This window comes from Paracoccus sp. DMF-8 (genome assembly GCF_029309835.1).
In the GTDB taxonomy this organism is placed as follows: Bacteria; Pseudomonadota; Alphaproteobacteria; order Rhodobacterales; family Rhodobacteraceae; genus Paracoccus.
Window position 1 is genome coordinate 450,505 of record NZ_JARJHL010000017.1, and the last position, 48,452, is coordinate 498,956.

General features: G+C 64.2%; 29 protein-coding genes and 6 pseudogenes (1 of these 35 running past the window's edge). 24 read left to right on the forward strand and 11 right to left on the reverse strand.

Annotated features, from left to right (window positions below; genetic code table 11):
- From PE067_RS20305 to PE067_RS20335, 6 genes and pseudogenes are all read left to right on the forward strand, one after another.
- Window positions 1-74 carry the final stretch of a hypothetical protein gene (locus PE067_RS20305; RefSeq protein ID WP_276191560.1) on the forward strand. The gene continues 325 nt to the left of window position 1, outside the view, so the window shows 74 of its 399 coding nt (coding positions 326-399); the start codon falls outside the window, past its left edge; the stop codon is at window positions 72-74.
- Window positions 75-456: 382 nt separating this feature from the next.
- Window positions 457-609 (forward strand): hypothetical protein, encoded by a 153-nt coding sequence (locus PE067_RS20310; protein WP_276191561.1) that lies wholly within the window; start codon window positions 457-459, stop codon window positions 607-609.
- Between the two features lie 2,362 nt (window positions 610-2,971).
- On the forward strand, window positions 2,972-3,250 hold the full coding sequence (locus PE067_RS20315; RefSeq protein ID WP_276191562.1) for a hypothetical protein: 279 nt from the start codon (window positions 2,972-2,974) through the stop codon (window positions 3,248-3,250).
- A 452-nt stretch (window positions 3,251-3,702) separates the two neighbouring features.
- Window positions 3,703-4,383, forward strand: a complete 681-nt coding sequence (locus tag PE067_RS20325; protein WP_276191566.1) for a BRCT domain-containing protein — start codon at window positions 3,703-3,705, stop codon at window positions 4,381-4,383.
- A gap of 397 nt (window positions 4,384-4,780) precedes the next feature.
- Window positions 4,781-6,043 (forward strand): DNA methyltransferase, encoded by a 1,263-nt coding sequence (locus PE067_RS20330; RefSeq protein ID WP_276191567.1) that lies wholly within the window; start codon window positions 4,781-4,783, stop codon window positions 6,041-6,043.
- Window positions 6,040-7,367 (forward strand): annotated as a pseudogene (locus PE067_RS20335) (site-specific DNA-methyltransferase). Before PE067_RS20330 ends, PE067_RS20335 begins: the two are co-directional and overlap by 4 nt.
- Before the next feature lie 66 nt (window positions 7,368-7,433).
- Here the strand turns inward: PE067_RS20335 and PE067_RS20340 are convergent.
- Complete coding sequence (locus PE067_RS20340; protein WP_276191568.1) at window positions 7,434-7,859, reverse strand: hypothetical protein; 426 nt, start codon at window positions 7,857-7,859, stop codon at window positions 7,434-7,436.
- Window positions 7,860-7,910: 51 nt separating this feature from the next.
- Here PE067_RS20340 and PE067_RS20345 point away from each other — a divergent pair, with 51 nt between their 5' ends.
- The 8 genes and pseudogenes from PE067_RS20345 to PE067_RS20380 all read left to right on the forward strand — a co-directional run bounded on the left by PE067_RS20345 (window position 7,911) and on the right by PE067_RS20380 (window position 16,613).
- Window positions 7,911-8,327, forward strand: coding sequence for a transposase (locus PE067_RS20345; RefSeq protein ID WP_119752218.1), 417 nt, complete (start codon window positions 7,911-7,913; stop codon window positions 8,325-8,327).
- A gap of 21 nt (window positions 8,328-8,348) precedes the next feature.
- Complete coding sequence (gene tnpB, locus PE067_RS20350; RefSeq protein WP_276191569.1) at window positions 8,349-8,681, forward strand: IS66 family insertion sequence element accessory protein TnpB; 333 nt, start codon at window positions 8,349-8,351, stop codon at window positions 8,679-8,681.
- 68 nt (window positions 8,682-8,749) lie between these two features.
- Window positions 8,750-10,313: pseudogene (locus PE067_RS20355) on the forward strand (IS66 family transposase).
- 367 nt (window positions 10,314-10,680) lie between these two features.
- Window positions 10,681-11,436 (forward strand): annotated as a pseudogene (locus tag PE067_RS20360) (IS5 family transposase).
- 51 nt (window positions 11,437-11,487) lie between these two features.
- A complete protein-coding gene (locus PE067_RS20365; RefSeq protein ID WP_276191570.1) occupies window positions 11,488-12,240 on the forward strand; it encodes a DNA methyltransferase in 753 nt (250 codons plus the stop codon).
- On the forward strand, window positions 12,218-13,666 hold the full coding sequence (locus PE067_RS20370) for a hypothetical protein (RefSeq protein WP_276191571.1): 1,449 nt from the start codon (window positions 12,218-12,220) through the stop codon (window positions 13,664-13,666). Before PE067_RS20365 ends, PE067_RS20370 begins: the two co-directional genes overlap by 23 nt.
- Complete coding sequence (locus PE067_RS20375; RefSeq protein WP_276191572.1) at window positions 13,666-14,523, forward strand: HNH endonuclease; 858 nt, start codon at window positions 13,666-13,668, stop codon at window positions 14,521-14,523. The genes PE067_RS20370 and PE067_RS20375 overlap by 1 nt, the downstream gene beginning before the upstream one ends.
- Window positions 14,523-16,613, forward strand: a complete 2,091-nt coding sequence (locus tag PE067_RS20380) for a 3'-5' exonuclease (RefSeq protein WP_276191573.1) — start codon at window positions 14,523-14,525, stop codon at window positions 16,611-16,613. The genes PE067_RS20375 and PE067_RS20380 overlap by 1 nt, the downstream gene beginning before the upstream one ends.
- A gap of 363 nt (window positions 16,614-16,976) precedes the next feature.
- Here PE067_RS20380 and PE067_RS20385 read toward each other — a convergent pair.
- The 6 genes and pseudogenes from PE067_RS20385 to PE067_RS20410 all read right to left on the reverse strand — a co-directional run bounded on the left by PE067_RS20385 (window position 16,977) and on the right by PE067_RS20410 (window position 27,129).
- A pseudogene (locus tag PE067_RS20385) lies at window positions 16,977-22,087 on the reverse strand (RecQ family ATP-dependent DNA helicase).
- Between the two features lie 399 nt (window positions 22,088-22,486).
- The gene (gene arcC, locus PE067_RS20390) at window positions 22,487-23,398 is read right to left on the reverse strand and encodes a carbamate kinase (RefSeq protein WP_276191574.1); all 912 of its coding nucleotides are present in this window, start codon (window positions 23,396-23,398) and stop codon (window positions 22,487-22,489) included.
- 1 nt (window position 23,399) lies between these two features.
- Window positions 23,400-24,401 (reverse strand): ornithine carbamoyltransferase, encoded by a 1,002-nt coding sequence (gene argF, locus PE067_RS20395; protein WP_276191576.1) that lies wholly within the window; start codon window positions 24,399-24,401, stop codon window positions 23,400-23,402.
- A gap of 11 nt (window positions 24,402-24,412) precedes the next feature.
- Window positions 24,413-25,642, reverse strand: coding sequence for an arginine deiminase (locus PE067_RS20400; protein ID WP_276191577.1), 1,230 nt, complete (start codon window positions 25,640-25,642; stop codon window positions 24,413-24,415).
- A gap of 15 nt (window positions 25,643-25,657) precedes the next feature.
- Entirely contained in the window at window positions 25,658-26,653 is a 996-nt protein-coding gene (locus PE067_RS20405) for a YfcC family protein (protein WP_276191578.1), read from the reverse strand.
- A 32-nt stretch (window positions 26,654-26,685) separates the two neighbouring features.
- The gene (locus tag PE067_RS20410) at window positions 26,686-27,129 is read right to left on the reverse strand and encodes a hypothetical protein (RefSeq protein ID WP_276191579.1); all 444 of its coding nucleotides are present in this window, start codon (window positions 27,127-27,129) and stop codon (window positions 26,686-26,688) included.
- A 383-nt stretch (window positions 27,130-27,512) separates the two neighbouring features.
- Here PE067_RS20410 and PE067_RS20415 point away from each other — a divergent pair, with 383 nt between their 5' ends.
- The 4 genes from PE067_RS20415 to PE067_RS20430 all read left to right on the forward strand — a co-directional run bounded on the left by PE067_RS20415 (window position 27,513) and on the right by PE067_RS20430 (window position 35,253).
- Window positions 27,513-30,116 (forward strand): cation-transporting P-type ATPase, encoded by a 2,604-nt coding sequence (locus PE067_RS20415; protein WP_276191580.1) that lies wholly within the window; start codon window positions 27,513-27,515, stop codon window positions 30,114-30,116.
- 205 nt (window positions 30,117-30,321) lie between these two features.
- Window positions 30,322-31,386, forward strand: coding sequence for an HlyD family efflux transporter periplasmic adaptor subunit (locus tag PE067_RS20420; protein WP_276191581.1), 1,065 nt, complete (start codon window positions 30,322-30,324; stop codon window positions 31,384-31,386).
- Window positions 31,383-34,136, forward strand: a complete 2,754-nt coding sequence (gene rbbA / locus PE067_RS20425) for a ribosome-associated ATPase/putative transporter RbbA (RefSeq protein WP_276191582.1) — start codon at window positions 31,383-31,385, stop codon at window positions 34,134-34,136. Before PE067_RS20420 ends, rbbA begins: the two co-directional genes overlap by 4 nt.
- Before the next feature lie 4 nt (window positions 34,137-34,140).
- A complete protein-coding gene (locus PE067_RS20430; RefSeq protein WP_276191583.1) occupies window positions 34,141-35,253 on the forward strand; it encodes an ABC transporter permease in 1,113 nt (370 codons plus the stop codon).
- Between the two features lie 13 nt (window positions 35,254-35,266).
- On the opposite strand, the gene PE067_RS20435 is transcribed toward PE067_RS20430, so the two are convergent.
- Window positions 35,267-36,027 (reverse strand): IS5 family transposase gene (locus PE067_RS20435; RefSeq protein ID WP_156506959.1). Its coding sequence is split into 2 segments (ribosomal slippage): window positions 35,267-35,700 and window positions 35,700-36,027, totalling 762 coding nucleotides; the frame shifts between segments, so codons are not numbered across the junction.
- A gap of 219 nt (window positions 36,028-36,246) precedes the next feature.
- On the opposite strand from PE067_RS20435, the gene PE067_RS20440 reads away from it, so the two are divergent.
- The 4 genes and pseudogenes from PE067_RS20440 to PE067_RS20455 form a co-directional block, all read left to right on the forward strand.
- Window positions 36,247-38,430, forward strand: coding sequence for a TerB family tellurite resistance protein (locus tag PE067_RS20440; protein ID WP_068767960.1), 2,184 nt, complete (start codon window positions 36,247-36,249; stop codon window positions 38,428-38,430).
- A gap of 11 nt (window positions 38,431-38,441) precedes the next feature.
- Window positions 38,442-39,374: a phosphate acetyltransferase gene (locus tag PE067_RS20445; RefSeq protein ID WP_068767959.1), complete on the forward strand. Its 933-nt coding sequence runs from the start codon at window positions 38,442-38,444 to the stop codon at window positions 39,372-39,374.
- A complete protein-coding gene (locus PE067_RS20450; RefSeq protein WP_276191585.1) occupies window positions 39,374-40,555 on the forward strand; it encodes an acetate/propionate family kinase in 1,182 nt (393 codons plus the stop codon). The genes PE067_RS20445 and PE067_RS20450 overlap by 1 nt, the downstream gene beginning before the upstream one ends.
- 208 nt (window positions 40,556-40,763) lie before the next feature.
- Window positions 40,764-40,874: pseudogene (locus PE067_RS20455) on the forward strand (FAD:protein FMN transferase); the annotation flags it as partial.
- Between the two features lie 212 nt (window positions 40,875-41,086).
- Here the strand turns inward: PE067_RS20455 and PE067_RS20460 are convergent.
- On the reverse strand, window positions 41,087-42,991 hold the full coding sequence (locus PE067_RS20460; protein ID WP_068767957.1) for a cation-translocating P-type ATPase: 1,905 nt from the start codon (window positions 42,989-42,991) through the stop codon (window positions 41,087-41,089).
- Window positions 42,992-43,142: 151 nt separating this feature from the next.
- On the opposite strand from PE067_RS20460, the pseudogene PE067_RS20465 reads away from it, so the two are divergent.
- A pseudogene (locus PE067_RS20465) lies at window positions 43,143-43,643 on the forward strand (hypothetical protein); the annotation flags it as partial.
- 162 nt (window positions 43,644-43,805) lie between these two features.
- Complete coding sequence (locus PE067_RS20475) at window positions 43,806-44,057, forward strand: hypothetical protein (RefSeq protein ID WP_276191587.1); 252 nt, start codon at window positions 43,806-43,808, stop codon at window positions 44,055-44,057.
- A 197-nt stretch (window positions 44,058-44,254) separates the two neighbouring features.
- On the opposite strand, the gene PE067_RS20480 is transcribed toward PE067_RS20475, so the two are convergent.
- Together PE067_RS20480 and PE067_RS20485 are read right to left on the reverse strand one after the other, a co-directional pair.
- Complete coding sequence (locus PE067_RS20480) at window positions 44,255-45,484, reverse strand: restriction endonuclease (protein WP_276191588.1); 1,230 nt, start codon at window positions 45,482-45,484, stop codon at window positions 44,255-44,257.
- Window positions 45,485-45,570: 86 nt separating this feature from the next.
- A complete protein-coding gene (locus tag PE067_RS20485; protein ID WP_276191589.1) occupies window positions 45,571-48,063 on the reverse strand; it encodes an AAA family ATPase in 2,493 nt (830 codons plus the stop codon).
- Window positions 48,064-48,452: the final 389 nt, after the last annotated feature.

Sequence of the window (48,452 nt, forward strand, 5' to 3'; positions counted from 1 at the left end):
CTGGCGATAACTGGCAGGTAGAGGTCACACTGGCTTCGACTATTTCGATCCCCGCGCACAGGCGACACTTGTAGCGAGCGGCGGGTCGAAGAACATCTCCATGTGGTCGCTCGACACCGACTATGACGGGCGCAGCCTGATGCCACATCAGGTGTTCTTCCCGATGGCCGGTGCGAAGGACGGCTGGAACCGCCTTGAAAAGACGATCCGCGCCGAACTGGATGAGGACTTGCTGGAGCAGTTCCACGGCACAGTCTCCCTGCCGTTCGAGGCGGGTGACCATCGCCGGGTCGCGGTAAAGATCGTGGATGACTCGGGGCATCGAAAGTCACTCAAGATCATGCGACCTGGAGTGACGACGGTGACAAAGCCGCAGGATGGCAAACCAAAGTCGCTTATCATCAACTACGCCCTTCGTCTGCCCCGCCCAGCACTGGGCGCCGAGAGCCGGACGGCATGCTGGAGATCATGCCCGAGCGCCGCCCCGCGAGCTACGAGGTGTTCGACGCCGCGCAACAACACCAGGCGGGCGGAGAACGCTGGACCTGGTCGAACACGATCCGAGGCCGGGTGGATGCAATGGCGTGCGCGGGCTGGATCCCGGCGTGACCATCGTCACGCGGCGATCTGCTTGAACACTGGCACGACCAGACCGAGGGCGTCGGGCGCTATCCATTCTACTTCTGCCAGCTGGAGGCGATCGAGACGCTGATCTGGTGCAGTCGAAGCGGCGGAAGAATACAAGCAGGGAATACGTCGTGCCCGGGCGATGGCGGGCCGTGGCAACGCCTGTGCAACAAGATGGCGACCGGTGCAGGCAAGACCACGGTGATGGCCATGATCATCACGTGGCAGGTGCTGAACGCCCTGACCTACCCGAAGCGGAACAAGGATTTCAGTCGGGCCGATCTTTATCGTGGCGCCGGGTCTGACGGTGAAGGAGCGGCTGCAGGTGCTGATGCCCAGCGCGGGCAGCTATTACGACGAGTTCAACCTGTGCCCGTCAGAGGCGCTGACGGCCAGAAGCTGAACCAGGCCGAGGTCCGGATCGAGAACTGGCACACGCTGATGCCTGCGGCTCGAAGCCGAAGCGTTCGGTGGTCAAGAAGGGCGCCGAGTCCGACGAGGCATTTACCCGCCGCGTTCTCGGCAAGCTGGCGGCGCACTTTAAAGACATCGTGGTGATCAACGACGAGGCGCACCACGCCTACCGGAAGCCCGCCGAGGCTGAAGATCAGCAAGAAGGCCGGCCGCCGAAGCCGGGATCGACCTGGACGAGGCGACACGCTGGATCGAGGGGCTGGACCGGCTGCACAAGACGCGCCGCATCCAGCGGTGCTTTGACCTCTCGGCCACGCCGTTTGCGCCGACCGGCAAGGCCAGCACCGATACCGCGCTGTTCGACTGGATCGTCTCGGATTTCGGCCTGAACGACGCGATTGAGGCCGGGCTGGTCAAGACGCCGCGCGTCGTGGTGCGGGACGACGCGATGCCCGACAGCGACGACCCTGCGGTCGAAGCTCTATCATCATCTACCGGGACCCAGTCTGTGGCGGAAGACCTGAACCGCGTAAGGCCGAGCCGCACGAGGCGCTGCCGAAGCTGGTGCAGGACGCCTACACAATCGCTTGGCGCCGACTGGCGCGCAACAGCTCAGCGCCAGTGGGCCAGACAGCAAGCACCACTCGCCGCCCGTGATGCTGACGGTCTGCAACCGGACGGAAACCGCGGCGCGCGATCGAGCACTACTTCAATCAGGGCGACGTGCACTGGCAGGAACTGTCCTGGCCCATGCAGACCCTTCGCGTCGACTCGCGGGTGCTGGAGAAGGCCGAGGTCGGCGAGACCGCCACGTGCCGACAAGGGCTATGAGGATCGGCTGGAGCAGGATCGATCGACGCGGCCGCGGATCCCCGAAGACCCGGAAGGATCGCCTCCGAAGGCGCTGAAGAAGGAGGAGCTCCTGCGCGAGATCGTCGACAACGTCGGCAAGCGCGGCGGCGCCGGGCAGAGACGTGCAGACGGTGATCTCGGTCGCCATGCTCTCCGAAGGCTGGGACGCGAAGAACGTCACTCACATCATGGGCCTGCGGGCGTTCACGTCACAGCTGCTGTGCGAACAGGTCATCGGCCGCGGGCTGCGGCGCGTGGTCTACGACACGGACGAGAACGGGCTGTTCCTGCCCGGAATATGTCAACGTTTTCGGCGTGCCGCTGTCGATCTACGAGCCGGGCGAAGTTGGCGAGGCGCCGCCGCCGCCGAAGCCCAGCACGCAGATCGATGTGATCCCGGAGCGGCGCGGAACTCGAGCTGCGTTGGCCGAACGTGCTGCGCATCGAGACGGTGGTGAAGCCGGATTCTGACGGTGGACTGGGCGAATGCCGTCGATGTTGACACTCGACCCGGCCGCGACGGCGATCTCGCGCCGAGACTCGCCCCCGCTCTGGGCGGCGCGGCGGACATGAGCAAGGTCACGGCAACATCGACCTCGTCGTTCGCTGCCCGAGGAATTCCGGCTACAACGGCTGACCTTCGTTGCTGCCCGCAAGGCGTTCGCCGACGCTGAAGGCCAGCTTCAAGGGCAACGAGGAATACCTCGTGCTGCAGCTGATCCGGCTGGTCGAGACCTTCCTCGCGAGTCGGACCAGGTCGACATTCCGTCGCTGTTCCACACAGACCCGATCCGCCGCCGCGTGCTGATCGCACTGAACATCGACAACGATGGTCCAGCACCTGATGCGGTTCGTCACCGAGCCAGAACACCACGGCACTGACCCCGGTGTTCGACGAGGAAAACCCCATCGGCAGCACGGGCCAGATGCGCGCGTGGTACACGACGAAGCCCAACTTCCCCACCATCAAGTCCCACATCAGCCACGTTGTCGGGGACTCTGCGTGGGAGCAATACGCTGCGCGAACATCTTCGAGGGCGCGGGACGAAGTCGATTGCCTACGCCAAGAACGATCACCTTGAGCTTCCAGATCCACTACCTCTGGCAGGGGTCGCGGCGTCGCTACGTGCCGGATTTCATCGTCCGCCTCCGGAATGGCGTCACGCTCGCATTGGAGATCAAGGGGGTCGATAGCCCGCAGAACAAGGCTAAGCAGGACGCACTGGCCGAGTGGGTGAGTGCCGTCAACGCTGCGGGCGGGTTTGAAACATGGGCGTGGGACGTCGCATTCGAGGCGGCGCATGTGCACGACATCGTTTCACGCCATTCAGCCACAAGACCTCTGGGCGGACCCTAGGGAAACCACGCAGGACCAGGTGAATTGGACTCGCTGTTGCAGGTCGGGAAGACAACGTGAAAACCGTGCGGCGACCTAGAACAGGTTGCCAGTCGAAGTATCTGAGGGAGCAATTCTTAGCATGGCGCTTTTTGACTGGTTGTTCGGCCGCACTCCAAAACCGTCTCAACAGACCCAACCCGAACGCGCCAAAGAAGAGTTTCGACCCACCCCAATCATTCGCGCACATCAAAGATCGACTTTCACTCACGCTCCTCGCGTGCCAGAGGGCAGTTTCCGGTTCGTTGCGCTGGATGTCGAAACCGCGTGCAGTGATGTAGCCAGCATCTGCCAGATCGGGCTAGCCTGCGTGCAGCCAGACAACCAGATCCAGACCTTCTCCATGCTGGTCAATCCCGGCACCAGGTTCGACGTCTTCAACATTCAGCTCCACGGCATTGGCCCGGACCACTGTGGCGGATGCCCCCGATTCCCTGACGCGGCTGGATGCTCTGCTCCCTTTGCTGTCACGCCACCAACTCATCCAGCATAGCAACTTCGACAAGCAGGCGATGAATGCTGCCTGCAGTTTCAGCGGCATCAAGATCCCTGATCTGCGCTGGAACGACAGCGTACAGATTGCAAGACGCGCATGGCCCGAGTTGAAGGGTAACGGCGGACATGGGTTGGCAAACCTCAAGCGCACGCTGAACCTGCAGTTCCACCACCATGACGCAGGCGAAGATGCACGCGCCGCTGCTTTGGTCGTGCTTCATGCCGAGATTCAACTTCGGCTTCCATTTGAGGAACTGATCAAACCGGCGCCCAAGAAGAGCTACTCAGCAGCCATCACCATGGAGGGCGATCCCAAAGGTGCACTGGCCGGTTCCATTGTGGTCTTCACCGGCACACTGGGCATGGCCCGAAGCGAAGCAGCTGAGCTCGCTGCCAGCGCCGGTATGTCGGTTAAGGCGAGCGTAACCAAAGAGACAACGCATTTGGTCGTCGGTGACCAAGATCTGAACGTGCTTGCTGGGCACACAAAGAGCAGCAAGCACCGCAAGGCCGAGGACATGCAAAGAGCGGGGCATCCCATTCGCATTATCGGCGAAAGTGCCTTCAGGGCCCTCGTCGCGAAATCGAAGGCAAGCTGATACCCCCTTCTCTGGTTCCTCCCCGGCCCTGGACGTATGCGGGGGGGCGCAGCGCGGCGGTTCGCTAGCGTGAGGCAGTTTCACCGGGGAAGCCAGGAGGAAGCCACCTTGCGCGCTGATGCCGGAATTCGTGAGTCAGATCAGCGGCTTGCGGAAGCACGATCTGGCCGGGGTGGATTCCCGGCGGGAAGCCAGGGAAGCCACCTCCGGGGAAGCCAGGTGGGCGGAAGCCACCACGGGAAGCCAGTTCATTGGAAGCCGTTGAATCCGCTTCACTTTTCGGGTTGACAGACCTGCCCCCATTGACCTACCCCTTGATCATCGAAGAATTGCGCCCGGAGGAACCCCCTCGCGGGCGCTTTTCATTTCCCCTCCCACACATCCCGAGCCCCGCCCCATGGATCTCGTCTTCGCGCCGAGCCGGGTAGAGTCCTGGCCGATTGCCCGGCTGCGCCCCTATGCCCGCAATGCCAAGATGCATGGCGACGACCAAGTGGCGAAGATCGCCGCGAGCATGGCCAAGTTCGGCTGGACCGTGCCCTGCATGGTGGCCGACGACGGCGAGCTGATCGCGGGCCATGGTCAGGTGCTGGCCGCGACCATGCTCGGCCTGACCGAGGTGCCGGTGATCCGGCTCAGCCATCTCGACGAGGCCGAACGCCGCGCCTACCGGATCGCCGACAACAAGCTCACGGAACTGGGCGAATGGGACGAGGCCCTGCTGCGCGACGAGATCGCGGGGCTTCTGGCCGAGGATTTCGACCTGACCCTGCTCGGTATCAGCGACGATGACCTCGACGCGCTGCTGCGGGATCCCGAGGCGCTGGGCGGCGACGGCCCGGTCGAGGGCGAGGACGATGTTCCCGATCTGCCTGTCACGCCAGTTTCGGTGCCGGGCGACCTCTGGCAGCTGGGCGCGCACCGGCTGATCTGCGGCGACAGCACGGCGGCGGATGTGGTGGGACGGCTGCTCGGGGATGTGCGCCCACTGCTGATGGTCACCGACCCGCCCTATGGCGTGGAGTATGATCCCTCCTGGCGCAACCAAGCAGGCGCGGCCAAGACCAAACGCACCGGCAAGGTGCTGAACGACGACCGCGCCGACTGGCGCGAGGCTTGGGCGCTGTTCCCCGGCGACGTCGCCTATGTCTGGCACGGCGCGCTGCATGCGAGGACCGTGGCGGAAAGCCTCGTGGCCGCGGGCTTCGCCATCCGGTCGCAGATCATCTGGGCAAAGGATCGGCTGGTGCTCAGCCGCGGCGATTACCACTGGCAGCACGAGCCCTGCTGGTATGCGGTGCGCGCCAAGGGCAAGGGCCATTGGGCCGGGGACCGCAAGCAGACGACGCTGTGGCAGATCGCCAACCGGGATCAGGACGCCGACACGGTGCATGGCACGCAGAAGCCGGTCGAGTGCATGCGCCGCCCGATCCTGAACAATTCGAGCCCCTGCCAAGCGGTCTATGAGCCATTCATGGGATCCGGCACCACGCTGATCGCGGCCGAGACCACAGGCCGGGTCTGCTTCGGGGTCGAGTTGAACCCGGCCTATGTCGACGTGGCCATCGAGCGCTGGCAGTCGTTCACAGGGCAGGAGGCTGTGCTGGCGGACACCGGCGGGACCTTTGCCGCCCTCAAGGCCAAGCGGCTCGCGCCATGAACGCGCCCCTCCTGCCCGGCCGGATCGAGCATTGGCCGCTTGCGCGCCTTCGCCCCTATGCCCGCAATGCCAAGACCCACGATGCCGACCAGGTCACGAAGATCGCCGCCAGCATGGCCGAATTCGGATGGACCGTTCCCTGCCTCGTCGCGGCCGACGGCGAATTGATCGCGGGCCATGGCCGCGTCCTGGCCGCGGCACAGCTCGGGCTGGCGGAGGCGCCGGTCATCGTGCTCGGCCACCTGACCGAGGCGCAACGTCGTGCCTATCGCATCGCCGACAACAAGCTGACCGAACTGGGCGGGTGGGACGAGGCACTCCTGCTCGAGGAACTGCGGGGCCTGATGGCCGAGGACTTCGACCTCGGGCTGATCGGGATCCCGGAGAATGAACTGGACGCGCTGCTGCATGACGCCGACGACCGCGCGCCCATCGACGATGACACCGCCGACACCATCCCTGACGCTCCGGCTGACCCGATCACTCACCCCGGCGATATCTGGGCGCTGGGCGACCACCGGCTGATCTGCGGCGATGCGACCGACCCGGCCGTGGTGGCGCGACTGATGAACAGGGCGCAGGCGGCGCTCCTTTCAGCTCCCCGCCCTACGCGCAGCAGCGCGACTATGGCGCAGCGAAGGAGAAGGTCGGTGATTGGGATGCGCTGATGCAGGGCGTGTTCGCCGCAGCACCCGTCGCCGCCGACGCCCAGTTGCTGGTCAACCTCGGCCTCGTCCATCGCGATGGCGAATGGATCCCATATTGGGAGGGCTGGCTCGACTGGATGCGCGCGCAGGGCTGGCGGCGCTTCGGTTGGTACATCTGGGACCAGGGGCCCGGCCTGCCGGGAGACTGGAACAGGCGGCTGGCGCCGTCGCACGAGTTCATCTTCCACTTCAACCGCCAGCCCCGCAAACCGAACAAGACGGTCGAGAGCAAGCACGCGGGCGAAACCCTGGGCGGTGGTGGCCTGCGCGGGGCCGACGGCACGGTCCATCGCAAGACCGGCTACGGCAACGCGATCCAGAGCCACCGCATCCCCGATAGCGTGTTCCGGATCATGCGCCACAAGGGCGGACTTGGCGCAGCCGGATCGCACCCGGCCGTGTTCCCGGTGGCGCTGGTGGAGGCTGTGCTGGAGGCCTTCACCAATCCGGGCGACCTGGTGTTCGAACCCTTCTGCGGCTCGGGCACCCAGCTGATCGCCGCGGAACGCACCGGGCGGCGCTGCTTCGCGGTGGAACTGGACCCGGTCTATTGCGACGTCGCGGTGCGGCGGTGGGAGATGGCGACGGGGCGGAAGGGGAAAATCTTCATAGATTGATTCCTTGCAAAACCAATTGGTTCACGGGACAAGTGGGCGCTCCCGCAGCGAACTGCACAAAACCTGTTAGGCAACTGCGTTTTGGAGGTCACTCAGGTAACCATCGCATCCCATGAAATAGCCAGCGACCCCTTGCATGACGTTGGCCAGTGTCGGGAGGTGCAGGTCGGCATAGGCTACAGGCACAGGGTTGCCCTGTCGGTCCACTGGATAGCGATAGGAATAAGAACCGGGGTCAATCTTCGCGAACTCAAGGATTATCTCGCCAACCACCGGGTCGGCCTCGTCAGGGTCTGGAGTACCGTATCGCTCAAGAATTTCTACGAATTCAGACCACAACTTGGCTAAATCATGCGACTTCCAGTTGGGTTCGACCCCCACAGTAGGCCCGAAAGTAGCAATTTGGTACTTTAGCGATAATTCAAGAAACTGCCGATAGTTGGTAAGCGCGACGCCGATCCCCTCCTGCCATTTTTGAGTTGATGCCTTCATTCTCCACGCACATGTGCGGCGGAGGTTTTGGATTTGGAGAGAGACGGCAAAATGGGCGTCCAATTGGACGGCTCTATAGGCGTCGGGGTCTCGCGGCTTGAGGTGATCGGGGGGCCAAGCGGTCGTCGGCGGCGGACGAAGGCAGAGCGGGCGCGGATCGCGGCGGAGAGCATGATGCCCGGGGTGACGGTCGCAGATACTGCGCGCAAGCACGGCACGACCCGCTGGCAGATTTACGATTGGCGCAAGCAGATACGCAAAGGTAATTTGGTGGTGCCCGAAAGCGTGGCGGCCTTGCCGTTCTTCGCGGAACTGGTGGTTGATGACAGCGCGACTGAGGCTTCGGCGGCCGTCCCCGGGTCTGATCTCGAAATCGTGGTGGGCGACATCGTCATCCGCGCGGGTCCTGGTGTCGACGAGGGCCAACTGACCCGGGCAATCCGCGCGGCACGGGCAGCGGCGTCGTGATGTTCGGCCAGGGGCGGCCCGGTGAAGGTCTTCGTGGCGACCCGGCCTGTCGACTTTCGCAAGGGGATCGACGGTCTGGCACTGGCGGTGCAGGAGATGTTCGGGATGGACCCGTTCTGCGGAGCCGCCTTTGTGTTCCGAGCGAAGCGGGCGGATCGGATCAAGCTCTTGATCTGGGATCAGACCGGGATGGTGCTGGTTCACAAGCGGCTCGAGGGCGGCAAGTTCGTCTGGCCACAGGTGCGCGACGGGGTCATGCGCATGTCCGGAGCGCAGTTTGCAGCGCTGTTTGAGGGCGTGGATTGGCGGCTGGTCCGACCCGAACAGGCGCGGCGCCCGCTGGCGGCGGGGTGACTGGCAGGCTGCGTCGAAACGCCTGTTTTTGCTGGCCTGCAAGGGCATCCTGTGATTCACTTCCCGCCATGGAAACAGCTGATCTTGCGCGCGAAAACGCCCTGCTGAAGGCCCGCCTCGCCGAGGTGGAGGCGACGCTGGCCGAGACGCAAGAGGCCAATCGGCGGCTGCAGGATATCCTGCACGCGGCGCAGCGCGAGAAATTCGGCAAGCGCTCCGAAAAGCTCTCGCCCGACCAGTTCAACCTGCCCCTGGAAGATGCCGAATTTGCTCAAGGTGTGCTCGAGGCAGCACAAGAAAAGGCCGAAGCGGCGATGCAGCGGGCGCGCGGGGAAACACCCGCAAGCCCAAGCGCAACCGCGGGCATCTGCCGTCCCATCTGCCTCGGGTTGAGCGCGTGATCGAGCCTGCCAGCACGCTCTGTCCCTGCGGTTGCGGCGAGATGTCCGGGATCGGGGAAGACGTGTCCGAACGTCTCGACGTGATCCCCGCCCAGTTCCGGGTGCTGGTCACGCGGCGCCCGAAATACGCCTGCCGCCGTTGCTCGCAAGCTGTCGCGCAGGCCCATGCCCCCGAGCATGTCGTGCCCGGCGGGCTGCCCACGGAACTCTTCATCGCCTGGATTATCGTCTCGAAGTTCGGTCACCACCTGCCGTTTTATCGGCAGGCCGAGATCTTCAAGCGGCAAGGGATCGATCTGGACCGCGGCACACTCGGCAACTGGGTCGGGCGCGCCTGTTTCCACCTCATGCCGGTCATCAACCACATGCGCGCCCATCTGCGCAGTGCCGACCGCATCTTCGTGGATGAAACCCGCGCGCCGGTGCTGGAACCGGGCCTGAAACGCACCAAGAGCGGATTCTTCTGGGCCGTCGTATCCGATGATCGCGGCCATGGCGGGGCTGGCCCACCCATCGTGCTCTTCCACTATGCCCTGGCCGGGGTAAGGCGCATCCGCTGAACTTCCTCGCCGGATACCACGGCCGCTTCCTGCAATGCGACGCCTACCAGTCCTACAACGCGATGACCGAGATCGCGCGCGACAATGGCCCGTGGCAACTGGTCTATTGCTGGACCCATGTCCGCCGCCGCTTCGTAAAGCGCTTCGAGAGCGATGGTTCACCCATTGCCGAGGAAATGCTGCGCCAGATCGCGCTGCTTTATCAGATCGAGAAGTCCGTGCGGAGCAAGGAGGCCGCTATGCGCCTTGCTGCCCGGCGTGAGCATTCGGCCCCGATCATCGCGGCGCTGAATCCCTGGCTGGAAGCCCAACTCTCGCGCATCCCGCAGAAATCCCAGCTTGCCGAAGACATCCGCTACTCCCTCGCGCACTGGCCCGGACTGATCCGCTTCCTCGAGCACGGCATGCTGGAACTCGACACCAACCCGGTCGAGAACCAGATCAGGCCGATTGCCCTGACAAGAAAAAATGCACTCTTCGCCGGGAATGAAGTCGGCGCCGAAAACTGGGCTATGCTCGCCTCGCTGGTCGCTACCTGCAAGATGTCCGACGTGAACCCGGTCGACTATCTCGCCGCCACACTGCGCGCCATCCTCGACGGTCACCCACAAAGCGGTATCGAAGACCTCATGCCATGGCGCTTCAACCAGCCGTCAAGCCTCGCAGCATAGGGCCGCAACGTCGCGCTTACGATAGTTGAATATGATCGGAAAGACAAGGACATGCCGCATGGGCGCGTTGTCGGCTGTGGCCGCGACCATCAAATCAGCCGCCGACTTGTATCCGTCTGTCATAAGGACAAGGCGCGTGAACCCATCGTCAGCTATGTTTGCGTTGTCAAAAGGATCCTCAGCCATGATGAACGGTTTGTCACCCTGTGCTGGCCATCTAAACTTGCTGTTCAGAATGTCTTCGAATGATTTTCTTTTTGCCATTCCCGTCAACCCGCCCTTGGTGTTCTTGGAGTAATGCTAGGCTCAGGACCCATTGATTTCCGACTGGCGGCGTGATTCACGGTTCGAAAAGCGAGCGGTGACCATGTCTGATCTTTTTTGGTTGACGGACGCGCAGATGGCGCGTCTTGAGGCCTTTCTTCCCAAGTCCCACGGCAAGCCTCGCGTCGATGATCGACGCGTGTTAAGCGGGATTATCTTCATCAATCGCAATGGCTTACGGTGGCGCGATGCCCCGGCAGCCTATGGCCCGCACAAGACACTATACAACCGTTGGAAGCGGTGGAGCGACAAGGGCATCTTTGCCCAAATGATGGCGGGTCTGGCGGCCGGGCACGGCGAAGAGAGACCGTGATGATCGACGCCACTTACCTGAAGGCCCACCGCACCGCGACCAGCATGGGCGTGAAAGAGGGGCGTGGGCGCCTGATTGGTCGCACCAAGGGCGGCATGAACGCCAAGTTGCACGCCATCTGCGACAGCCGAGGGCGCCCCCTCAACCTGTTCGTCACTGCCGGACAGGTCAGCGATTACATCGGCGCGCGGGCATTGCTGAGGCAGCCTGCCGGATGTCGATTGGCTGCTCGGGGATCGCGGCTATGACGCCGACTGGTTCAGAGAAGCGTTGAAAGACAAAGGGATACGCGCCTGCATCCCAGGCCGGAAGCAGCGGAAGAAAACCGTCAAGTACGACAAGCGCCGGTACAAACGGCGCAACCGGATCGAGATCATGTTCGGCAGGCTCAAGGATTGGAGGCGTGTGGCGACCCGGTACGACCGTTGCCCCAAGGTATTCTTGTCAGCAATCGCACTTGCTGCCCTCGTCATCTACTGGCTTTGAAACTCAATGGGTCCAGACCCTAAGAAAAAAGAGAAGGCTAAAGTTCGAACGTTGCTGGCTGACAAACCTATGGGCGAGTGGGTTTCTGAGACTCGTGGCGGCTCATGGGGGTTGCGTTATTCCGACGTAGACTACCGCGCACTTACATCAGATGAACGCAATGATCCGAAAACTATTCCTTCGGGCAGCGTTTATGCTCTTTCAAAGACCAACTCTGCAGGCCCGTCTCAGTCTGACCAACACTTCAAGTTTCAAGGTAAGACTTACCATCCAGGCCAACCAAATCATTGGAAGACGACCCTGACCGGAATGGAAAGAATCAACAAGGCTGACCGTTTTGAAACGCGGGGCGGACCGCCTTGGATGAGGCGTTACCATGATGACGCGCCATTCAAGCGGATGACAAACGCATGGATGGACACTTCGGGAAAGTCTAATGAACGTTGGTATGTGGTTCAAACGGATACGCCCGTTATCCAACGCTGCATTCTCGCGACAACTGATCCCGGCGATCTGGTGCTTGATCCAACCTGCGGCTCGGGTACCACTGCCTATGCCGCCGAGCAGTGGGGGCGTCGCTGGATCACCATCGACACCTCTCGCGTTGCCGTGGCCCTCGCCCGGTCCCGCCTGATGGGCGCGCGCTATCCCTATTACCTGCTGGCCGACAGTCCCGAGGGACAGCAGAAGAAGGCGAAGATCTACCCGCACCCCGCCCAAATCAACCCCCACCCACGGCAGCATCCGCCAAGGCTTCGTCTATCAACGCGTGCCGCATATCATGCTGAAAGACATCGCCAATAATGCCGAAATCGACGTGATCTGGGACAGGATGCAGCCTGCCGTCGAAGAGGCCCGTGCCGCCCTGAACGCAGCCCTGAAAGGGCATATGGAGCACTTCGCTGTCTCATCCGGCGGCCGCGCGGGCAAATTGATCGACTTCACTGCCACCGGCGAGGTCACGCTGCCATCTGGCGAACCCGCCCCGGCGAACGGCTTCATGGAATGGGAAATCCCGCGCACGCCCGGCACGCTATGGCCCGCCAAACAACAAAGCCTGCACGCAACCGCGACTGCGATGGCCAAGACAAAGCCAGCCTTGGCCGAAAACGCCCTGGCAGAGTTGAACAAGCTGCGTGGCAGCAGCTTTTCCCTGGTCACATTGCCCGCAAATCCGATTACCCCCTGGCCGCCCGAGGCCGAAGTGGCATTGACACAGTTCTGGGAAGCCCGCATTGCCCGCCAGCAAGAGATTGATGCCAGCATCGCTGCCAAGGCAGACTTCGAGTATCTTTACGACAAGCCTTTTCCCGACAATTCCAAAACCCGCGTGGCTGGCCCCTTCACTGTGGAAAGCCTGTCGCCCCACCGCACGCTGGCCGTCGATTGGGACGACGAGCTGATCGACACCTTTGAGGCCGCGGAAGGCAAGCGCAAGGCCGCCGAGGCCCCAGCGGACTTCACCGACTTCGCCCATATGATCTTGGAAAACCTGAAAGCCGCAGGCGTGCAGCAGGCGCATAAGGAGGACCGGATCACCTTTACCAGCCTCAAGGGCTGGCCCGGCAAGTGGGTCGCAGCCGAGGGCACCTTCATGGAAGGCGACACCCAGCGCCGCGCCGGTGTCTTCATCGGCCCCGAATTTGGCACCGTCAGCCGCCCCGACCTGGTGGCGGCAGCGCGCGAGGCAGGCGACGCCGGTTTCGACGTGCTGATAGCCTGCGCTTTCAACTACGACGCCCACAGTTCGGAGTTCGACAAGCTGGGCCGCATCCGCGTTCTGAAGGCCCGGATGAACCCCGACCTGCACATGGGCGGCGATCTGAAATCCACCGGCGCGGGCAACCTGTTTGTGATCTTCGGCGAGCCGGATATCCGGATCACCGATGCGGGCGACGAAATGGTGCAGGTCGAGGTCTTCGGCGTGGACGTGTTCAAGCCCCAAACCGGCGAGGTGCAGAGCGAAGGCACCGACGGCATCGCCTTGTGGATGCTAGACACCGATTACAACGAGGAATCGTTCTTCGTCCGCCACGCCTGTTTCCTCGGTGCCAACGACCCCTACAAGGCGCTGAAAACGACGTTGAAAGCCGAGATCGACGAGGAAGCACGGGAGAGCCTTTATTCCGACACCTCCCGGCCCTTCGCCAAGCCGAAGTCGGGGCGTATCGCGGTGAAGGTGATCAACCACCTCGGCGACGAGGTGATGAAGGTGTTTGCGGTGGAGTGATGAAAATTGGCGCGTTGATCCAGCACTACATCCCGATCATCTTTGAACACTGCGAAAAGCGGGATCATTCAGAGTTTGATCGGCTGTGTGATCGCGCCTATTCGAAGACCACGCTGGACGTCAACTTTCCGTTCTGCAAGCCGGTCGCAGACATCTCGGCAGTGGAAAACCGGCGGTACTGGTCGCAGATTTTTGTTGTGCGCGGCATAACCGTTCGCGTCACCAGCCAATGGTTCGACCCGCCGACCAGCAAGAGCCGATCCAGCCTCGTTCGATACCTGGAGCGCCAGGGCATCGATGTGATCGAGGCTGCGCGCGCCCTGCCTGGGGCTGCAAGCAGTGACACCGTGCCCGTCGACAGAACCGTGCACGCTTCTCGGGGCCGGTTTAAAGGCAATGCCATCGGGAACGCCCAGAACCTGTTGGTGCGCAACATCCTGAGCAACTTTGGTGACGAGAGTTTTGGGCCAGAAGAATGGCAACGGGTGATCGACACCTTTGGCAGGCGCTGTGCCTATTGTGGGCAGGAGGGCGAATTGCTGATGGATCATGTGGTGCCGATCAACAAGCAGTCGCTTGGCGAACATCGCCTCGGCAATCTTGTCCCGAGTTGCAAGCCATGTAACGCGAACAAGGGTGACAAGGATTTCCGCACCTTCCTGTCCAATCATCCAGATCGGATTGCGCAGATCGAAGCGCACATGGAACGCCACAACTATGTTCCGATCAGCGAAAATGAACAAATCCGGCAGATCATCGAGTTGGCGCACAAAGAGGTCGCGCAGGTTGCGGGCCGCTACATCGACATCATCAACACCCTGATGGCTGGACAGCGTCGCGCAGGGGGCGAGGACTGATGGAATTCCGGATCGCCGACACTTTTACCGACAGCCTCGGCCGCCTGACTGCGCAAGAGCAGAAGGCGGCCAAGACAACCGCTTTCGACCTGCAGTTGGATCCGACCTCGAACGGCCTGTCGTTCCACAAGCTGGATCGGGCCAAGGATATGAATTTCTGGTCGGTGCGGGTGAATGCCGACATCCGGATCATCGTCCACCGCACGGCCGCCAGCATCCTGCTGGTCTACGTCGATCACCACGACGACGCCTACAAATGGGCTGAACGGCGCAAGATCGAACGCCACCCGACCACCGGCGCCATGCAGTTGGTCGAGGTGCGCGAGCGGGTCGAAGAGGTGGAAATCTTCAAGCCCAGAGAGGTGGCCGCCACACCGGCGCCCGCCGCCAAACCTGCCGCCCGCCTGTTCGACAACCTGCGCAAGTTTGAACTGATGGCCTTTGGCGTGCCCGAGGAATGGGTGAACGATGTCCGGACTGCCACCGAGGACACGCTGTTCGACATCATCGAGCATCTGCCGCAGGAAGCACAGGAAGCACTGCTCAAGCTGGCCGTGGGCGAGAAACCGCAGCCGCCGGAACCAGCGCCGGTCGAAGCCGATCCCTATGCCCATCCCGACGCTCAGCGCCGCTTCCGTGTGCTGACCAATGCCGAAGAACTGAAGCAGGCACTGGATTACCCTTGGGACAAATGGGCAGTGTTCCTTCATCCCGCCCAAGCCGATCTCGTCGAGCGTTCCTTCTCTGGACCGACCCGAGTGTCTGGATCGGCCGGAACCGGCAAGACCATCGTGGCCCTGCATCGCGCCGTCCATCTGGCTCGCGCCAACCCTGGCTCGACGGTGCTGCTGACCACTTTCTCGAAAGCGCTGGCCAATTCCCTGCGGGTCAAACTGGCCAGCACGGTGGGCGCGGAGCCTTCGATTGCTGCTCGGATCATCGTGAAATCGATCTCAGCGGTGGGCTACGACCTTTATTCCGAGTGGTTCGGCCAACCCCAGATCGCTGCACCTGCTTTGATCCGCTCGCTGATCACCAAGGCTGCTTCGGAGGTCGAAGGCCACCGCTTTTCTGCCCATTTCCTTGTTGGTGAGTGGGAGGACGTCGTCGACGCTTGGCAGTTGCGTTCTTGGGATGAATATCGGGACGTTTCCCGCCTCGGTCGCAAAACAAGGATCGGCGGCAAACAGCGCGAAGCCCTGTGGGCAATTTTCGACCGCGTTCGGGCAGGACTTGTGGAAAGGCGCGTTGTCACTTGGTCTGATGTGTTCGGGCGATTGACGGAAAGCATGACGGGAAAGGCTGATCGCCCCTATGCATTTGCTGTGATCGACGAGGCTCAGGATTTAGGCGTGGCCGAAGCGCGGTTCTTCGCGGCGATGGCCGCAGGTCGGAACGACGGACTTTTCTTCTCGGGCGATCTCGGCCAGCGCATTTTTCAGCAGCCATTTTCGTGGAAGGCGCTTGGCCTTGATGTTCGCGGCCGTTCCCACACGCTGCGCATCAACTATCGGACGTCGCATCAGATCCGGCTTCACGCTGACCGGCTACTGCCAGCGACCGTCTCTGACGTCGACGGGAACGCAGAGGGGCGTCGTGGCACAGTCTCGATGTTTGACGGCCCGCCACCAATGGTCGTTGCTTGTACAGATACCGATCACGAATGCCGCATCGTGGGCAATTGGATCAAGGACCGACTGCAGGAAGGGTGCGCACCCAGTGAGGTGGGCATTTTCGTGCGGTCCGATGCGGAACTGAAGCGTGCGAGGGCCGCAGTGAAGGCTGCTGGTGCGCGCGCTATTGAGTTGAACGACAAAGTCGAGGTCGAGGATGGCGCAGTTGCCATCAGCACGATGCACTTCGCAAAAGGCTTAGAGTTCCGGTCGGTTGTAGTGATGGCCTGTGACGACGATGTCATCCCCCAATCGGATCGGATTGAGTCCGTGGCGGACGATGCTGACCTTGAGGAGGTCTACAATACTGAGCGACACCTGCTATATGTCGCATGCACCCGCGCTCGCGATCATCTTCTTGTAACCGGCATCACGCCGGTCTCCGAATTCGTAGACGACTTTCTGAAAGGAAGCTGAGCAAACCTCTGGGATCACCAATGACCGACAGCGAGATCGGTTGTCTCGGCCGCCTTCGATGCCGCCCCCCCTCGGCATGGTTCCTCCCCAGCCCCAAACGTATGCGGGGGGGCGCAGCGCGGCATTTCGCTAGCGACATGGATTCCCACCGGGGAATCCACCCGGAAGCCACCGGCCCGTCGATCCTGCAAAAAGCGACTCATTATCAAAGGCTTGTGGAATCACGACCTTGGCGTGCTGGATTCTTTCGGGGAAGCCGGGAGATCCACTTCCGGGGAAGCCACCTTGGCCAGAATCCATCCAGCGGAATCCACCCTTTTCGATCCGTGATGGATAGGCCAAGGCCACGCCTGATCACGAACATCAGCTACCCTTCTGATCCACATTGACTGCTTCCGCCCCCGCTGCGAACACCAGTTCCGGCAGGACCACTTCCCACTCGTCACGGCGGAGCAGGTGGTGATAGTCCTCGTCGCCATCCTCGCGCCGCCAGGTCAGTATGGCAGCGACCTCGCCGCGGAGGAAGGTGGTGCCTTCAGGTGGGGCAAAGGCGCGGGCGAGGCGGGCAAGCGTTTGGCCTTGGGCGTTCTCGATCCGCCAGCGGTCGCCGTCGCGGAGAAGATGGACGAGGTCACCAGGGCGCGCGGCGGCGATGGCGGCCAGCGCCGGATCACCTGCCCGACGACGCCCGGCAAAGGACAGGTCCACCAGCTTCGGGTCTGGCGGCACATAGCGCAGGCGGCCCCGCGGCAGGGCTGTGGTGTCGGGGGTGACGCGGCGGGCAAGCACCGCATCGTCAGGGCGAACAAAGGCATGGGGGCCGTCGGTCAGCACGGTCAGGGTCGACCGCGCCCGCGTCATGGCAACATAGAACAGGCGGCGGGGGGCATCGGCATCCTCGCCGCGCGAGGGGCGATCCCAGCCGCCGTTCAGGATCGCAACATGATCGAACTCCAGCCCTTTGGCGCGGTGGGCGGTCATCAGAAGAAGGCCCCGCTGTTCGCCACGAGCATCCCGTGCCCATTCGCCGAACCACTGCACGAGGTCAGGCACCGGGGCAGCCTTCTCGACCAGTTCACGCGCCAAGGTGCCGATACCTTCGCCGATCAGGTCAGTCCAACGCGATTGCGGCTGGGCGTTCAGGACGGCGACCAGATCAGGTATGGTCAGCAGACGCGTCCGATCCAACAGCAGGGCGCGAATGAAGCCTTGCATCTCGCGTAGTCGCCACAGACTCGGCAGAGTTTCATTGGCCATGTCGATGGGAATGCCCAAGGCTTCCGCATAGGCGCGCACGGGCTCCAGCCGGCGCCAGTCGCGGGCAATCACCGCACAGCGCCGCCACGACCATTCGGGGGCCAGCCGTGACAGGCGCAGCAGTTCGTCCAGCGCGGCAATTGCCTGCGCGGCATCGCCCCCCGCCTCCAGAAGAGTGACACGCCCCTGCGCCACCGGGTCCAGCGCCGCCCAGTCGCCCCCCGGCAACGCCTTGGCGCGGGCGCGGTTCATCGTGATGTCGTGGCCCGCCTTCATCCGCCCGGCGGCCGGGGCAATCACGGCATTGGCCGCTGCGATGATATGGGCGGTGGAGCGGTAGTTTTCCGTCAGCCAGACGGGTTTCGCGGCATAATCCGCATCGAAGCGCCGGATGAAGTCGATGCTGGCCCCGGCGAAGGCGTAGATGTTCTGGTCATCGTCACCCACGGCAAAGAGGCTGATGCGCAGGTCATCCTCCAGCGACCGCCCGGCCACTGCGCCGATCAGGGCATATTCCTCGGGGCCGATGTCTTGGTATTCATCGACCAGAAGCCAGCGATAGCCCTGGATGAGCGTTTCGCGCAGCGCCTCGGCCTCCGCCTTGGTCAGACCATCCCCGCGCAGCAGGGCCACGGCCTGCATGACAATGCCGTCAAAGTCGCGCGGACCGTCGTGATCGCCTGCAAAGCTCGCCCCCATCAGCCGCATCGCCAGCGCGTGGCAGGTCGACACCATCACCCCCGCTGCATCATCCCCGATCAGACGGCGCAGACGTTCGCGAATCTCGGCCGCGGCGTGGCGATTGTAGGTCAGAACCAGTATACCGCGCGGGTCTTCGCGCTTCACGCGGATGAGATAGGCGATGCGGTGCACAAGCACGCGCGTCTTGCCCGATCCTGGCCCCGCCAGCACCAGCACGTTGGTCTGTTCGCGGTCATCGCGCACGATCTCGGCCTGGACGGGGTTGTCGAGCGCATCGACAATAGCCCGCCAAGAGGTGCCGGTGGTCTGCCGCCGGATTTCCGTGCCGCGCCCTGGCAGCCAGCGGCGCAGGAAAGCGTCGCGGTCCAGCACGAAGTAATCCTCGGAAAGGCGCTGGGCCTGGTCCATCGCCTCCAGCCCCTTTTCGGCATAGGCGGCCATCACATGGGTCTGGATCGTTGTCTCGCCATAGTGCTCTTCCAGGGGCGCGAAGTGCTGCACGGTGAAGGGGCCACCCTTAGGGTTCAGATGGACCGTGATCGCCGGGCGGAACACCGTCAGGCCCCGGCCCAGATTGGCGACCTGCTGTTCGTGCAGCCACAGAAGCGCGCGGTCCATCAGGCGGGTCATGTCCTTGACCTCGGCCCGCAACAGCGCATCACCGTTCAGCGCATCCAGCATCGCGCCAAGGGTGGTTTCGACCTGAATGTCCTTGCCTCGCGTGCCTTTGGCCACTTTTCCGGTGAGATGGGCCAAGAGCGCCCGCGCGCCCTGCCGCCGCAGATCAGCGGTGCGGGCAACCACAGGCCAAGAGCGTTCCAACCGCACGAAGATCGTGTTCCGACTGACCTTGCGCAGAGTCAGGTTGCCGCGTCCGCCGTCCTGATCGCGGCCATCCCGCGCCATGCCGCGCAGGATCGCTTCCACAAGATCGGGGCGCACCTGCGCGTGACCCTTGTCGCGCAGGGCTTGGCAGGTTTCGGTCAGGTTCAAGGGTTGCGCCTCGACCCCTTCGGCATCCGGCACGGCCTCTTGCATCAGGGCGATCAAGTCGGCTTCCATCCGGGCCGCGTGATCCAGACGGCGGGCCGAGGCATCCTCTACGCCCAGATGTACATAGACCGTGACAGCCGTGTCATTGCTGGCAACGCCCAGCGTCTCGAGATCAGCAAAAGCCCGCTGCAGATCCCGACCCGTCAGCCCGCACGCCCCAGTCAGATCATCGGTGGAAACCCCTGCGTCGATGGGCGCATTCATCACATGGCGCACAAGGTCCAGAAGCTGCTTTCGCCGCCTTCCGGTAATCTGCGCCCGGTCCAGGATCGCCGCCGCCTCATCGACCGACCGGATGCGCAGCGACGACGGGAACACCTGCACCCGGTTTTCCTCGCGGCTGAGCAGCGTCGCCTCCTCGAGCCAGGCGACGGCGGTTTTCACGCGGGTGTCGTCGGTGGTCTTGTCGCGCTCGAACTCCTGATCCTTTTCCTCGCACACGATTTCGCCGGGCGTGGCGATCACCTCGCCGGACTTGTGCTTTTCCATCCGCCGCAGCGCCTTCAGGATTGCACCAATCTCATGCCGCGCCAGCCGCGAGCGGGCGGACAGCGAGAATTGCCGCTCCACATCTTCGAGGCTGAACAGCAGCACGCAATTGGCTGGGCCACGATCCCGCCCCGCGCGGCCTGCCTCTTGCAGGTAGTTCTCCAAGGATCCCGGAATGTCGCCATGCACGACCAGCCGGATATCGGGCTTGTCGATGCCCATGCCAAAGGCGTTGGTCGCGGCGATCACCCGCAACTGGCCGGTGCGAAACGCCTCCTGCACATCGCGCTTGCGGTCGGGCGCCAGGCCAGCGTGGAAGAAGTCCGCCGCCAGCCCCTGCCCTTTCAGGAATTCCGCCACCTTTTCCGTCGCGCCCCGCGTGGCGCAATAGACCACAGCGCCCGAGGCGCCTTCAGGCGGCAGATTCGCCTCAATGGCGGACAGGATGTCGGTCAGCTTGGTGGCCTTCTGCGTGGGCAGCACGGCGAAGGACAGGTTGGTGCGCACCGCCCCGCCATCCAGCAACATCAGATTCACCCCCAGACGGGTCTGGAAATGGTCGCGGATGTCGCGCACCACCTCGGGCTTGGCGGTGGCTGTCAGGCACAAGACCGGCGCAGGGCTGTCGCCCGAGAACTCCTTGATGAAGCGGCTGACATAGCGGTAATCGGGCCGGAAATCGTGGCCCCATTTGCTGATGCAATGCGCCTCGTCCAGCACCCAAAGCCCGACCTCGCGCTGTTGCAGGACCGTGCGGATGGACGGCGAGCGCAACTGTTCTGGCGAGATCAAGAGCATCGCCGCTTCGCCCATCCGCACCTTTTCCAGCGCGTCATGCCGTTCGGGCAATGACAGCATGCCGTTCACCGTCACCGCACTGGAAATCCCTGCCCGCGCCAGCCCCTGCACCTGATCCGCCATCAGCGCCACAAGCGGCGAGATCACCACCGTCAGCGCCCCGGTCTTGTCGAACCGCGACAGCGCCGGGATCTGGTAGCAGACCGATTTGCCCGTGCCGGTCGGCAGGATGCCCAGCACGGATTTGCCAGCCATCGCCTCGGCCACGATGCGTTCCTGCAAGGAGCGGCCCATGTCGTCCACCGGCTGCGGGCGGAAGGACGGAAAGCCGAACCACCGCTCCAGCGCAGCATTCGGGTTGTTCTTCTCGGCGCACCAACCGCAAGCCGGATCGCCGCAATTGGTGTCGCGAAGGTGCCGCACGATCCGCCCTGCCTGCGGAAACTGCAGCCGCACCCAGGGTGGCATGACCGAGTCCCCACCCGCCACCGAAATCCAGGACAGCGCATAGGCCATCGGCCAGCCGTTGCGCGGATCGGAGAGATGGCCAAGGGTCTGGTCCAGCCGGTGATTGCAGGCTCGGCCATCCAACAGTCGGCGGATGGCGGCATGGGCTGCGGCCTCACCAGGCGGCGGGCCCCGCAGAAACTGGAACAGCGCGTCGAACCCGCCCGCTGCCTCGCCCCGCGTTGTCAGATGAGTGATAGGCAAGCACCGCATCGGGCGCCTCCCGCCCCAGCCGGGTGAAGGCCGCGATCTGGTCGGACAGCACCTGCAGCGCCAGCCGCGCATCCTGTTCGGGGTCATTCACATGCCCGACCTGCAGCCGTCCGTCCTGATAGTGCTTGACCAGATGGTGGTAGGGATTGCGAGGAAAGGCCAACGGGTTCAGCCAGAGCGTATCGATCGGCGCAGCCCCTAGCCCCGCCAGCCGCGCCCGGTTCGCCACCAGATGCGGCAGGTCGTGGCGCAGGATGTTGTGACCGACAAGATGAACCGCGCCCTCGCAGAACGCCTCCAGCCGGTCCAGCGCAGGTTCAAGCGCGGCCCCTTTGTGAGCCAGCCCCGCCTCGCCCCGAGACCGCCGCAAAGGCAAAAAGCCGCGCAGACTTCGGATCAACCTCGAGATCGACCGAAACACAACGCGACAGGAACAGGGTGGGGTCGAAGCTCAGCTATCCGAAATCCAAGGGCGAAGATGAAGGCGCAAGCCATTGATAACCCTGTTGCCCAAGGAAGCAATGCCGTAGATCGATCTGCGCCCCGGACCAGCGACTTGAAGGGCCTGCATCGTTGCGTGCTTTCTGTTCGGGCTACTTTCGGTCAGGCTCCGATGCGATCCATTGCATAGAGAGTAGTTTCGGAACGTCTGGAAAACCTGCACGTTCCGGTGTGATCTGGTAAGGTCGGAATGCGACGAGGAGCCCCGCCGGACCCGAAGCGGCAGCGGCAAAATGGAGGCGGAAAATCACTTACCAAACGCCTGCAACCTGTTCAGAGATAAACGGGACCACATCAGTCCGACTCACCGTTGGTCCTTTCTCGTTGCCGCAAAGCCAAACCTTCCTTGAATCTCAATCTCCGTTCCGGACACGGGTGCCCGCGCGCCGTTCCAGGATCTCTACCGCCTGATCGAGCCGCCCGACCCCGGCCAGCCCGCCTTGGTCGGCAAAGTCTGCGGCGGCGGTCATTTTCGGTCCCATCGACCCGGCAGGAAGATCGAGTGCGCGCGCCTCGTCGGGGGTCAGCGAGGCGATCACTGCTTCGGTCGGGGTGCCGAAATCGCGATAGACGGCATCCACGTCGGTCAGCAACAAGAGGGCATCTGCTCCGAGTTGGCATGCCAGAAGAGCACTGGCGGCATCCTTGTCGATCACCGCCTCGATCCCGGTCATGCTGCCATCGCGCTGCCGCAGCACCGGAATGCCGCCTCCGCCGGTGCAGATTACGATCACGTCCCGCTCCAGCAGAAGCTGCAGCACGCGTATGTCGGGGACTTCTTTCGGTACCGGCGAGGGCACGACGCGGCGCCACTTGTCGCCATCGGGCGCAATGGACCAGCCGGCGGCCCTGGCGCGGGCCTCGGCTTCTTCACGTTCGTAGACCGGGCCGATGAACTTGGTGGGCTTGCCGAAAGCCGGGTCAGTCCCGTCCACGATCACCTGGGTCAGCAGCGTGGCCACCGGCCGACTGTGGTCCAGCGCATTTTCCAGCTCCTGCTCGATCATGTAGCCGATCATGCCGCCGGTCTCGGCCCCCAGCACATCCAGCGGATAGGCCTCGTCCGGCTTGTAGGCCGCGCCCTGCAGCGCCAGCAGCCCGACCTGCGGGCCGTTGCCGTGGGTGATGACCAGCCGGTGCCCGGCCTGAACGATGCGCGCCAGCGCGCGCGCGGCCTCGCGCACGTTGGCCCGCTGGTTTTCGGCCGTCAGCGGCTCGCCCCGCCGCAACAGGGCGTTGCCGCCAAGTGCTGACACCACAAGCATTTCAGCCCCCCAGCGTGGCGACCAGAACCGCCTTGATCGTGTGCAGCCGGTTCTCGGCCTGGTCGAAGACGATCGAGGCCGGGCTTTCAAAGACCTCCTCGGTCACTTCCATGCAGTCGAGCCCGAACTCGTCCTTGATCTGCTGGCCGACGGTGGTTTCGGTGTTGTGGAAGGCAGGCAGGCAATGCATGAATCGGGCGCGCGGGTTGCCGGTTTTTTTCATCACCTCGGCGTTGACCTGATAGGGCATCAGCAGCTTGATGCGGTCAGCCCATTTCTCCTTGGCCTCGCCCATCGAGAGCCACACGTCAGTATAGACGAAATCCACCCCTTTCACGCCCTCGTCGACGGAATCGGTCAGCGTGATCCGCGCCCCGGTGTCCTTGGCGACGGCATTTGCATAGTCCTGAATCTCGGCCGTCGGCCACAGCGTCTTTGGCGCGCAAAGCCGCACGTCCATGCCCATCTTGGCGCCGCCGATCAGCAGGCTGTCGCCCATGTTGTTGCGGGCATCGCCAAGGAAGCAATAGGACACCTGACGCAGCGGCTTTTCGGCATGTTCCTGCATGGTCAGGAAATCGGCGAGGATCTGGGTCGGGTGGAACTCGTCCGTCAGCCCGTTGTAGACCGGCACGCCGGACCAGTCGGCCAGCGTCTGCACCACTTCCTGCCCGAAGCCGCGGTATTCGATCGCGTCGTAGATGCGGCCCAGCACGCGGGCGGTGTCCTTGACGGTTTCCTTGTGGCCCATGTGGTTGCCGGACGGCCCCAGATAGGTCACGGTCGCGCCTTGGTCATGCGCCGCCACCTCGAAGCCCACGCGGGTGCGGGTGCTGTCCTTCTCGAAGATCAGCGCGATCTCCTTGCCCTTCAGCTTCGGCACTTCGGTTCCGGCGTATTTCGCCGTCTTCAGATCGGCCGAAAGCTTCAGAAGGAAACCGATCTCTGCCAGGGTGAAATCGCGGAGGGTCAGGAAATGGCGGTTTTTCAGGTTGAACGACATTCGGTGCCTCCTCAGACGGCGTCGCGGATGGTGGGGCAGGACATGCAGTGGCTGCCGCCGCGGCCGCGGCCCAGCTCGGCGCCCGGAATGGCGCGTACATCGATGCCGGCGGCCTTCAGCGCCGCGTTGGTGTCGTCGTTGCGGTCATAGCCGATGACCACGCCCGGACGCAGGCAGAGCACGTTGTTGCCGTCATTCCACTGTTCGCGCTTGCGTTCCTCCTCGGTGTTGCCGCCGGTCGCGACCAGTTCCAGCGACTTGTAGCCCAGGACCTCGGCCACGATCTCGAAGATCGGGCGCGGATCGTGGCGGAACTCTATCGCCGCCCCGCCCTTGCCGGGGCGCAGGTCATAGCAGACCAGTTCCTCGGCCACTTCGCGAAAGGTCGTGACCACGTTGCCGCCGCAGAGGTAAAGATCGTGTCCAGGTGCATCGCGGCGCGCGATTTCGGGATGGCAAAGGCCAGAACCCGCTGGGCGGCGCCCTTTTCGAACAGCGCGATCGCCAGTTGCCCGGATGCCCTGCGGTGAAGACCGCTCGCCCATGCCGACCAGCACCGTACCATTGCCGACCGGCATGATGTCGCCGCCTTCGACGGTCGCCAGCCCGTGACCCACGCCGGGATCGCCGAAGTAGATCTCGGCCTTGCCGGCGAACTTGGGGTGGAACTTGTAGATCGCGGTGTTCAGCAGCGTCTCGGGGCGCCGGGCCGGCCAGTGCATCGGGTTGACCGAGACCCCGCCATAGATCCAGGCCGAGTTGTCGCGGGTGAAAAGCGCGTTGGGCAGCGGCGGCAGGATCAGGCCCTGATGGCCAAGATAGGCCCCGAACAACCCGCTGGGCTTGAACGGCAGATCGCCGGTCGCCAGCCCGCCCAGCAGGTATTCCGCCAGCTTCGCGCCGGGCAGCTCCTCCATCCAAGCCCGCAGTTCGGCCAGCATGCCGACGCCGACCTGATCGCGGTTGATGCGGTGGTCCAGCACATACTTGCGCCCCTCGGCCAGGTCCAGCGTCTCGGCCAGCAGGTCGTTCACGTCCAGCACCTCGACGCCCTCGTCGCGCATGACGGATGCGAAGACGTCATGGTCCTTCTGCGCCTGCTTGACCCAGAACACATCGTCGAACAGCAGTTCCTGGCAATTGTCGGGCGTCAGCCGGCGGTGAGCAAGGCCGGGCCGGCATACGATGACCTGACGCAGCTTGCCGGTTTCAGAGTGAACTCCAAGCGTTTGATCGGACACGGTTTCTACCTTTCCTTACAGAAGTGCGGCGACAGTGAGAGCCGCCGTGATGAAGACCAGCAGGATCAGCATCAGCGGCCAGATGAAGGCCAACCAGCGGATGTAGGACACATGCGCGATGGCAAGGCCGCCGACTACGACCGCGAAGGTCGGGTTGATCAGGTTCACCAGCCCGTTGGCAGACTGGAAGGCCGTGACCACCAGGTCGCGCCCGACACCGGCGAAATCGGCAAGCGGCGCCATGATCGGCATCGACAGCACCGCTAGCCCCGAAGAGGACGGCACGAAGAAACTCATCCCGACCTCGATCCAGAACATCAGGTTGATGAAGGCCAGATCGCCAAGGCCGCCCAGCGACTGTTCCGCACCGTCCAGGATCGTGTCGGCGATCAGCCCGTTGTCCATGATCACCACGATACCGCGGGCAAGACCGACCACCAGAGCGACGCCCAGAAGATCGCGCGCGCCATCGACGAAGCTGCCGGTCAGCTTTTTTTCGCCCAGCCGTCCCACCAAACCGATGACGATGGCCGATCCGAAGAACAGCGCACCCATCTTGTCCATCCACCAGCCCTGGCTGGAGACGCCCCAGATCATCGCCGCAAAGGTCAGCGCAAAGATGATGAGGACGACCTTCTGTGTGCCTGTCAGGGTGGCATCTTCCATATTGCCGAACCCCGCGTGCAGGAACAGCCTGCGATGCGCATCGGCCTGGCCCGCCACGATCGAGCGGGACGGATCGGTCTTGATCCGATGCGCATAGCGCATGACATAGGCCGCACAGATCACCAGCCCGCCCAGCAGGATCACGACGCGAAGGATCATGCCTTCGGTAAAGGGAATGCCCGCCGCATTGGCCGCGATGACAGTGGCAAACGGGTTGATGGTGGAACCCAGCACGCCAATACCCGCACCGATCAGGATCGTGGCCACCCCCGTCACCGCATCATAGCCCGCGGCGATCATCACCGGGATAAGGATCGCGTAAAAGGCCAGCGTCTCCTCGGCCATACCATAGGTCGTGCCGCCAAGCGCAAACAGCGTTACATCAGGATCGGGATCATCCAGATCTCGCGCCCCTTCATCGCGGTCATCGCCGTCTTGATCCCTGTGTCGATCGCGCCGGTCGCATTGACCACGCCAAGAAAGCCGCCAAGGAACAGCACGAAAAGTGCCACATCGATGGCGTTCGCCTCATAGCTGTCGGGGTCATAGAAACCCGCGACGGGTGCCAGCATCACCTCGACAAAGCCCTGCGGATTCGCCTCGACCGTCTTGAAAGTGCCTGCCACGGCCACTTCACGGCCGATTTCCTCGTTCATCACGCGGTCATACTGGCCTGCGGGGATGATCCAGGTCAGCGCGGCGACAAAGATGATCAGCAGGAAAAGGATCGTGTAGGCAGTCGGAAAACGGGATGCGAGACCATGGGCGGGATCGCTTTCCGATGCGCCCGGATCGCCGCTTGGCGCGTTCTGATCTGTCATGGCTGGTCTCCCTACGGTTAACTCCGATGTGCAAATCTCAACCCAAAGCTATCGAGGCTTGACGCCAAATCAAATTGCTCGATGCTGAGGCAGCAGACAATTTGAGATGGTCAAGTCCTCAATGCTGATCGATTGCTCTGCCTGACTGGGCTTTTGCGCTTGAAAGCACGGGCGATTGCACCGGTCCATGATGCAGATCAAGCCGGCGCGACTCCCCGACACTGTTCCCGCCGCAACCCGCGTGCGGTCGCCGGCGCGTGGGGCCAAAACATGAGGAAGCGACAGGAAATGACGAGCGGCTACGAAGGGATGAATGTCGTAGGAGGGCCAAAGACAGGCATCCTCGTCAGCGCGGCCATTGATAGCCAGCAGAAGGCATGCTGATGCGGGTTTCCGACCCACATTCCCGCCCCGCAGCCGATTGCCTTGCCGATCTGGAAGCCCGCCTCGCGGGCCTGACCACGTCCGAGGCGGAAGAACGGCTCGCCGCCCACGGCCCGAACCGCCTGCCCGAAGCAAAGTCGCGGGGGCCACTTTTGCGGTTTCTGGCCCAGTTCAACAACGTGCTGATCCAGGTCCTGCTGGCAGCGGCGGTGGTGACGGCGTTCCTGAACCACTGGATCGATACTGGCGTCATCCTTGCCGTGGTTCTGGCCAACGCCGTGATCGGCTTCGATCCGGAGGGCAAGGCCGAAACCGCCATGGCCGCGATCCGCGGCATGCTGGCACCGCGCGCGGCCGTCCTGCGCGACGGGCAGCGCCAGTCGGTCGACGGGGCCAGCCTTGTTCCCGGCGACATCGTGCTGCTGGAGGCCGGCGACAAGGTTCCCGCCGACCTGCGGCTGATCGAGGCCCGCGGGCTGGCCGCGCAGGAGGCGATACTGACCGGCGAATCCGTCGCGGTGGAAAAGACGCCCGATCCGGTTGCCGCCGCAGCCCCGCTGGGCGACCGCAGATCAATGCTGTGGTCGGGCACGCTGGTGACGCAGGGAACCGCGCGGGGGCTGGTGGCGGCCACGGGCTCCAGCACCGAGATCGGGCGCATCGGCGGCCTGCTGGCAGGGGTCGAGCAACTGACCACGCCGCTGGTCGCGCAGATGGACCACTTCGCGCGCTGGCTGTCGTTCCTGATCCTGCTGGCCTCGGCGCTGCTGCTGGCCCGGGGCCATTTCGTCGGCCACGAGCCGTTCCCGGACCTGTTCATGACCGTGGTCGCCATCGCTGTGTCGGCAATCCCCGAGGGCCTGCCGGCGGTGATGACGATCACGCTGGCCATCGGCGTGCAGGCCATGGCCCGGCGCAATGCCATCGTGCGCCACCTGCCCGCAATCGAGGCGATTGGCTCGGTCTCGGTCATCTGCACCGACAAGACCGGCACCCTGACCCGCAACGAGATGGTGGTGGTGACGGCCGAAACCGCCGAGGGGGTCTTTCAGGTCTCGGGTGAGGGTTACGCGCCCGAGGGTCGGATCGACCCGCCGGGGGACCTGCGCCCCCTCGCCCGTGCGGCGGCGCTTTGCAACGATGCGGCGCTGGTCGAAAAGGGCGGGCAATGGCTCATCGAGGGCGACCCAATGGAGGGGGCGCTGCTGGTTTTCGCCGGCAAGATCATGCAAGACACGCCCCGCGCCCGGCTTGACGCGATCCCCTTCGACAGCCGCCACCGCTTCATGGCGGTGCTGACCGATGGGCCCAAGGGCCGCATCACCCATGTCAAGGGCGCGCCGGAACGGGTGTTGCGCATGTGTGCGGGGCTGGACCTGCAGGCATGGCACGACCGTGCCGAGGCGATGGCCCGGCGCGGCCTGCGTGTGCTGGCGCTGGCTGAACGCGCCGAGACCACCGGCCGGATCGACGCCCCCGCGCTGGAGGGCGGCCTGAGCTTTCTGGGGCTGGTCGGCCTGATCGACCCGCCCCGCCCCGAGGCGATCGCCGCCGTAGCGGAATGCCGGGCCGCCGGGATCCGGGTCAAGATGATCACCGGCGACCACGCCGGCACCGCTGCCGCCATCGCAGCCCAGATCGGGCTGGTGAACCACGCCCGTGTGCTGACCGGCGCCGACCTGGACAAACTGGACGATGCGCAACTGGCGCTGGAGGTCGCGGGCGTCGATGTCTTTGCCCGCACCAGCCCCGAGGACAAGCTTCGCCTTGTCACCGCGTTGCAGGCCAACGGCCTGACCGTCGCCATGACCGGCGACGGCGTCAACGACGCGCCCGCGCTCAAGCGCGCCGATGCGGGCATCGCCATGGGGCTGAAGGGCTCGGAAGCGGCGAAAGAGGCCGCCGACATGGTGCTGGCGGATGACAATTTCGCCTCGATCGCGGCGGCGGTGCGCGAGGGGCGCACGGTCTATGACAACCTCAAGAAGGTCATCAGCTGGACCCTGCCCACCAACGCGGGCGAGGCGCTGGTGGTTATCGTGGCGCTTGTCGCCGGCATGGCGCTGCCGCTGACACCGGTGCAGATCCTGTGGATCAACCTGATTACCAGCATCACCTTGGGCTTTGCCACGGCGTTCGAGCCGACCGAGGCGGTCACCATGTCGCGCCCCCCGCGCCCGCGCGCCACACCGATCCTGTCGGGGGGGCTGGTGTGGCATGTGGTGCTGGTGGCGGCACTGTTCCTGGCGGCGGCCTTCGGGATGTTCACCTACGCGCTGGACCAAGGCTATTCCTTGGCGCTGGCGCAGACAATTGCGATGAACACGCTGGTGGTGCTGGAGATCTTCCACCTGTTCTTCATCCGCAACATCCACGGCACCTCGCTGACATGGGATGCGGTCAAGGGCACGCGCGTGGTCTGGGCTGTCGTCATCATCATCACCGCCGCGCAATTCGCCGTCACCTACTTGCCGCCCTTGCAGGCCGTGCTCGGGACTGAACCCGTACCGCTGGCCGACGGCCTGCTGATCGTCGGAATCGGCGCTGCGTTCTTTGCCCTGATCGAGATCGAGAAGCAGATCAGGCTGGGGTTAACGCGATGATCGGGCCGCAGGCCAAGGACTGCGGAGAGGCCGGACGGATTGTCATTTCCGTGCCGTATCTGGTGCCTACACTTCGCGGCGCCACCGCGTCACCCCGAAAAAGCGATGCCCGGAGGGTGAAGCGTGGGGCTGCGCTTGTATTGACGATTCCCCACGAATAACATCGGCATTCAAGGATGCCGCGGCGCAGCAAGTGAGGGCAGGCGTGAAACAGAAACCGAAATACCTTGTTCCGACCATTCTGGTGGTCGCGGCGGTTGCGGCCTATTTTGCCTGGACCAAGCTGGACACGCCGGCGCTGCCTGAGGGCATCGTGGGCGCGAATGGCCGGATCGAGGCGACCGAGATCGACATCGCCGCGCTGACCGGCGGGCGTATCGCCGACATTGCGGCGGCCGAAGGTCAGGTCGTCAATGCGGGCGATGTGCTTGTGCAGATGGATGTCGTCCAGCTCAACGCCCAGAAACGCCAGGCCGAGGCACAGCTGCGCCGGGCCAGTATCGCTATCGAGACTGCAAAGGCCATGGTCGCCCAGGCCGAGGCACAGGAGCGCGCGGCAGAGGCTGCGGTGGATCAGGCGCAGGCCATGGCCGATGCCGCCGCCCAGAAGCTGGCCCGTTCGGAACAGCTGGTGAAAACGAACGCGGTCTCGCAGCAGGTTCTTGACGACGACCGCGCGAAGGACCGCGAGGCAAAGGCGGGCGTCGCCGCGGCCGAGGCTTCGCATGCGGCAGCTCTCGCCGGGATCACTTCGGCCCGGGCGCAGGTGGTGGACGCCGAGGCCGCGATTGATGCGGCAAAGGCCTCGATCGATTCCATCACGGCCTCGATCGACGATGCGACGCTGGTCGCCCCCCGTAGCGGTCGTATCCAGTATCTTGTCGCACAGGAAGGCGAGGTCGTCGGCTCGGGGGGCCGGATCCTGAGTCTTGTCGATCTGGGCGATGTCTACATGACGGTGTTCCTGCCCACATCGCAGGCGGGGCGGGTTCAGATCGGGTCCGAGGTGCGCCTGACCTTGGATGCAGCCCCCGGTATCGTGATCCCGGCGACGGTTTCCTATGTGGCGGATGTGGCGCAATTCACCCCCAAGACGGTCGAGACGGCGGAAGAGCGTGAGAAGCTGATGTTCAGAGTTCGGGCAAAAGTCGATCCAGAGCTGCTTTCCCGCTATGTCGCCTATGTGAAGACCGGCCTCCCGGGCATGGCCTATCTGAAGACGCTTCCCGATGCCGAATGGCCGGCCTCGCTTGCCAATGTCGTGAAATGACCGGGGCAGACCAGCCGCCGGTCGCATCGGTCAGTGACCTGATCCTGCGTTACGGCAAGGTTACTGCGCTGGACAGGGTGACGCTGGACATCCCCGCCGGCATGATGGTGGGGCTGATCGGTCCCGACGGCGTTGGAAAGTCCAGCCTTCTGTCGCTGCTTGCCGGGGCGCGCGTGATCCAGGACGGCGGCGTGCATGTGCTGGGGGGCGACATGCGCGACGCCGGACACCGGAGCCGGGTCTGCCCGCGCATCGCCTATATGCCGCAGGGGCTGGGCAAGAACCTGTACCCGACGCTTTCGGTCGAGGAGAATCTGGAGTTCTTCGGCAGGCTCTTTGGCCATGACAAGGCCGAAAGAGATCGCCGCATCCTTGACCTGCTGACAGCGACCGGCATGTCGCCGTTCCGCGACCGTCCGGCGGCAAAGCTTTCCGGTGGCATGAAGCAGAAGCTGGGCCTTTGTTGCGCGCTGATCCATGACCCGGACCTGTTGATCCTTGATGAACCGACGACCGGCGTCGATCCCCTGTCGCGCCGCCAGTTCTGGGATCTGATCGACAGCATCCGCGCCACGCGCCCCGACATGAGCGTGATCACGGCCACCGCCTATATGGAGGAGGCCGCGCGTTTCGACTGGCTGGTGGCGATGAACGCCGGCAAGGTGCTGGCGACGGGCACGACGGCAGAGCTTCTGGCGCGCACCGGCGCGGCCGATCTTGACCGCGCCTTCATCGCGCTTTTGCCGGCGGCCGATCGCGGTGACGATCAGGAGGTGGTGATCCCACCGCGCGATGCAACCGATGGCGAGATTGCCATCGAGGCCGAACACCTGACCCAAAGGTTCGGCGATTTCACCGCCGTCAACGACGTCAGCTTTCGCATCGCCAAGGGCGAGATCTTCGGCTTTCTCGGCTCCAACGGCTGCGGCAAGACCACGACGATGAAGATGCTGACCGGCCTTCTGGAGCCGACCGAGGGCATCGCCCGGCTGTTTGGCCACGAGGTCGATGCCCGCGACCTGGCGGTGCGCCGCAGGGTCGGATTCATGAGCCAGGCCTTCTCGCTTTATTCGGAACTGACGGTGCGGCAGAACCTGGAACTGCACGCCCGGCTTTTCGCCCTTGAGGAGGCGAAGATCCCCGCGCGGGTGGCCGAGATGGCGGAGAGGTTCGACCTTGGTGACGTGGCGGACGCGCTGCCCGAAGCGCTGCCCTCGGGGATCCGGCAGCGGCTTTCGCTGGCCGTGGCCCTGATCCACGGACCAGAGATCCTGATCCTTGACGAGCCGACTTCGGGTGTGGACCCGGTCGCGCGCAACGGCTTCTGGCGCATTCTGGCGGACCTGTCGCGCAAGGATGGCGTGACGATCTTCGTCTCGACCCATTTCATGAACGAGGCGGAATGGTGCGACCGCATCTCGCTGATGCATGCCGGAGAGGTGCTGATCAGCGACACGGCCGAGGCGATCAAGGCCTCGAAAGGCTGCGAGACACTGGAAGATGCCTTTGTCGCCTATCTGCAAGAGGCGATCGACAAGACCGCACCGCCACCCGCCCCTGCGCCCGAAGCAGCCAATCAGGCCGCGCCCGCCGCCGCACCTGCCCCACCGCACCCGCAGCGGAGATCCAGCCTGCGCCGCCTTCTCAGCTATTCGCGGCTGGAAAGCCTGCAACTTCAGCGTGACCCGATCCGGCTGGCGATGGCGCTTGTCGGCAGCCTGCTTTTGATGGTGGCGATCGGCCTTGGCATCAACATGGATGTCGAGGATCTTACCTTTGCGGTTCTGGACCGTGACCAGACCACTGCCAGCCGGGACTATGTCGCCGACATTGCCGGATCGCGCTATTTCACCGAACGGCCCGCGCTTCAGGGCTATGACGACATGGACGCAAGGATGCGGGCGGGCGAGATCAGCCTGGCGATCGAGATTCCTGCCGGCTTTGCCGCGGATGTGGCGCGCGGCCGCACGGTCGAGATCGGCGCCTGGTTCGACGGTGCCAACCCGACCCAATCCGGCACGGTGCAGGGCTATATCCAGGGAATGCACGGCGACTGGATCACGCGCAAGATGCGCGAGGCGCTTGGCTCGGCCGCTCTGGCCGGCGATTTCGAGCTTGTCACCCGCTACCGCTACAACCCGGATGTGAAAAGCATCGTCGCCATGGTGCCGGCGGTCCTGCCCATGCTGCTCTTGATGATCCCGGCCATCCTGACCACCTTGTCGGTGGCCCGGGAGAAAGAGCTTGGTTCGATCATCAATTTCTACGTGACCCCGGTGACGCGGCTGGAATTCCTTCTGGGCAAGCAGCTGCCATATATGGCGCTGGCCATGGTGAACTTCGTGCTGATGATGGCGATGGCAGTTTTCGTCTTCAGGGTGCCGTTCACCGGCAGTTTCATCGGCTTTTCCATGTCCGCGCTGGTGTTCGTGACGGCCAGCACCGCGCTTGGCTTTCTGGTGTCGGTATTCATCTCCAGCCAGGTTGCAGCCTTGTTCGCGACGACGCTGCTGACGATGATTCCCGCGGTGTCCTATTCCGGTCTGATCGACCCGGTATCTTCGCTGGAAGGGTTCGGGCGTGCCATCGGCGAGGTCTATCCGGCCACATGGTTCATCACGGCGGCCCGCGGTGCCTTCTCGAAATCGTTCGGCTTTGTTGAACTGATCCAGCCGACGCTGGCGATGGCGGCCTCGGTTCCGATCATCCTGGGGTTGAGCGTGTCCTTCCTGAAGAAGCAGGAGAGGTAGCGCCATGAACCTGAAGAACGTCCGAAACCTCGGGGTGAAGGAGCTGCGCGGGCTGTGGCGCGACTGGATCATGCTGGCGCTGATCGTCTATTCCTTCAGCCTGTCGGTCTGGACTTCGGCCAATTCCAGCCCGGAGACGCTGAGCAATGCCGCGATCTCGATCGTCGACGAGGACCAGTCGCAGCTATCGTCGCGGATCGTCTCGGCCTTCTATCAGCCCTATTTCGTGCCGCCGAACCTGACTACCGCCGCCGAAATCGACACCAGGATGGATGCGGGCCTGGATACTTTCGCGCTGAACATTCCACCGGATTTCCAGCGCGATGTGCTGGCGGGCAAGGCACCGGCGATCCAGCTGAACATTGACGCGACACGGATGAGCCAGGCTTTCACCGGCGGCGGCTATGTCAGTCAGATCGTGTCCAGCGAGGTCTCGGAATTTGTCTCGGGGTATCGGGCGCAAAGCACGCTGCCCGTCGAACTGGCCCTTCGCGCCCGCTATAACCCCTCGCTTGATCCCGGCTGGTTCGGGGCCATCAACAGCGTTATCCAGTCGATCACCATGCTGTCGCTGATCCTGACCGGATCAGCCCTGATCCGGGAAAAGGAACATGGCACGGTCGAACATCTTCTGGTGATGCCGGTCACGGCGACCGAGATCATGCTGTCCAAGATCTGGTCGATGGGGCTGGTGGTTCTGCTTGGCTCGACCTTCTCGCTGACGGTGGTGGTTCAGGGGCTGATGAATGTGCCCGTCGCGGGATCGGTGCCGCTTTTTCTTGCCGGGGCGGTTCTGATGATGTTCGCCATGACCTCGATGGGGATATTCATGGCCACGGTCGCCGGCACAATGCCGCAGTTTGCGCTTCTGATGATGATGGTTCTCATCCCGCTGCAGATCCTGTCCGGCGGCATGACCCCGCGCGAGTCGATGCCGGAGTTCATCCAGACCATCATGCTGGCGGCACCGAATACCCACTTCATCATCCTGTCGCAGTCGATCCTGTTCCGGGGGGCCGGGCTGGAGGTGGTCTGGCCGCAGCTTCTTGCGCTGGCGGTGATCGGGGCGGTGCTGTTCTGGCTGGCACTCCGGCAGTTCCGGGCCTTCCTGCGCTAGGTTCTGTGGACATTTACCTGATCCACAGGACGATGGCGGCGATGGTGACGACGGCGAGGTAGTTTCTGGCGGTTTTCTCGTATCGCGTTGCGACCCTTCGGAATTGCTTGAGCTTGGAAAAGCAGCATTCGATGAGGTGCCTCTGGGCGTAGAGATGCTTGTCGAGGGGATGTTTGCGCGCCCGGGACGGATTGTTCGGGATGACGGCGAGCGCCTTCTTGCGGGCGATGATTTCGCGCAGGCGGTCGCTGTCGTAGGCGGTATCCGCCATGACCACCCCGGCGGGCAGGTCGGCGATCAGTGCCTCGGCCTGGGGGGCGTCTCCCTGCTGCCCGCCGGTCAGGGTGAAGCGCACCGGGCAACCAAGGCCGCGCACCGCCAGGTGCAGCTTGGTGCTCAGCCCGCCGCGGGATCGGCCAAGGGCCTGATCTTCAGCCCCTTTTTTCCACCCGAAGCGTGCTGGTGGGCGCGGATGATGGTGCTATCCACGATCAGGTATTCGAAGTCGGGATCCTCCGACATCGCCGCGAAGATCCGCCACCAGACGCCCTTCCGGCTCCACCGGCTGAAGCGGCGGAACATGCTGTTCCACGACCCGAACACCTCAGGCAGGTCGCGCCATGGCGAACCTGTCCGCACGATCCATAGCACCGCCTCGACGAACATGCGATTGTCTCGCCCGCTGCTGCCGCGCGTCCGCTCGTCCCCGATGATATGTGCGGCAATCCGATCCCATTGCCCGTCCGAAAGCACCAGCCGATCCAAGATCCCCATGGCAAGCCTCCCCGCTATGGAAAACTTGAATCACGCCCAGAAACCTTTGGGAATCCCTAGAGTCCACACAACCTAAGGGGCGCGCCCAGATAACGAAAAGTTGCGCTGGGAGCAGGGGCGCATGGTTTGCCTTTCGCCGCCCGGCGTGCAGATAGACATATCGAACCCATGGGACGGTTGGCGAACCCGCCGGCCTTCCGGCAATCGAAAGGTGGAAACATGGCTCAGCGTGACATGACATTTCCCGCGATGGCGCAGACTGCGGAATACATGACAGATGCCTGGCAGCGTTCGGTGCTTTTCCTTGACGTGATGCGCGAACGTGCCGCCCAGTACGACGCCCATACCAAAGATCCGGCGCCCAATGTCCTGAGCTATGATGCCGAACTGGTCCTCGATGCCCGCAGTTTCGACCCGCCGGTGAACTATCTTCTCTATCGGATCGTCCCCCCTGAAGACGTAACCATCGACCCCCTGAAACGTCCCTTCGTGATCGTCGATCCGCGCGCGGGTCAGGTTTCGGGCATCGGCGGCTTCAAGGCCGACAGCGAGGTGGGCGTCGCGCTGAAGGCGGGCCATCCGGTCTGGTTCATCGGCTTTCTGCCCGAACCGGTTCCCGGCCAGACCATCCTTGATGTCACCAATGCCCAGGCAACCTTTCTGGAAACGGTAGTCGCGCGCCACCCCGAGGCCGAGGGCAAGCCCTGCGTCATCGGCAATTGCCAGGCCGGTTGGGCGGTGATGATCCTTGCCGCCCTGCGGCCCGAGCTTTTCGGCCCGATCATCGTTCCCGGAACGCCTCTGTCCTACTGGGCGGGCGTGCATGGCAAGTATCCGATGCGCTATGCCGGCGGCCTCATGGGCGGAACCTGGCTGACGGCACTGGCGGGCGATCTGGGGGGCGGCATCTTCGATGGCGCCGCGCTGGTCCAGAACTTCGAGGCGCAGGATCCGGCGAACACCTTCTGGACCAAGCAATACAATCTCTGGTCGAAGATCGATACCGAGCCCGAGCGTTACCTTGGGTTCGAGAAGTGGTGGAATGCCCTGGTCACGCTGAATGCCGGGGAAATGCAGTGGATCGTGGACGAGCTTTTCGTCGGCAACCATCTTGCGGCCGGCGATATCCGAACTGCGGATGGCACTGCCATCGACCTGCGCGCGATCAACTCGCCCATCGTCGTCTTCTGCTCGAAGGGCGACAACATCACTCCGCCGCAGCAGGCGTTGGACTGGATCCTTGACCTTTATGACAGCGAGGACGACATCCGCGCCTGGGGGCAAACCATTGTCTACACGGTGCACGACCATATCGGCCATCTGGGCATTTTCGTCTCGGGCCAGGTCGCACGCAAGGAACATGACGAGTTCGCCCACAACATCGACCTGATCGACGTGCTGCCCCCCGGTCTTTACGAGGCGGTGCTGACCCCGAAGGAGGCGGCCGGAGTCAATGCCGATCTGGTCAAGGGCGACTGGGTGATGCGTTGCGAGGCGCGCACGCTGGATGACATCCGCGCGCTTGGCGGCAACGACCTTGAGGACGAGCGCAAGTTCGAGACGGTGGCACGGCTCTCCGAGATCAACCTGGCACTTTACCGCACCTTCGCCCAGCCCTTCGTGCAGGCCTTCACGACGCCATCCTTCGCCGAGGCGACGCGCAGGTTCCACCCGCTGCGACTGTCCTACGAGATGTTCTGCGCCGGCAACCCCTGGATGCGGCAGGTCAAGGGACTGGCAGAAAGTGTGCGCGAAAAACGCGAACCTGCCAGCCCGGACAACCCCTGGCTCAACATGCAGGAGATGACATCAACCGCCATCGTTCAGGGTCTTGACGCGATGCGCGACGCGATCAACTGGACATCCGAGGCCAGTTTCCACGCCATTTATGGCAATAGGGCCTTGCAGGCGGCGCTAGGCGTCGACACATCCTCGACAGAGCGCCCGCGCAAGCCCGCACATACCGGGCTGCATGACGAACTGGTCAGGCGCCGCGACGAGGGGCTGCGCCGAAACATGACGGAGGGTGGTCCTGTCGCGGCAGTGGTGCGGGCGCTGATCTGGGTCGGCATGTCGGGCAGGGTCGTCGACGAACGCCAGTTCGCCGAGATCGCACGATTGCGCCGGACCCATCCCGAAAGCAGCGCTTTGACGCTGGCCGATTTCAAGCAGATGGTGCGTGAACAGCTTCAGATGCTGCTTCTCGACGAAGAGGCGGCGCTTGGGGCCATTCCCGGTCTCATGCCCGAATCCGGCGACCAGCGCCGCATGGCGCTTGACACCATCCGCGAGGTGGTCGAGGCCAGCGGCGCGCTGGACCACAAGGCGCGGCAGCGGCTGAACCGGATCGCCAGCCTTCTTGGCATCGGACCCGCAGCGATCGACAAACGCAAGGCATCCTGAACGGACACCCCATGGACGAGCTTCACGACAAGCACCAGCGCCTGATTGCCGCGGCCCGCGACGGCTCGCCCGCCTTGACCGTCGTCGCACATCCTTGCGACGAGACCTCGCTGCGCGGCGCGATGGAGGCGGCGGCGGCACATCTGATCGAGCCGGTTCTGGTGGGGCCGGAAGCCCGCATCCGCGCCATCGCCGCCGAACACGGCATCGACCTTGCCGGGCGGCAGATCGTCGATGCGCCGCACAGCCACGCCGCCGCCGCGCAGGCGGTGGCCCTGATCCGCGCCGGCAAGGGCGAGCTTTTGATGAAAGGCAGCCTGCACACCGATGAGCTGATGAAGGAAGTCACCGACGCAACCACCGGCCTGCGCACCGAACGCCGGATCAGCCATGTCTTCATCATGGATGTGCCGGGCCACCCCGAGACGCTGTTCATCACCGATGCAGCGATCAACATCTTTCCCGATCTCGACAGCAAGCGCGACATCGTACAGAACGCCATCGACCTGTGGGCGGGCATCGGGCTTGGCACACCCAAGGTGGCGATCCTGTCGGCGGTCGAGACGGTGACGACGAAGATCCCCTCGACGATCGAGGCGGCTGCGCTGTGCAAGATGGCCGAGCGGGGACAGATCACCGGGGGCCTGCTGGATGGCCCGCTGGCCTTTGACAACGCCATCGATCCCGAAGCGGCGCGCATCAAGGGCATCGGCGGCCCGGTTGCCGGCCACGGCCAGATCCTTGTCGTTCCCGACCTCGAAGCCGGAAACATGCTGGCAAAGAACCTGATCTTCCTGTCCCGCGCCGATGCAGCCGGGATCGTGCTGGGCGCGCGCGTGCCGATCATCCTGACCTCGCGCGCCGACAGCGTCCGCACCCGCATGGCCTCCTGCGCGGTGGCGGCGATCTATGCCAATGCGCTCCGCAGGAAGGCCGGCGTCTGATGGACGTGATCCTGGTCGTCAACGCGGGGTCGTCCAGCCTGAAGTTCCAGTCCTTCGGTCTTGTCGATGGTGGATTGCAGCGACGTGTGCGCGGCCAGGTCGACGGGATCGGAGTCAGGCCCCGGCTCAGGATCGTCGATGCGGCAGGCGTTGTGCTGATCGACCGCAGCCATGAGGCCGCCGAAATCCCCGACCTGCCAGCCGCAATTGGCGTCCTGCGGGACTGGTTGAAGACCCGCAAGGGCATCACCCTGCGCGCCATCGGCCACCGGGTCGTGCATGGAGGGCCGGATTTCGACCGCGCCGTGCTGATCGACGAGGATATCCTGAACCGGCTCTCCCGCTATCAGACTCTGGCGCCCCTGCATCAGCCGAACAATCTGGCGCCGATCCGCCTGGCCATGGCGATCGCGCCCGACGCCCCGCAGGTCGCCTGTTTCGACACGGCATTCCACCGCCACCATGCCGAACATGTCAACTGCTATGCCCTGCCGCGCGCCTTCTACGACGAAGGCATCCGCCGCTACGGCTTTCACGGCCTCAGCTACGAATACATCGCGCAGGCCCTGTCCGAAACCGCGCCCGAGATCGCCGAGGGCCGCGTCATCGTCGCCCATCTGGGCAGCGGCGCCTCGATGTGCGCCTTGCAGGGTGGTCGCAGCGTCGAGACGACGATGGGGTTCACCGCGCTTGACGGCCTGCCGATGGGCACCCGCCCCGGCCAGCTCGACCCCGGCGTGGTGCTGCATCTGATCGAGGAAAAAGGCATGACCCCGGCCGAGATCACCCGCCTCCTCTATCGCGAGGCGGGGCTGAAGGGCCTTTCGGGCATCTCCAGCGACATGCGCGACCTTCTGACCAGCCCCGACCCGCGCGCCGCCCTTGCCATCGAGCATTTCGCCTATCGCTGCGGCCTCCACGCCGGCCAGTTGGCCGCGGCCCTCGGCGGGCTGGACGCCTTCGTGTTCACCGCCGGAATTGGCGAACATTCGCCCGAGATCCGCGCCCGCATCGCCGCGCGCCTGGCCCGGCTTGGCGCCGAGATCGACCCCGCTGCCAATGCCGCTGGCGCAACCTGCATTTCCACCCCCGCGAGTCGCCTCCCGATCCTTGTCATCCCTACCGACGAAGAACGGATGATCGCGCGCCACACCATTGCACTGACGAGCGGCACCACGTGATTTCGGTGCCTGTGATCATGTAACTTCCGAACAGCTCTTCCCTGGGCTTGCGTGTTCCTGCAATGCTCCTAATTGCCCCTTCCCGTCCCGATTCCCAGCTCCGCCGATCTGCAATTTGTACTCCCAGATTGAGCTACCCCCCGAAAATCGGACAGTGGCGAAAGCTATGATCTGACATCTGCTGGCCTCCAAGGACGAGGAGACCAGGGAACGACGCACGGCGCATTCGATCCTCGCGCTCGAGGATTGTGCCGTCGCGACTTCCGGCGACTACCGTCACCGCGTCGAGGTACGAGGGCAGAGCCTCTCGCATACCATGTTCTCCAGGCAGGCGGGGACACGGCGGCGCGCCTGCGCCTCGACGCGCTGTTTCGATGCGCGAGGCGGAGGGCATCCGACCCCGTGCAATCGGCGCCCTGTTCGGCGGCCCGATATCCGGCCTCGCGCACCGGTTCGGGGCGCGTCAGATCGCCGCCGTCGCTCTGCGTCGCCATCGCCGGCAACGTCTGGGCGACCGGCGACAGGGGCGCGTCAGCCCCGCGGCTTCGGCCGGCGGATCGGGTCGGACAGGAGCCTGAGCCCGTTCAGCACGACCAGCACCGTTCCGCCCTCGTGGCCGATCACCGCCAAGGGTAGCGGCAGGTCGAAGAACAGGCCGCCGATGACCAGCACCAGCATCGCGCCGATGGCGAAGACCAGATTCTGGCGGATGACGGCGGAAGCACGGCGCGATAGACGGTGCGCGTCGGCCAGCCGCTCCATGTCCTCGGACAGCAGCGCCACATCGGCCGCCTGAAGCGCGACCTCCGACCCGGCGGCACCCATGGCGATGCCGACATCGGCGCGGGCGAGCGCCGCCGCGTCGTTCACGCCGTCGCCGACGAAGGCAACCTTTCCGTCTCGGGTCAGCTCTGCAATCCGGCGCACCTTGTCCTCGGGCAGCATCCCGGCATGGATCTCGTCAGGCACAAGCCCCAGCTCGCCGCCGATCCGCAGCGCCACCGGGCGACGATCCCCGGTCATCATAACGATGCGGCGAACCCCGCCGCGGCGCAGGGCGGCCAGGGCGGCGGCCGAACTCGGCCTCGCCTCGTCCGCGACGCAGACGGCGCCGAGGACCCTCTGGCCGCGCCCCAGATAGACTACGGTCTGCGCCGTATCCGCCAGCACCTGCAACGCGGCATGGTCGATCCGGGCGCCCATCTCCTCGGCCAGATAGGGGTTGCCGGCCCAGAGGGGGCCGTCCTCGTCCCGTCCGAGGATGCCGAACCCGGGCCGTGCCGTTGCGTCCACGACCTTCGCCGCCGCAAGCCCGCGCGCCCCGGCCTCGCGGGCGATGGCGGCAGCGATATGGTGTTCCGACCCGGCCTCCAGCCCGGCCAGCAGCGACAGGAACCCGGCCTCGTCGCCGTCGAGCGCCACCACCCGCGTCACCGCCGCGCGGCCGGTGGTCAGCGTTCCGGTCTTGTCGAAGGCGAAGGTTTCGACACTCGCCAGGGTTTCCAGCGCCGCCCCGCCCTTGAAGAGCACGCCGCCGCGCGCCGCCGCCGACAGCGCCGACAGGATCGCGGCCGGGACCGAGATGACGATGGCGCAGGGGCTGGCCGCGACCAGCAGCGTTGCCGCCCGGTAGAGCGCCTGTTCCCAGTCGCGGCCCATCCACCAGAAGGCGGCGAAGGCGATCACCGCCCCGGCCATGACCGCGACCGTATAGCGCTGCCCGAACCATTCGCTGAACCGCTCGGAGGGGGCGCGGGCGGCCTGCGCCTCGGTCACCAGCCGGATCATGCGGGCGATGGTGCTGTCGCCGACCGTGTTCGTGACGGTCATGTCCATCACGCCGTCGAGATTGACCGTAGCCTCGAAGACCTGTGCGCCCGCCTCCTTCGATACGGGCATGGATTCGCCGGTGATGTTGGCCTCGTCGATGCCGCCGCGCCCGGTGAGAACCACGCCGTCGCTCGGCACCCGTGCGCCGGGCCGCAGCACCACCACGTCGCCGACGGCCAGTTCCCCGGCGGCGACTTCCTCGACCGCGCCGCCCGCGGTTCTGCGCAGCGCCGTCTCGGGGCGCAGCGCCATCAACGCCTCGATGGCCCGCCGCGCCCGGCCGAGTGCCCGCTCCTCAAGCGTGGTGGAGATGCTGAACAGCGTCAGCAGCACCGCGCCCTCGAACGGTGCGCCGACCACCGCCGCAGCGATGGCGGCGGCGATCATCAAGAGGTCGATGTCGAGAACATGCTCGCGCCACAGTTCCGAAACCGCGCGCCAGGCGGTCGGAAACCCGCCCGCCAGATAGACCAGCGCCAGCCCCGGAGCCAGCAAGGCGCCAAGAATCTCGTGCGCCGGCCACCGTCCGGCCACGGCCATCGCCATGCCGAGTACTGTGGCGAGCGAGAGGACCAGCGACAGGTCAACGGGCAGGGATCGCTTCATGTCAGGCTCCTGGCTGGCACAAGTGCTGGCTGGGTTCGAGAATCGTTCATGTGGGCTTCTTGCCCCGCGATGCAAGCGCCGCGATGGCGGTCCAGATGCAGGTGCGCACGGACGCTATCCTGCCGGCCCGCCGCCGACGATCGTCCACCGTGTCGAGAAGGAGCTGACTCTGATCCGCGAGGTGGACTAGGCGCCCTATTTCCAGACCGTACATGACATCGTGCAGTTTGCAAGATCGAAGGGCATCCTCTGTCAGGGCCGCGGCTCGGCGGCGAATTCCGTGGTCTGCTATCTTCTGGGCATCACCGAGGTCCCGCCCGAGAGCATCGCCCTGATCTTTGAGCGGTTCATCAGTAAGGAACGCGGCGAGCCGCCGGATATCGACGTCGATTTCGAACATGAGCGCCGGGAAGAGGTGATCCAGTGGAACTATGACCGCTATGGCCGCGAGCGCGCCGGACTGACGGCAACCGTGATCCAGGCTGCCGGCGTCGAGGTCGCGCGGGAGGTGCTGGCCGAGGCGCAGGGGGCCATCCTGCCGCTGGTGCCTTACCTCGACACCCTGCGCTGGCTGCTGATCGTCGTGGCGCTCGCCGGCATCGCCGTCACCATCCATGCCCGCATCGACGACTGGAAGCGGGGGCGGCGATGATCGCCGGGCTGGGTGCCGCACTGGCCGGATCGGCAGGAGCGCGCAGGGCGGCGGGGTTCATCCTCGCGGCCGCTGCAATCCTGCTCTTCCTGCTGAACCTTCGCCGCGCAGGCGAGCGCGCAGGCCGCGCCGCTGAACGCCCTGAAACTCGGGAGAGAAGTGATGCCGTCAATCGTCGGATGCTGGAAGCCGCCGCCCGCCGTCCCGCTGATCGTGATGCTCTGGCTGACCGGTTGCGCGGCGGGCGGTTCTGACGGCAGCGGCGCGGAGGCCTGTCCGCCGGTGGTCACCTACACCACCGCCGAACAGGTCCGCGCGGCGAGGAAGGTCGAGGCTCTGCCGGAGGGGGCGATGCTGGTCCGCATGCTCAGCGACTATGCGGTGCTGCGGGACCAGGCCAGGGCGTGCGGGTGAAAGCCGGGCCGGGTGGTGTCCCCGCGGGAAGCGCAGGGCGCCTCGACCGCAAGGCAGCGCCCGGCCCGGTTCACAGCTTCACAAGGTCAAAGAGCCGCAGGGGATTCGCTGCAGGGACATGGTGGCACGGCGGGGCCTCATCTGTCGCGCCCGCCGATGGGCACAGTTGTGCACCTGCCGGGGCGTGCCCTTCGCCATCACGGCAGTGCGGGCGACATTTCTTCGATGCCAGTCAGGATCCGGCCACGAACGCGATCCAAAAGGTCGGCGCCAGTGGAGATGTCGAAGCTCGCCGTTTCCAGCAGTGTTTCCTGACCCGTCACCCGGAACCGCGCGCGGATCCCTTCTTCGTCACCCAGTCCCGCATGGTGGGGATAAAGCAGCGTCAGCCGCGGGGCCTTGTAGAGGTGGGCATAGGCCATCATCTGATAGACGTCCGCCTGGGCGACCCCCTGTTTCGGATCGTCGATCCGGTCGGAAATGCGTTTCCACTTGGTGTCGATCACATGGGCGACCTGACCAGCGCGCCAGATCAGGATGTCGGGCTTGGTCTGAAACACCGCCCGATCATCATCAAGCGACGTCAGACAGAACAGGCGGCCACCCTGCAGGGTCACGCGGAATTCGGACCCTGCCAGCGCCCGCGCTACCAGACGGCCTATGTATTCCTCGAACAGGGCATTCATCTCGAACAGCAGTGCCGCTCCCTGCCCTGAACCGGCACTGGTGGTCTGGTATCGGTTACGCAGGAACAGCTGCGCCATTCCAAAGAGTTCCTGCCACGCGCTGTTCGTGCGGTCGATGACAACATCGTCCCACCGCAGGGCGGGGACCTGCACCTCTGCGACATCGGCATAGACGAAGGCCAGTTCCCGCAGCCGCTGCACGTTCGTCGCGTTGCGCGACATGCCCGCCAGATGAGCGATGGTCGCCTTTATGATGCGGTTGAGGGCGATATCCTCGGACAACTCGTCATAGCGGCACGCCAGGCGGCCCGGGTTTGCAATATGTCGGATGAACTGACGCGGGATATCCAGCGATCCCCGCAAGGTCGGCAGGTCGTCGTCGTGGAGGGTATAGCGCCGTGGCATGCCCCGGCGCACCGCCTCGGTCAGCTTGTCGCAAAAGATGCGGATCAGGATTTCCAGCAGCGTTTCGCGCTGCCAGTCGAGGTCGGTCATGCGTCCAGTCTGGATCTTCAGGTCGAGGGCCACCGCAAGCATGTGGACGAGGCGCTTGCGGATTTCGCGCGTCTCTTGGGCCGAGCCTTCCTTGTCGCCGACGTCGATCTTCGGCAGGATTTCCAGCGTACAGCCCGGCACCGCCAATACGCCAACCACCCCGCGTGCCCGCAAGTCGTGGCGCCTATCCTCAAGAACGCCGCCGCCGCCACGGCCGGCGAAGGGGGATGTCTTGGCCAGTGCCACTAGGCGCCGGGCAAGGTGCGGCGGAATGCACCCCTCCCCATCGCCATGGGGCACTGTCTCCCATTCGCGAACGGAGTAGGCGGGCATCAGGCCGCGAACTCGGAGAAATCGAACTGGTCCTTCACCCGCCAGCGCAGTCTTTCACCGCTGAAATCATCCGCGGCGATGCCGGGAGGCGCGGCCAGGCGGCGGGCTTCCAGAAACCGCGACGGGCCTTGCGGGCCATCGCCCAGAACGGCGGCGACCTTCGACCAATCCTCATAGAAATACTCGGACAGAAGCGGAATGACCTTGTGTCGCATGACGTCCGCGACGGCGTCGAGCGATGCGCAGCCGGTGAAATATGCATGCCCGATCTGGTGTTCGCGGTCGAAAAGGTACTCAATGCGGTCGTTGATCGTGGCAAGCAGCTTCTGCAGATTGATCCCGCTGACATTCTCGGACAGGACGGTCGGGTTCGACATCAGTTCCTTGAAGGTGAACCGACGGCGCAAGGCTGTGTCCAGCAGCGCAATCGAGCGGTCGGCCGTGTTCATGGTTCCGATGATGTGCAGGTTCTGCGGCACCCCGAAGGGCTTCTTCGAATAGGGCAAGGTCAGCTGAATTTCGTCGCGCCTCCCGAGCCGCTTATCCGGTTCCAGGAGCGTGATCAATTCCCCGAAAACCTTCGAGATATTGGCACGGTTAATCTCGTCGATGATCAGGACATGCGCAGCTGAGGTGTTGTGCTCGACCCGGACTGTGACGCCCGACGTCTGCTGCCGGCCATTCGTTCGAGGATTCGAGGACGCTGCCACTGCTGCGTCCGCAGGCACTAGCCATGCCTGGTCCGGATGACTGGCCCAGGTGGGCATGTTGTGTTTCTCCCAACCGCCGGTCGGCTCAATGCCCGTCTCCCGACCGGCGCTCACGAGGGCTTCCCGATACTGTTGGAGGGAGAAACCTTGCGGGTGTGCCTGCGCCAACTCCTGCGCGACATCCTGGGCAAGCTTCCGGAAAGTGCCATCGCGCACAGGCGGCAGTTGACCCACGGTGAACAGGTCATTTTCCAAACTCTGTTGGGGCTGACGATCTCTGTTACCTGAGGACTCAGTCTCGGGCAGCACGGACACAGCGACGTCCAGCTCTGGGGCATCAGGCATCGCTTCATCTGCATCCTGCCCGGTGCTCGCGCCATCCCTTGCACTGGCCTCTGCACGCCGAGCAACTCGCTGGAAGATCCCGGCGACAGGCTCAAGGCGGAAGCCAGCACCATTTTCCGACGGATCGTCCCCGTCGATGCCGGGTCTCAGACCCTCGACAAATTCCTCGTATGACATCGACTGGTGGAAGGTCACGAACTCGATCCGCCCCTCGGACATCAAGCGCCGGTATTCCGCCATCAACCGATCTCGGTTCTTCTCGCCGGAGAGATCAGCGGCAACGGCGTCGCCCAGACAGAGGCGAACCGCCTCCCACGCCGTCTGGTAGGTCTTGCCGGTGCCGGGCGGTCCGTAGAGGATCAGGTTGGTGGTCGCAGTCTGAACGGCGTGCGGCATGGGTTTTTCCTTCGCGGCCCCGCCCTGCGCGGGGACGAAGGTGTATTCGGTCGTGGTGCTGCGTTCCGGCCCGGACCGTGTAGGCGCCGGGACCGAGGCAAGCTTCTGGAACATCTCGCCTTCCAGCGCACGGCAGACGTTCGCCCAGTTCTTCACAAGTCCCGCCATGTCGTGCAGGTCGCCTGCACGGATCGTGACAGAAGGCTGCCCGGCCTCGCGCGCAGGTGCGATGAAGTAGTTCAGAGCGACCAGACGCGCCCGGTCTGCCCCACGCATCAGGTGGGTGTGTTGGTCGGGAAGCGGCAGCGGCGTGTCATGCTGATCGACGATGACGTAGCCCGCCGCATGCAGCCTTGCGGCCGCATCCCCTGGTTGGCTCCACCCGCCATTGAATGTGCTCGCGGCCTTCCCCAGAAGGTACCCGACAATTGGCTTCGTCGGAAAGCGCTTGTCCTGGCGCGGGCGTGTCGACCGTACCCAGAAATCCTTTGGCTCGCCGAAGCTCGAGAACGCATCGGCATGGGCACCAGACGTGCGGAACTGGTCGTAGGCGTCCATCGCACCTTCGATCCGGTCGCGAGAAAAGGCGTCATCCTCACCAACCGCTCCCTTGCGAAGGATCCGGTATCCCAGAGCCTCAAGTTTTGCGAAGGCTTGCGCCTCTCCGAAGCCATTGAAGAACTCCTTCGCTGCGAGGACGCGGCCGTCCGGAAGATGCCCCAAGGCTGCTGCGACCGTCGCCTTCGCCGGATAGGACTGCTCCTTGCCATCATCTGTGACCCAGACCTGTGGGCTGGCAAAGCCACCGCGCGCGAGGAAGGGCTTAAGGCCCAACTGATCGCACTCCCGCATCGCTGCATCGATCTCCGTGCGGGTGAGGCGGTCCACCAATGCCTGGTGCTCTGCCTTGGCGGGCACATTGGACTGCTCGGTCAGGAAGGAATGGTACAGCTTCAGGGCCTGCTGGAGGCTGGCAAGCCCCGTGCGCAAGAGACCGTCGATGGGGACAGGGGAGGGGTTGGGGCGTTCCCGCGCGTTCATCCTCGGCCGTATAGGCAAACCGGTTGAGGATGCTGTCCCGATCCTCCTGCGCGAACAACTCGTCGAGATCGCCCAGATATTGCTCCACGCGCTTTGCGCTGCTCGCCCGCGACGAGGCGGTTGCCTCCGTCTGGCCCTGAGCTACAAGCCATTTCCGGAATTCGTCCTGTTGCATCGTTTCGCCCCCTGCTCGCCGAATGGTGACGATTCCGAGTCAGGAAGCCGCGGGCAAAATCCGTCGTCGTCAATTCACCGTCTGGAACCACGGGCCGATGATGGCCGGAAGGAAGCAGGTGCGCAACTGCGAGTTGCCCGCCGCTGCGTGCGGATGCGTGATTATCCGTGCTTCTGCGGCCTTTCTGATGTCGTGTTGATGTGGCGTTGATGTA

Coding starts and splice junctions, on each gene's coding strand:
- PE067_RS20485 (WP_276191589.1), bottom strand. CDS start 48,063: ATGAACGCGCGGGAACGCCCCAACCCCTCCCCTGTCCCCATCGACGGT.
- PE067_RS20375 (WP_276191572.1), top strand. CDS start 13,666: ATGAAAATTGGCGCGTTGATCCAGCACTACATCCCGATCATCTTTGAA.
- PE067_RS20415 (WP_276191580.1), top strand. CDS start 27,513: ATGCGGGTTTCCGACCCACATTCCCGCCCCGCAGCCGATTGCCTTGCC.
- PE067_RS20310 (WP_276191561.1), top strand. CDS start 457: ATGCTGGAGATCATGCCCGAGCGCCGCCCCGCGAGCTACGAGGTGTTC.
- PE067_RS20370 (WP_276191571.1), top strand. CDS start 12,218: ATGCTGAAAGACATCGCCAATAATGCCGAAATCGACGTGATCTGGGAC.
- PE067_RS20410 (WP_276191579.1), bottom strand. CDS start 27,129: ATGACAGATCAGAACGCGCCAAGCGGCGATCCGGGCGCATCGGAAAGC.
- PE067_RS20460 (WP_068767957.1), bottom strand. CDS start 42,991: ATGAAGCGATCCCTGCCCGTTGACCTGTCGCTGGTCCTCTCGCTCGCC.
- PE067_RS20330 (WP_276191567.1), top strand. CDS start 4,781: ATGGATCTCGTCTTCGCGCCGAGCCGGGTAGAGTCCTGGCCGATTGCC.
- PE067_RS20450 (WP_276191585.1), top strand. CDS start 39,374: ATGGACGTGATCCTGGTCGTCAACGCGGGGTCGTCCAGCCTGAAGTTC.
- PE067_RS20380 (WP_276191573.1), top strand. CDS start 14,523: ATGGAATTCCGGATCGCCGACACTTTTACCGACAGCCTCGGCCGCCTG.
- PE067_RS20345 (WP_119752218.1), top strand. CDS start 7,911: ATGGGCGTCCAATTGGACGGCTCTATAGGCGTCGGGGTCTCGCGGCTT.
- argF (WP_276191576.1), bottom strand. CDS start 24,401: ATGTCGTTCAACCTGAAAAACCGCCATTTCCTGACCCTCCGCGATTTC.
- arcC (WP_276191574.1), bottom strand. CDS start 23,398: ATGCTTGTGGTGTCAGCACTTGGCGGCAACGCCCTGTTGCGGCGGGGC.
- PE067_RS20440 (WP_068767960.1), top strand. CDS start 36,247: ATGGCTCAGCGTGACATGACATTTCCCGCGATGGCGCAGACTGCGGAA.
- PE067_RS20430 (WP_276191583.1), top strand. CDS start 34,141: ATGAACCTGAAGAACGTCCGAAACCTCGGGGTGAAGGAGCTGCGCGGG.
- PE067_RS20340 (WP_276191568.1), bottom strand. CDS start 7,859: ATGAAGGCATCAACTCAAAAATGGCAGGAGGGGATCGGCGTCGCGCTT.
- rbbA (WP_276191582.1), top strand. CDS start 31,383: ATGACCGGGGCAGACCAGCCGCCGGTCGCATCGGTCAGTGACCTGATC.
- PE067_RS20475 (WP_276191587.1), top strand. CDS start 43,806: ATGCCGTCAATCGTCGGATGCTGGAAGCCGCCGCCCGCCGTCCCGCTG.
- PE067_RS20445 (WP_068767959.1), top strand. CDS start 38,442: ATGGACGAGCTTCACGACAAGCACCAGCGCCTGATTGCCGCGGCCCGC.
- PE067_RS20405 (WP_276191578.1), bottom strand. CDS start 26,653: ATGGCCGAGGAGACGCTGGCCTTTTACGCGATCCTTATCCCGGTGATG.